The organism is Variovorax sp. CAN15 (genome assembly GCF_030462475.1).
GTDB lineage: Bacteria > Pseudomonadota > Gammaproteobacteria > Burkholderiales > Burkholderiaceae_C > Variovorax.
Window position 1 is genome coordinate 1 of sequence record NZ_JASMRZ010000028.1, and the last position, 55,435, is coordinate 55,435.

Annotated in this window: 54 protein-coding genes and 1 pseudogene (1 of these 55 cut by a window edge); 26 read left to right on the plus strand and 29 right to left on the minus strand. The window is 68.2% G+C overall.

Annotated elements, in window-relative coordinates; translation table 11 throughout:
* Window positions 1-123: 123 nt before the first annotated feature.
* Window positions 124-231 (plus strand): annotated as a pseudogene (locus QMO14_RS18155) (short-chain dehydrogenase); the annotation flags it as partial.
* A gap of 61 nt (window positions 232-292) precedes the next feature.
* The gene (locus QMO14_RS18160; protein ID WP_301508816.1) at window positions 293-1,930 is read left to right on the plus strand and encodes a CocE/NonD family hydrolase; all 1,638 of its coding nucleotides are present in this window, start codon (window positions 293-295) and stop codon (window positions 1,928-1,930) included.
* Here the strand turns inward: QMO14_RS18160 and QMO14_RS18165 are convergent.
* Window positions 1,912-3,555, minus strand: coding sequence for an alpha-amylase family glycosyl hydrolase (locus QMO14_RS18165; protein ID WP_301508817.1), 1,644 nt, complete (start codon window positions 3,553-3,555; stop codon window positions 1,912-1,914). The two genes, QMO14_RS18160 and QMO14_RS18165, sit on opposite strands and share 19 nt — an antisense overlap.
* 350 nt (window positions 3,556-3,905) lie before the next feature.
* The gene (locus QMO14_RS18170; RefSeq protein WP_301508818.1) at window positions 3,906-4,583 is read right to left on the minus strand and encodes a TetR/AcrR family transcriptional regulator; all 678 of its coding nucleotides are present in this window, start codon (window positions 4,581-4,583) and stop codon (window positions 3,906-3,908) included.
* A 201-nt stretch (window positions 4,584-4,784) separates the two neighbouring features.
* Here QMO14_RS18170 and QMO14_RS18175 point away from each other — a divergent pair, with 201 nt between their 5' ends.
* Genes QMO14_RS18175 through QMO14_RS18185 form a run of 3 tightly spaced genes read left to right on the plus strand, consistent with a single transcriptional unit; the run spans window position 4,785 to window position 8,316 of the window.
* Window positions 4,785-5,588 (plus strand): SDR family NAD(P)-dependent oxidoreductase, encoded by an 804-nt coding sequence (locus QMO14_RS18175; protein WP_301508819.1) that lies wholly within the window; start codon window positions 4,785-4,787, stop codon window positions 5,586-5,588.
* 35 nt (window positions 5,589-5,623) lie between these two features.
* The gene (locus QMO14_RS18180; protein ID WP_301508820.1) at window positions 5,624-6,763 is read left to right on the plus strand and encodes a DUF5938 domain-containing protein; all 1,140 of its coding nucleotides are present in this window, start codon (window positions 5,624-5,626) and stop codon (window positions 6,761-6,763) included.
* A gap of 5 nt (window positions 6,764-6,768) precedes the next feature.
* Window positions 6,769-8,316 (plus strand): long-chain fatty acid--CoA ligase, encoded by a 1,548-nt coding sequence (locus QMO14_RS18185; protein ID WP_301508821.1) that lies wholly within the window; start codon window positions 6,769-6,771, stop codon window positions 8,314-8,316.
* A 4-nt stretch (window positions 8,317-8,320) separates the two neighbouring features.
* Here QMO14_RS18185 and QMO14_RS18190 read toward each other — a convergent pair whose 3' ends face one another.
* Window positions 8,321-9,934, minus strand: coding sequence for a class I adenylate-forming enzyme family protein (locus tag QMO14_RS18190; RefSeq protein ID WP_301508822.1), 1,614 nt, complete (start codon window positions 9,932-9,934; stop codon window positions 8,321-8,323).
* 113 nt (window positions 9,935-10,047) lie between these two features.
* The gene (locus tag QMO14_RS18195; protein ID WP_301508823.1) at window positions 10,048-10,893 is read right to left on the minus strand and encodes a hypothetical protein; all 846 of its coding nucleotides are present in this window, start codon (window positions 10,891-10,893) and stop codon (window positions 10,048-10,050) included.
* 224 nt (window positions 10,894-11,117) lie between these two features.
* Here QMO14_RS18195 and QMO14_RS18200 point away from each other — a divergent pair, with 224 nt between their 5' ends.
* Window positions 11,118-11,789 (plus strand): DUF1345 domain-containing protein, encoded by a 672-nt coding sequence (locus tag QMO14_RS18200; RefSeq protein ID WP_301508824.1) that lies wholly within the window; start codon window positions 11,118-11,120, stop codon window positions 11,787-11,789.
* An 18-nt stretch (window positions 11,790-11,807) separates the two neighbouring features.
* Here the strand turns inward: QMO14_RS18200 and QMO14_RS18205 are convergent, their stop codons facing one another.
* The 3 genes from QMO14_RS18205 to QMO14_RS18215 are packed head-to-tail and all read right to left on the minus strand — an operon-like array spanning window position 11,808 to window position 14,943.
* Window positions 11,808-12,776: a DMT family transporter gene (locus QMO14_RS18205; protein ID WP_301508825.1), complete on the minus strand. Its 969-nt coding sequence runs from the start codon at window positions 12,774-12,776 to the stop codon at window positions 11,808-11,810.
* 40 nt (window positions 12,777-12,816) lie between these two features.
* Complete coding sequence (locus QMO14_RS18210; protein WP_301508826.1) at window positions 12,817-13,314, minus strand: methylated-DNA--[protein]-cysteine S-methyltransferase; 498 nt, start codon at window positions 13,312-13,314, stop codon at window positions 12,817-12,819.
* A 6-nt stretch (window positions 13,315-13,320) separates the two neighbouring features.
* Window positions 13,321-14,943 carry a DNA-3-methyladenine glycosylase 2 family protein gene (locus QMO14_RS18215; RefSeq protein WP_301508827.1) on the minus strand — a complete coding sequence of 541 codons (1,623 nt, stop codon included), beginning with the start codon at window positions 14,941-14,943 and terminating at the stop codon, window positions 13,321-13,323.
* A 112-nt stretch (window positions 14,944-15,055) separates the two neighbouring features.
* Here QMO14_RS18215 and QMO14_RS18220 point away from each other — a divergent pair, with 112 nt between their 5' ends.
* Window positions 15,056-16,438: a phosphomannomutase/phosphoglucomutase gene (locus QMO14_RS18220; protein WP_301508828.1), complete on the plus strand. Its 1,383-nt coding sequence runs from the start codon at window positions 15,056-15,058 to the stop codon at window positions 16,436-16,438.
* Window positions 16,439-16,457: 19 nt separating this feature from the next.
* Window positions 16,458-17,846: a 3-deoxy-D-manno-octulosonic acid transferase gene (locus QMO14_RS18225; protein ID WP_301508829.1), complete on the plus strand. Its 1,389-nt coding sequence runs from the start codon at window positions 16,458-16,460 to the stop codon at window positions 17,844-17,846.
* Between the two features lie 140 nt (window positions 17,847-17,986).
* On the opposite strand, the gene QMO14_RS18230 is transcribed toward QMO14_RS18225, so the two are convergent.
* The 4 genes from QMO14_RS18230 to QMO14_RS18245 all read right to left on the minus strand — a co-directional run bounded on the left by QMO14_RS18230 (window position 17,987) and on the right by QMO14_RS18245 (window position 21,523).
* Window positions 17,987-19,537, minus strand: coding sequence for a TolC family outer membrane protein (locus tag QMO14_RS18230; protein ID WP_301508830.1), 1,551 nt, complete (start codon window positions 19,535-19,537; stop codon window positions 17,987-17,989).
* Between the two features lie 200 nt (window positions 19,538-19,737).
* Window positions 19,738-20,082, minus strand: coding sequence for a rhodanese-like domain-containing protein (locus QMO14_RS18235; protein WP_301508831.1), 345 nt, complete (start codon window positions 20,080-20,082; stop codon window positions 19,738-19,740).
* Between the two features lie 19 nt (window positions 20,083-20,101).
* Window positions 20,102-20,779, minus strand: a complete 678-nt coding sequence (locus tag QMO14_RS18240) for a protein-L-isoaspartate O-methyltransferase (protein ID WP_301508832.1) — start codon at window positions 20,777-20,779, stop codon at window positions 20,102-20,104.
* Window positions 20,780-20,800: 21 nt separating this feature from the next.
* Complete coding sequence (locus QMO14_RS18245; RefSeq protein ID WP_301508833.1) at window positions 20,801-21,523, minus strand: TetR/AcrR family transcriptional regulator; 723 nt, start codon at window positions 21,521-21,523, stop codon at window positions 20,801-20,803.
* Between the two features lie 102 nt (window positions 21,524-21,625).
* Here QMO14_RS18245 and msrA point away from each other — a divergent pair, with 102 nt between their 5' ends.
* The 4 genes from msrA to QMO14_RS18265 all read left to right on the plus strand — a co-directional run bounded on the left by msrA (window position 21,626) and on the right by QMO14_RS18265 (window position 25,867).
* Window positions 21,626-22,177 (plus strand): peptide-methionine (S)-S-oxide reductase MsrA, encoded by a 552-nt coding sequence (msrA, locus tag QMO14_RS18250; protein WP_301508834.1) that lies wholly within the window; start codon window positions 21,626-21,628, stop codon window positions 22,175-22,177.
* Between the two features lie 22 nt (window positions 22,178-22,199).
* The gene (locus tag QMO14_RS18255) at window positions 22,200-22,580 is read left to right on the plus strand and encodes a hypothetical protein (RefSeq protein WP_301508835.1); all 381 of its coding nucleotides are present in this window, start codon (window positions 22,200-22,202) and stop codon (window positions 22,578-22,580) included.
* An 84-nt stretch (window positions 22,581-22,664) separates the two neighbouring features.
* A complete protein-coding gene (locus tag QMO14_RS18260) occupies window positions 22,665-24,764 on the plus strand; it encodes a TonB-dependent receptor (RefSeq protein WP_301508836.1) in 2,100 nt (699 codons plus the stop codon).
* 158 nt (window positions 24,765-24,922) lie between these two features.
* Entirely contained in the window at window positions 24,923-25,867 is a 945-nt protein-coding gene (locus tag QMO14_RS18265) for an AEC family transporter (RefSeq protein WP_301508895.1), read from the plus strand.
* 397 nt (window positions 25,868-26,264) lie between these two features.
* On the opposite strand, the gene pdxH is transcribed toward QMO14_RS18265, so the two are convergent.
* A complete protein-coding gene (pdxH, locus tag QMO14_RS18270) occupies window positions 26,265-26,918 on the minus strand; it encodes a pyridoxamine 5'-phosphate oxidase (protein ID WP_301508837.1) in 654 nt (217 codons plus the stop codon).
* A gap of 29 nt (window positions 26,919-26,947) precedes the next feature.
* On the opposite strand from pdxH, the gene QMO14_RS18275 reads away from it, so the two are divergent.
* Window positions 26,948-27,517, plus strand: coding sequence for an NTP transferase domain-containing protein (locus QMO14_RS18275; RefSeq protein WP_301508838.1), 570 nt, complete (start codon window positions 26,948-26,950; stop codon window positions 27,515-27,517).
* 21 nt (window positions 27,518-27,538) lie between these two features.
* Here the strand turns inward: QMO14_RS18275 and QMO14_RS18280 are convergent, their stop codons facing one another.
* Together QMO14_RS18280 and QMO14_RS18285 are read right to left on the minus strand one after the other, a co-directional pair.
* Window positions 27,539-28,078, minus strand: a complete 540-nt coding sequence (locus tag QMO14_RS18280) for a superoxide dismutase family protein (protein WP_301508839.1) — start codon at window positions 28,076-28,078, stop codon at window positions 27,539-27,541.
* Entirely contained in the window at window positions 28,075-28,773 is a 699-nt protein-coding gene (locus QMO14_RS18285; protein ID WP_301508840.1) for a gamma-glutamylcyclotransferase, read from the minus strand. The genes QMO14_RS18280 and QMO14_RS18285 overlap by 4 nt, the downstream gene beginning before the upstream one ends.
* A gap of 135 nt (window positions 28,774-28,908) precedes the next feature.
* Here QMO14_RS18285 and QMO14_RS18290 point away from each other — a divergent pair, with 135 nt between their 5' ends.
* From QMO14_RS18290 to QMO14_RS18305, 4 genes are all read left to right on the plus strand, one after another.
* Entirely contained in the window at window positions 28,909-29,463 is a 555-nt protein-coding gene (locus QMO14_RS18290; RefSeq protein ID WP_301508841.1) for an OmpA family protein, read from the plus strand.
* A gap of 194 nt (window positions 29,464-29,657) precedes the next feature.
* The gene (edd, locus tag QMO14_RS18295) at window positions 29,658-31,499 is read left to right on the plus strand and encodes a phosphogluconate dehydratase (protein WP_301508843.1); all 1,842 of its coding nucleotides are present in this window, start codon (window positions 29,658-29,660) and stop codon (window positions 31,497-31,499) included.
* Between the two features lie 56 nt (window positions 31,500-31,555).
* The gene (eda, locus tag QMO14_RS18300) at window positions 31,556-32,191 is read left to right on the plus strand and encodes a bifunctional 4-hydroxy-2-oxoglutarate aldolase/2-dehydro-3-deoxy-phosphogluconate aldolase (RefSeq protein ID WP_301508844.1); all 636 of its coding nucleotides are present in this window, start codon (window positions 31,556-31,558) and stop codon (window positions 32,189-32,191) included.
* A gap of 11 nt (window positions 32,192-32,202) precedes the next feature.
* Complete coding sequence (locus QMO14_RS18305; protein WP_301508845.1) at window positions 32,203-32,934, plus strand: haloacid dehalogenase type II; 732 nt, start codon at window positions 32,203-32,205, stop codon at window positions 32,932-32,934.
* On the opposite strand, the gene QMO14_RS18310 is transcribed toward QMO14_RS18305, so the two are convergent.
* The 9 genes from QMO14_RS18310 to QMO14_RS18350 form a co-directional block, all read right to left on the minus strand.
* Window positions 32,935-33,495 carry a DUF1697 domain-containing protein gene (locus tag QMO14_RS18310; protein ID WP_301508846.1) on the minus strand — a complete coding sequence of 187 codons (561 nt, stop codon included), beginning with the start codon at window positions 33,493-33,495 and terminating at the stop codon, window positions 32,935-32,937.
* A 22-nt stretch (window positions 33,496-33,517) separates the two neighbouring features.
* Window positions 33,518-33,931: a lactoylglutathione lyase gene (gene gloA / locus QMO14_RS18315; protein ID WP_301508847.1), complete on the minus strand. Its 414-nt coding sequence runs from the start codon at window positions 33,929-33,931 to the stop codon at window positions 33,518-33,520.
* A gap of 66 nt (window positions 33,932-33,997) precedes the next feature.
* Entirely contained in the window at window positions 33,998-34,681 is a 684-nt protein-coding gene (locus QMO14_RS18320; RefSeq protein ID WP_301508848.1) for a glutathione S-transferase family protein, read from the minus strand.
* 104 nt (window positions 34,682-34,785) lie between these two features.
* Window positions 34,786-35,481, minus strand: a complete 696-nt coding sequence (locus QMO14_RS18325; protein WP_301508850.1) for an ABC transporter ATP-binding protein — start codon at window positions 35,479-35,481, stop codon at window positions 34,786-34,788.
* A 1-nt stretch (window position 35,482) separates the two neighbouring features.
* Window positions 35,483-37,159, minus strand: a complete 1,677-nt coding sequence (locus tag QMO14_RS18330; protein ID WP_301508852.1) for an iron ABC transporter permease — start codon at window positions 37,157-37,159, stop codon at window positions 35,483-35,485.
* Window positions 37,160-37,300: 141 nt separating this feature from the next.
* Window positions 37,301-38,362 carry a Fe(3+) ABC transporter substrate-binding protein gene (locus tag QMO14_RS18335; protein WP_301508854.1) on the minus strand — a complete coding sequence of 354 codons (1,062 nt, stop codon included), beginning with the start codon at window positions 38,360-38,362 and terminating at the stop codon, window positions 37,301-37,303.
* A gap of 280 nt (window positions 38,363-38,642) precedes the next feature.
* Window positions 38,643-38,948 (minus strand): hypothetical protein, encoded by a 306-nt coding sequence (locus QMO14_RS18340; protein ID WP_301508855.1) that lies wholly within the window; start codon window positions 38,946-38,948, stop codon window positions 38,643-38,645.
* Window positions 38,945-39,331, minus strand: a complete 387-nt coding sequence (locus tag QMO14_RS18345; RefSeq protein ID WP_301508857.1) for a hypothetical protein — start codon at window positions 39,329-39,331, stop codon at window positions 38,945-38,947. The genes QMO14_RS18340 and QMO14_RS18345 overlap by 4 nt, the downstream gene beginning before the upstream one ends.
* A 358-nt stretch (window positions 39,332-39,689) precedes the next feature.
* A complete protein-coding gene (locus QMO14_RS18350; protein WP_301508858.1) occupies window positions 39,690-40,238 on the minus strand; it encodes a PaaI family thioesterase in 549 nt (182 codons plus the stop codon).
* A 75-nt stretch (window positions 40,239-40,313) separates the two neighbouring features.
* Between QMO14_RS18350 and QMO14_RS18355 the strand changes: the two genes are divergently transcribed.
* From QMO14_RS18355 to QMO14_RS18370, 4 genes are all read left to right on the plus strand, one after another.
* Window positions 40,314-40,769: a MarR family winged helix-turn-helix transcriptional regulator gene (locus QMO14_RS18355; RefSeq protein ID WP_301508859.1), complete on the plus strand. Its 456-nt coding sequence runs from the start codon at window positions 40,314-40,316 to the stop codon at window positions 40,767-40,769.
* A 111-nt stretch (window positions 40,770-40,880) separates the two neighbouring features.
* On the plus strand, window positions 40,881-42,194 hold the full coding sequence (locus QMO14_RS18360; RefSeq protein WP_301508861.1) for an MFS transporter: 1,314 nt from the start codon (window positions 40,881-40,883) through the stop codon (window positions 42,192-42,194).
* Window positions 42,195-42,213: 19 nt separating this feature from the next.
* Complete coding sequence (locus QMO14_RS18365; RefSeq protein WP_301508864.1) at window positions 42,214-43,635, plus strand: MATE family efflux transporter; 1,422 nt, start codon at window positions 42,214-42,216, stop codon at window positions 43,633-43,635.
* Window positions 43,636-43,678: 43 nt separating this feature from the next.
* Window positions 43,679-44,395: an SDR family oxidoreductase gene (locus tag QMO14_RS18370; protein ID WP_301508866.1), complete on the plus strand. Its 717-nt coding sequence runs from the start codon at window positions 43,679-43,681 to the stop codon at window positions 44,393-44,395.
* 42 nt (window positions 44,396-44,437) lie between these two features.
* Here QMO14_RS18370 and QMO14_RS18375 read toward each other — a convergent pair whose 3' ends face one another.
* The 5 genes from QMO14_RS18375 to QMO14_RS18395 form a co-directional block, all read right to left on the minus strand.
* Window positions 44,438-44,752 carry a hypothetical protein gene (locus QMO14_RS18375; protein ID WP_301508868.1) on the minus strand — a complete coding sequence of 105 codons (315 nt, stop codon included), beginning with the start codon at window positions 44,750-44,752 and terminating at the stop codon, window positions 44,438-44,440.
* A 196-nt stretch (window positions 44,753-44,948) separates the two neighbouring features.
* Entirely contained in the window at window positions 44,949-45,686 is a 738-nt protein-coding gene (locus tag QMO14_RS18380) for an aldolase (protein ID WP_301508869.1), read from the minus strand.
* Between the two features lie 32 nt (window positions 45,687-45,718).
* The gene (locus QMO14_RS18385) at window positions 45,719-46,366 is read right to left on the minus strand and encodes a 2-dehydro-3-deoxy-6-phosphogalactonate aldolase (RefSeq protein WP_301508870.1); all 648 of its coding nucleotides are present in this window, start codon (window positions 46,364-46,366) and stop codon (window positions 45,719-45,721) included.
* Window positions 46,363-47,274, minus strand: a complete 912-nt coding sequence (locus tag QMO14_RS18390; protein ID WP_301508871.1) for a 2-dehydro-3-deoxygalactonokinase — start codon at window positions 47,272-47,274, stop codon at window positions 46,363-46,365. The genes QMO14_RS18385 and QMO14_RS18390 overlap by 4 nt, the downstream gene beginning before the upstream one ends.
* A 1-nt stretch (window position 47,275) precedes the next feature.
* Window positions 47,276-49,012, minus strand: coding sequence for an IlvD/Edd family dehydratase (locus tag QMO14_RS18395; protein ID WP_301508873.1), 1,737 nt, complete (start codon window positions 49,010-49,012; stop codon window positions 47,276-47,278).
* Between the two features lie 149 nt (window positions 49,013-49,161).
* Here QMO14_RS18395 and QMO14_RS18400 point away from each other — a divergent pair, with 149 nt between their 5' ends.
* From QMO14_RS18400 to QMO14_RS18420, 5 genes are all read left to right on the plus strand, one after another.
* Window positions 49,162-49,905: a FadR/GntR family transcriptional regulator gene (locus tag QMO14_RS18400; RefSeq protein ID WP_301508875.1), complete on the plus strand. Its 744-nt coding sequence runs from the start codon at window positions 49,162-49,164 to the stop codon at window positions 49,903-49,905.
* Window positions 49,906-49,998: 93 nt separating this feature from the next.
* Complete coding sequence (locus QMO14_RS18405; protein ID WP_301508877.1) at window positions 49,999-51,381, plus strand: ABC transporter substrate-binding protein; 1,383 nt, start codon at window positions 49,999-50,001, stop codon at window positions 51,379-51,381.
* Between the two features lie 49 nt (window positions 51,382-51,430).
* Window positions 51,431-52,315, plus strand: coding sequence for a carbohydrate ABC transporter permease (locus tag QMO14_RS18410; RefSeq protein WP_301508878.1), 885 nt, complete (start codon window positions 51,431-51,433; stop codon window positions 52,313-52,315).
* Between the two features lie 82 nt (window positions 52,316-52,397).
* Window positions 52,398-53,249, plus strand: a complete 852-nt coding sequence (locus tag QMO14_RS18415; protein ID WP_301508879.1) for a carbohydrate ABC transporter permease — start codon at window positions 52,398-52,400, stop codon at window positions 53,247-53,249.
* Between the two features lie 135 nt (window positions 53,250-53,384).
* Complete coding sequence (locus QMO14_RS18420; protein WP_301508880.1) at window positions 53,385-54,455, plus strand: ABC transporter ATP-binding protein; 1,071 nt, start codon at window positions 53,385-53,387, stop codon at window positions 54,453-54,455.
* 12 nt (window positions 54,456-54,467) lie between these two features.
* On the opposite strand, the gene QMO14_RS18425 is transcribed toward QMO14_RS18420, so the two are convergent.
* Window positions 54,468-55,435, minus strand: the 3' portion of a protein-coding gene (locus tag QMO14_RS18425) for an endonuclease/exonuclease/phosphatase family protein (protein WP_301508882.1). Its footprint extends 70 nt past the window's final position; the window shows 968 of its 1,038 coding nt (coding positions 71-1,038); the start codon falls outside the window, past its right edge; it ends in the stop codon at window positions 54,468-54,470.

A 55,435-nucleotide genomic window follows, 5' to 3' on the forward strand; every position in this document is an offset into this window, starting at 1 on the left:
CGAATAGGCGCCCGGCAGCATGACCAGCAGCGTGTCGACATTGCCGCGCGCGCAACTGCTCTTTTCGAGCGAGGTCGCCATCGGCACCGTGGCCTTGCGCACGCCGCCGCAGGCCGTGGCGAGGAGGGCGGCGATGCCCATGTGGTCGAGCTCGACGTGACCGACATCGGCAGCATCAAGGCGGCCGTGGCGCGCGCCGAGACCGAAGTGGGCCCCATCGACATCCTAGTCGCGCCGCAGCTTCAGCGCGCTGCTGCCCGAACTGTTCGCCGCGGAGAACCGCATCCGCTACGTGGCGGAGACCGACATCCGGATTCCCGTGCGTGGCGGTGTCGTCCATGCCAGCATGGTCCGGCCTGGCCGCGCGACCGCGGCCCTGCCGACGCTGCTGCGCTTCACGCTCGACCCCGCCGAGGACGATGCCCGGCGCAGCGCCGCCAGGGGCTACGTCGGCGTCACCGCGTACGTGCGCGGGCGCACGCCCGACGGCAAGGGTGCCGTCTGGCCCTTCGTTCGCGACGGCGAGGATGCTGCTGCCGTCATCGACTGGATTGCGCGGCAGGCATGGAGCGACAGGCGCGTCGTCATGCTCGGGGAAGGCTACTCCGGCTACGCTGCCTGGGCCGCCGCTCAGAGAAGGCCGCCGGCGCTCAAGGCCATCGCCACCATCGCGCCGATGGCGCCGGGTATCGACTTCCCGATGGCCGGGCAGATCTTCCGCAACGCAATGGTCCGCTGGGCGCAGGAGCACGCGCTGGCCGAGCCCCTGGCTGCAGGCAGCGCTGCAGATGCGAACCCGGATGCGGTCTGGCAGGCACTCGACGCGCGCTGGTATCGCGGCAATCGCCCCTACTGGGACATCGACCGCGTCCTGCTGGGCAAGCGCAGCAGGCTGATCCGGACCTGGCTGACGCACCCGAGCCACGACCGCTACTGGCAGAAGTTCCTGCCATCGGCGCAGCAGTTCGCTCGCATCGACATCCCGGTGCTCAGCTTCGCCGGCTACTACGGTGCCGATGCCGGTGCGCTCTATTTCCACCGCGAGCATCTGCGCAACCGGCCGCAGGCCGACACCACACTGCTGCTCGGTCCCTACGACGCTGATTCGATCCGGCGCGGCACGGTGGGCACGCTGCGGGGCTACGCGCCGGACCCGGTTGCGCGCGTCGACCTGCCCGAGTTGCGCTACCGGTGGATCGATCACATCCTGAAGGGCGCGAGCAAGCCCTCCCTGCTGCTGGATCGCGTCAATTACCAGGTGATGGGGGCGGACCGATGGCGCCATGTCCCGGCGCTGGACTCGCCGCAGCGAACCCGGCTGCGCCTCTACCTCGATACCAGCGGGCGCGGCGAATCGCATCGTCTGCTGCCCGCGCCGGCCGCGGGCAGCGGCAGCGCGCGGTTGTCGGTCGATCTGGCCGACAGGCGCGACGTGGGCATCCCCTGGCCGGACGCGTTGCGCATGAAGCAGGTGCCGGCGCGCAACAGCATCAGCTTCGTGAGCGACCCGCTGCCCGAAGGCAGCGAGATCGCCGGCAGCCTGCGCGGCGTGTTCGACATCACACCCTCGCGGCAGGACGTGGACTTCAGCGTCTCGCTCTACGAGCAGACGGAAAGCGGCGAGTGCCAGCTGCTGTTCGACCCCTACGATTTCCGCGCGAGCTATGCCGGCCATCGCGTGCGCCGCCGGCTGCTGCGGGCTGGAGAGCGCCAGTTGCTCCCCTTCACCGTTGAACGCGTCACCGCCTGCAGGCTGGCGGCGGGCAGCCGCCTCGTGCTGGTGGTCGGCATCAACCGGCGCCCCGACCGGCAGATCGACTACGGCAGCGGCAAGGACGTGAATTCGGAAACCGTTGCCGACGCGAAGTGGCCTTTGCGCGTGCGCTGGCATGCGCGCAGCTACGTCGAGATTCAGACTGGCGAGGCCTGATTCCCCGTGGCGTCTCCGGCGCCGATCACGACGCCCTCGCAGGGCGCCAGCATCAAGGGGCCTTCGACCGATCCGGCGCGCGCCGGATCGGTCGATGCCAGCACGAATGGCCGATGCGGCATCAATGCCGGCGGCACGGAGGCCGGGTCGGCGCCGAAGTTCAATATCACCACCAGCCGTTCTCCCTCGCTTTCGCGCGCATAGGCGAGCAGTTCGCTCCCGGCTTCCAGTGCCTCATAGCCGCCTCTGTGCAGCGCGGGCCGCGCGCGGCGCAGCGCGATGAGGCGCCTGTAGAGCGTGAGCATGGAGCCGGGGTCTTGCGACTGTGCCTCGACGTTGCACGTGCGCCAGTCGGCTGCCAGGCGCAACCAGGGGCTTGCGGTCGTGAAGCCGGCGTTTGCGGCGGTGCTCCACTGCATGGGCGTTCTCTGCGGGTCGCGGCCCAGGCCCATGCCGGGCTTGTTCTTCTCGAAGGGGTCCTGGACTTCGCCGGCGGGAATGGGGACGTCCGTCATGCCGATCTCGTCGCCGTAGTAGAGCGTCGGTGTGCCGCGCAGCGTGAGCAGGAGCATGGCAGCGAGCCGTGCCATCCGGGGCCCGGCGCGGCTCGCGATGCGGGCCCTGTCGTGGTTGCCCAGCACCCAGTTCGGCGCGGCGCCTGGGGGCAGGGCGGCTTCGTAGTCGCGCACCAGGCGGTCGATGAGCGCCGCCTGCCATTCGGTCGCGATCAGCTGGAAGTTGAAGGGCAGATGCACGCCTTCGAGCGTGCCCCGGGCGGTGAGGCCGTAGTAGGCGACCAGGCGCGGCAGCGGCAGATAGAGCTCGCCGATCAGCACGCGCGACGAGCGTGCGTCGCTGAATTCGTCGACCACGCGGCGCATCTCGGCCACGATGGGCTGCACCTCCGGCAGGTCGGTGTTGTAGAGCATCGTCAGGCGCAGGAACGGATCCTGCCCCTCGACGAAATCCGGATTGGGCGGGTTGTCGCGGAACTGCTCGTCCTTCACGATCTGCGAGAGCACGTCGACGCGGAATCCGTCCACGCCGCGCCGCAGCCAGAAGCGCAGCACCTCGTACATCGCGGCGCGCACCTCGGGGTTGCGCCAGTTCAGGTCTGGCTGCTCCTTCAGGAAGGAATGGGCGTAGTACTGATTGGTGGATTCATCGAAGCTCCAGGCCGGACCGCCGAAGTTGCCCAGCCAGTTGTTGGGCGGCCCGCCGTCGGGCGCGGGGTCGCGCCAGATGTACCAGTCGCGCCGCGCATCGGTGCGCGCGCTGCGGCTCTGCAGGAACCACGGATGACGGTCCGAGGTGTGGTTGGGCACGAAGTCCAGGATGAGCCTGAGTCCCTTCGCGTGAGCCTCCCGCACCAGCGCGTCGAAGCCGTCCAGCGTGCCGAAGCGCGGATCGATGCCGCAGAAGTCGGAGATGTCGTAGCCGAAGTCGGCCATCGGCGAGGGATAGATTGGTGAGACCCACACGGCGTCGACTCCGAGCGAGACCAGATGATCCAGCCGCGCGCGAATGCCGTCGAGGTCTCCGATGCCGTCGCCGTTGCTGTCCTGGAACGAACGCGGGTAGACCTGATAGACGATTCCGAATTTCCACCAGTCGTCAGCTGACATCGCGATTCCCTTGGCTTGGCATTGAGCGGGGTCATTGTCTCCAGAAAGCGCTCCGGCCGTTTCGAGGTGCCGGCGGTTCCGGATATTCAATCGCCGCGCGTTTAGCCAGCCTGCCGCCGCAAAAAAGTCAAGAGGCGGTTGCCTCGAATACAGGCAGTCTGGCGACGGCCCGCGTGATTGCTGGCAACGCCGATGTTGTCCCTGCGTTATCCACAAAGATTTCCACAGACTCGGGGAACAACTTTCTGCGCAACACCGGTCTGGCGCCGAAACTCGAGCCTGATGCGGAGCCGAGGGGCGCGGCGCGCACCGGCTTCGTGGCATGCACCTGCTTGCGCCAGGTGCCTTCTTCAGGCGCGGCGCTTGCGGGTGCCAGGCGCGGTCTTTGCCGGCGGCGTGAACAGACGCATGATGGCTTCGCGCACATCGGCATGCATCTTCTCCACGGCCTTCGTGTCGCCCGACATGTGCTTCAGCAGCGCCTGCTGGAAGAGCCCGTCGAACAGCGCATAGGTGGCCGACGGCGACATGCCGGGCTGCTCGCCCGAGAGTTCGGCGAAGCGGCTCATGATGCGCCAGATCATTTCTTCCAGGCTCCTGTCGATCTGCAAGACGTCGGCGCGGAAGGCTTCTTCGAACAGAGCCTGCGAGCGCAGGTCGTACCAGAGGCGGTGCACGTGGCCTTCGTCGCACAGCGTGTCGCCGAGGCTCTTGAGGAAGCCCTCCATCAGCTCGTCGTAGGTGGTGGCGCTTTCCACCGCGTGGTCGTAGCGCGTGACGCATCGCGCCTTGTACTGCTTCACGCTGCAGATGATGAGGTCGACCTTGTCGCTGAAGTAGTAGTGCAGCACGCCGTGCGAGAACTCGGAGTTCTGGGCGATCTCGCGCAGGCTGGTGCGCGCGTAGCCCAGCGCGGCCAGCGTGGTCAGCGCGGCTTCGCCCAGTTCGGCGCGGCGCTCGGAGAATTTGTCGACCCGCGCCTTGGGCACCCGTTCAGCGTGTTTCTTGACCCGTTGATGTGTCGTCATTGAAAGCCGGGCGGCATGAACGCCAAGCCCTGTGTTCTTCGTGATTTCAGACCATAGCACGCAAGCGGGAGAACCCGCATCCAGCGCGCCACGGATGCATTCTAGAAAAACTTGACGAGTGACAAGAAAAATCTTGACAGTTGTAAAGTCGATTTCTAGGATGGCCGCTCCATCTCACAACACATCCACAGGAGACAAGCGATGGGCAAGTTCGACTTGAAAGGGCGCCGTGCGCTCGTGACGGGCGGTGCGCGCGGCATTGGCGCGAGCATTGCCGAGACGCTGGCTGCCGCTGGCGCTTCAGTGATGATCGGCGACGTGCTCGCCGACCTGGGGCGCGAAACCGCCGCCAGGCTTTCCTCCTCCGGGGCCAGGGTGGGCTTCGTTCCTCTGGACGTCACGAAGGACAGCGACTGGGCCTCGGCCACCGAAGCCACGGTGAAGGAACTCGGCGGCTTCGACATCCTCGTCAACAACGCCGGCATCGAGATCACCTCGCTGGTGATCGACGTCGATGGCGACGACCTGCGCCGCATGCTCGACGTGAACGTGGCCGGCACCCTGCTCGGCATGAAGCACGCGTTCCGCGCGATGCGCCCCGGCGCAAGCGCGGGCGAGGGCGGGGCGGTGGTCAACATCGCCTCGGTTGCCGCGACCATTGCGTTCCCCGCCATCGCCGGCTATTCCGCCACCAAGTCCGCCGTCGACCGGGCGACCCGCGTCGCGGCGATGGAGTCCGGCAAGCTGGGCTACGGCGTTCGTGTCAACTGCATCTACCCGGGCCTCGTGCCCACCGACATGGGCATGAAGCTCGCGCACGACATCGTCGCCGCGGGCCTCGCGCCGAGCGTGGAGGCCGCCGTGGGCGACGTGGTCGGCCAGACGCCGCTGGGCCGCCTCGGCGAAGTCGGCGACATGGCCGACGTGGTGGTCTTCCTCTGCTCCGATGCGGCCCGGTTCATCACCGGCGCCGGCATCGCGGTGGACGGCGGCATGGGCATGTAGGTCGCACGGGCAATCAGTCAGCAAGGAGACACAGCATGAGCAACAACAGCAAGAAGAAACCCGTCGTCGTCTACGGCGCCTCCGGCTACACGGGCCGGCTGGTGTGCGAATACCTGCGCGAGTACAACATCCCCTTCGTCGCCGCGGGCCGCAGCGCGCAGAAGGTGGAAGCGGCGATGAAGTCCAACGTGCCCGGCATCGAGACCGCGAACTACGAGGTGGTGGAAGTGGCGCATTCGGTGGCTGCGCTCACGGAGCTCTTCACCGGGGCCTCGGTCGTGCTCAACACGGTCGGCCCCTTCGCCCGTTTCGGGCCTGAGGTGGTCGACGCCTGCCTGGCCGCCGGCTGCCACTACACCGACACCACCGGCGAGCAGGACTGGCTCATCACGCTCGACCAGAAATACGGCGCCCGCTTCGCCGCGGCCGGCCTGCTGCTCTCGCCCGGCCTCGCGCACATGTACACGACCGGCGAGATCGCGGCGCAGCTGTGCCTGGAGACGCCCGGCCTCGACACGCTCGACATCGCCGTGTTCTGGGGCGGCAGCCCGACCATCGCGTCCACCCAGACCATTCTGGTGAACGCCGCCACCTCCAAGGCCTTCTACCTGGAGCAGAACGAGTACGTCGAGTGGCAGCCTGACGCGGGCCTCTACCACCTGTCCATCCCCGGCCAGCACGAGGCGGCGCTGGCGCTGCCCTGGGGCGGCACCTCGCATCCGGTGTGGTTCAAGCGCGATCCGCGCGTGGCCAACGTGAAGGTGCTCGGCGGTGTCTTCAACAAGGCGCTGATGCAGGGCGTGCCGCAGATCGTCGCCGCCGCGCTCAAGGCCACCGAGGGCATGAACGACGACGACCGCTATGCCGCGCTGGCCCAGACCGCATCGGGCGTGATGAACACCATGCCCCCGCGCGAGAACCCGCGCATCAACAAGTCCGTCGACTCGGTGCATGCCTCCGGGCCGCTGGGCCGCGTGCACTGTGTGATCTTCGGCAACTGCAACTACAAGCAGACCGGCCTGCTGCAGGCCTATGCGGCGGCCTCGCTGCTGCAGCAGCCGCCGCGGCGCGCCGGCTTCGCCTCGGGCTGCCAGGCCTTCGGGCACCGCGAGTTGCTGGGCGCGCTGCGCGGTTTCGGACTGGTGCAGGAGCCCGTGCTCACGCGGATGGGCTGACTGCCATGCGCCTCGTCGACTATCTCGACAAGGGCGCCCAGCTGGGCGCCCACGTGCCGTGCCTCACCATGGCCGGCACGGATCTCAGTTACGGCGAGGTGCAGCGCATCAGCTGGCGCGTGGCGCGCGGCCTGCAGCGCGCCGGCATCGAGCCTGGAGACAAGGTGGCCGTGCTCTCGAGCAACGACGCCACCGCCTTCGCCACCGTGTTCGGCATCTCGCGCGCCGGTTGCGTGTGGTGCCCGATCAACCCTCGCAACGAGGCCGGCGAGAACGCCTTCGTGCTCGACGTCTTCGACTGCGCCTGCCTGATTTTCCACGGCAACTACGCGCCCATGGTCGAGCAGATGCGCGCGCAGCTGCCCAAGCTGCGCGCGCTCGTTTGCCTCGACCAGCGGCAGCCTTTCGCGCCATCCATGGACGACTGGCTCGAAGGCCTGGACGATTCGCCGCTCGACATCGCCGCACCCGACGACGTTGCGATGATCGCCGGCACCGGCGGCACCACCGGCCAGCCCAAGGGAGTGATGCTTTCGGGGCGCAACCTGGAGGCGATGTCCGCGCTGACGCTGATGGGCTATCCCTTCGAGGGCCGGCCCGTCTACCTCGCGCTCGCGCCGCTCACGCATGCGGCCGGCGTGCTGTGCCTGCCGGTCATGGCGCTGGGCGGGCGCATCGTGATCATGCCCAGGCCCGACATCGGCGAGTTCCTCGGCCTCATCGAGGCGCACGGCGTCACCCACACCTTCCTGCCGCCCACGCTGATCTACATGCTGCTGCAGCATCCGCAGATCGCGCAGACGAAGCTCGATTCGCTGCAGTGCTTCTGGTACGGCGCGGCGCCGATGTCGTCCGCGCGGCTCGAAGAGGCGCTGCAGAAGATCGGCCCCGTCATGGCCCAGCTCTTCGGCCAGACCGAGGCGCCGATGATGATCTCGATGATGTCGCCGCGCGAGCACTTCAACGCCGACGGCACCGTTGCGCGCCACCGCCTCGCGTCGGCGGGCCGCCCGGGGCCGCTGGTGCAGGTCGGCGTGATGAACAGCGAGGGCAAGCTGCTGCCCACGGGCGAGAGCGGCGAGATCGTGGTGCGCGGCTCGCTGGTGATGCTCGGCTACTACAGGAACCCGGGCGCGACCGAAGAAGCTTCGCGCCACGGCTGGCATCACACGGGCGACATCGGCTACCTCGACGCCGACGGCTTCCTCTATATCGTCGACCGCGCCAAGGACATGATCATCTCCGGCGGCTTCAACGTCTATTCGGCCGAGGTCGAACAGGTGCTGCTGCAGCATCCCGACGTGCAGGACAGCGCCGTCGTCGGCTTGCCCGACGAGAAGTGGGGCGAGCGCGTGGTGGCCGTGCTGCAGCTGCACGATGGCAGGCAGGTGGATGTCGAGGACATCAAGGCCTTCGTCAAGGCGCGCATCGGCAGCGTGAAGGCGCCCAAGCAGATCGAGGTGTGGCTCGACCTGCCGCGCTCCAGGGTGGGCAAGGTGCTGAAGAAGGAAGTGCGCACGACGCTGCTGCAGCGTGCCGATCATCCGGGCTGACTGGTCAGCCGCCGCGCTCGTAGTGGTCGTGGTGCGCCCGGCGCAGCTCGAACTTCTGGATCTTGCCAGTCGATGTCATCGGCAGCGCCGGCAGGAAGATGATCTTCTTCGGCACTTCGAAGCCGCCCAGGTGCTCCTTGCAGTGCGCGGTGAGCACGTTCTCGTCGAAGTCCGCGGGTGCATCGGGCCTGCGCGTGACGAATGCGGTGATCGCCTCGCCCCAGCGCTCGTGCGGCAGGCCCACCACCGCGGCGTTGAGCACGGCGGGGTGCCGCAGCAGCACCTCCTCGACCTTGATCGAGGGCACGTTCTCGCCGCCCGACTTGACCATGTCCTTCAGCCGGTCGAGAAAGATCAGCTGCCCGTCGGCGTCGAGCTTGCCCAGGTCGCCCGAGTGGTGCCAGCCGAAGCGCTGCGCGTTGGCCGTGGCCTCGGGGTCGTTGTAGTAGCCGAGCATCACGTTGGGGCCGCGAAAGACGATCTCGCCGACCTGCTCGGGGCCCAGCAGCCCGCCATCGTCGCCCATCACCGCGACTTCGTTCACCAGCGTGCCCACCCCCCAGTAGGAGCCGAAGCGCCTGCGCTGCTCGTTCGCCTCGAAGATGGTGGCGCCGGGATACATCTCGGTCTGGCCCGAGACGAGTGCGAAGTCGGGGCAGAACTCGTCGAGCAGGCGCAGCAGCAGCGTGCGCGACATCGGCGCCATCGCGTACACGCAAAGCCGCAGGCTCGAAATGTCCCGCGCGGCACGCTGCGGGTGCGCGAGCAGCGCGCCGTACATCATCGGCAGGCCGACCATCACCGTGATGCGGTGCCGCTCGATGGCCGCGAGCACCGCGCCGGGGTCGAAGCCGCGCAGCACGACGATCGAGCCGCCCACCGCCAGCGCCGACATCAGCACCGTGTGCTGCCCGCAATGGAAAAGCGGCAGCACGCTGCTCCACACGTCGGCGCGCTCGGGGCTGCTGCCCCATTCGACCATGTTGCTCAGCAGCACCGAATGCACAGAGGCGTGCGAATGCATCACGCCCTTCTGCCGGCCGGTGGTGCCGCTGGTGTACATGATGAGCGCGAGCTGCGTGCTGTCGATGGGCACCTCGGGCAGCGTTACCGGGCCCTGCGCGATCGCCTGCGGCACCGTGCGCACGCCGGCAGGCGGCGTGTCGCCGTCGAGCACGCAGAGGATGGGCGCCACGCCTTTCGCTTCCAGCAGTTCGCGCAGATCGGGCTTGGCGTGCAGCGCGGTGTCGATCACCATGTGGCGCACGTCGGCATGGCCGAGGATGTAGCCGATGGCATCCACCGCCAGCGCGGTGTTGACCGGCACCCACACGAGGCCCGCCTTCTGGATGCCCAGCATGGCGACCACCATCTGGATCGAGTTGTTGCACAGCATGCCCACGCGGTCGCCGCCCGCGAGGCCCAGTCCCAGCAGGTGGTGCGCGAAGCGGTTCGAAGCGGCGTCGAGTTCGCCGTAGGTGATGCGGTGCTCGCCCTCGATGAGCGCGGTGCGCGTGCCGAAGCGGCGTGCGCTGCGATGGATCACGTCGCCCAGCGCGATGCGCGAGATGCGTGAATGGAACTGCGACGGCACAGGGCCGGGGGCGGCTGCGGGCATGCTCTTCGTCTCCGTTCTTCGGTGATGCGTCGGGAATGCGCGCAGCCTAAGGCCGCATCCCGCGCCGCGTCTTGCGAAGACTGGCTACTGCTGCGCGTCGCCTCGGAACGCGGCTAGAAGCGCGCCTTGAGGAAGGCCGAAGGCCCCTGCAGCCGGACCTTCAGGCGCGAATCGGCGAAGTCGTTCTCGCGCGTCAGGTCGATGTTCGTCACGCCGTAGGCCAGCACCACGCCGATGTTCTTCACCGGGAACCACTCCACGCCGGCCGAGGCGTTGTAGATGTTGCCGTGGAAGCGTCCGCTGCTCTTCCACACGCCGGAGGCGTCGGCAAAGAGCCGCAGGTCGGGCGTGATGGCGTGGCGCACGCCGATCTCCAGCAGCGGCGCCACGGCGTTGTCGCTGGTGCTTTGGCTCAGCGTGCCGATCTGCCCGTTCACCGATGCCAGCGCGGTGGCGCCTAGCGTCGCGCGGTAGTAGGCAGCGCCGGCGCCGAGGCCCAGCACGGTGTTGCCCGAGCCGATCCACCACTTGTAGGAGAGCTTGGCGAAGTCGAGCTTGGTGCTCAGGTTGGCGTTGCCGAAGGTGTTGAGCGTGCCGAAGGGGCCCAGCGAGGTGGTGTTCGCGACGCCGCCCGAGTAGTCGCGCTTGTACCGGTAGTAGTCGAAGGAGATGCCCTGGCTGTCGCCGAGCAGCACGTCCGCCGAGATGCGCGGCATGGTGACGCGGCCCGGCTTGATGTCGCCCGTCTGCAGCGCGCCATAGGCCGTGCCGAAGGAGGCGTTGATCTTCGGATCGGCATTGAAGCCGCCGACCGAGAGGCTGAAGCGGTCGAGCGCGGGCGAGGGATCGGCGAAGGCCGGCGCGGCGGCCAGCAGCAGGCCGGTGCCCAGCAGCGCGGGCTGGCCGAGCAGGCGGGGAACGAAGCGGTCGCGGAAACGGGTGCGGCGAAGCAGCGGCATGAAGCGAATCCTTGATGGTCCGGAGGGCCGGAATTGAACAGATGCCGCGGGCGCGCTGTCGTGACGTGGCGCAGACACACTCCGGGCGGGGCTCCCTTGAACAACAGCCATGACGTTAGTAGCGTGCGCACGCCCCGTGGATGCGCGGAATGCCGCAGTGGCTGTAGGAATTTCTCTACGCCGCGACGGCCGTCGCGCGCCTTGGCGGGCGCTAAAGTGCCGTCATGCGTCGACACTTCTCCACCACCACCGGTCCCCAACGTCTTCTCTACGGCGCCGTCACGGGCTGCGCCGTCGCCATCGCGCTKCTGCCCGTACCCATGAGCGGCATGGCGCGCGGGCTGGTCGGGTGGTGCGCGGGCGTGGGGGTGCACCAGCTGCTCGCGTGGTGGCTGGCCTGCACCTTCGATGCGAAGCACACCCGTGAGCGGGCGCAGTCGCTGGACCAGCCCAACGTGGTCATCCTGGTGTCGATGCTGGTGGTCGTCGCGATGAGCGTGGTGGCCATCGCCATGCTGCTGCAGCAGGTGAAGGACCTGAGCGGCTGGATGCGCGCGGCGCACATCGTGCTGGGCCTGGTGGCGCTGGCCGGTTCGTGGCTGACGATGCACACGATCTACGCCTTCCACTACGCGCACCGCTACTACATCGACCAGCGCGGCGGCACGCTCGACGGCGGCCTCGACTTTCCGGGCAAGGGCGATGCGCCCGACGCACCCGACTACTTCGACTTTCTCTACTACTCCTACGTGATCGGCATGACCTCGCAGGTGTCCGACGTGCAGGCGACTTCCAAGGAGATGCGGCGCATCACGCTGCTGCACAGCATGCTGGCCTTCGCCTTCAACATGCTGGTGCTGGCGCTTTCGGTGAATGTTGTCGCGGGCGCCGTGTAGGCGCCTCGCGATGCCTGTTCAGGCTGCGGCCTTGCGCGGCCAGCCCGGCTTGACGATGCCCGTCGACAGCGCCACGCCGCAGACGATCACCACCGCGCAGCTCAGCATCCATTGCGTGATGCTTTCGCCCAGGAACACCGCGCCGTAGAACAGCGCGAACACCGGCACCAGGAAGGTCACCGTCAGCGCACGGGCCGGGCCGGCGCGCTCGATCAGGCGGAAGAACAGGATGTAGGCCACACCGGTACAGGCGATGCCCAGCGCCAGCAGCGCGAGCCATGCGCGCAGGCTGGGCATCTGCGCGGGCCAGAGCCAGATGGCGGGCAGGGCGAGGAATGCGGTGGCGCCGATCTGGCTGCCGGTGGCCGTGGTCAGCGCGGGCACGCCGCCCAGCCAGGCCCGCGTGGCGCTGGCCGAGATGCCGTAGCAAAGGCACGCGCCCAGGCAGGCCAGCACCGCGAAGAGCGCGGCATTGCCGCTGGCGCCGGAATGCAGGCCGGCGTTTCGGCTGGCGAGCATCGCCACGCCCGCGAAGCCGATCGCCAGCCCGACCAGGCGCCAGTTCGCCGGACGCTCGCGAAACCAGGCCCAGGCCACGAGCGCGCCGAACATCGGCGTGGTGGCGTTGAGCACGGCGGCGAGGCCGGTGTTGATGGTCAGCAGCGCGAAGCAGAAGAGCGCGAACGGCATGCCCGAGTTGAAGACGCCTACCAGCATGCTGGCCTTCCAGTGCTTGGCCAGCGACGGCCCTTGTCCGCGCAGCAGTGCGATGGGCAGCAGGAACAGCGCGGCGATCGCCACCCGCACCGCGGCCGTCGGCAGCGCGCCGAACTCGGCGGCGCCGATGCGCATGAAGAGAAAGGAGGCGCCCCACAGCGCGCCCAGCAGCACCAGGTCGATGAGCCAGGCGGTGGGGGCGAGGGGCTTGGCGGGAGTAGCGGGAGTGGCGGGAGTGGCGGCGGCGATGTTGTTCTTCGTTGTGGTCATGCGTCCTCGGTCGTTCTTTCTTCTGTGCGTTTGTGTTCGCTCAGATGGCCTTCTCGAGCTGCAGCAATGCCGTCTTGCGTTCGAGCCCGCCAGCGTAACCGGTCAGCGAGCCGTCCGCGCCGAGCACGCGGTGGCAGGGCACGATCACGCTGATCGGGTTGCGCCCCACGGCCGCGCCCACCGCGCGCACCGCGGCCGGGTTGCCCACGTTGGCGCTCAGCGCGCCGTAGCTCGTGGTTGCGCCGGCCGGAATGGCCAGCAGCTGCTGCCACACGCTCTGCTGGAAGGCGGTGCCGTGCGAGAGGTCGAGCTTCATGTCGAAGCTGTCGCGCTTGCCTGCGAAGTAGTCGCGCAGCTGCACGGCCGCCTCGACCAGCGCGGGGTGGTCTTCCTTGGTGACCCAGCCGCTGGTGTCGGGCCAGTGGCGCTGCTGGTCGAACCAGACGCCGGCCAGGCCCTTGTCGGTGGCCGCCATGGTGATGCCGCCCAGCGGCGTGTCGATGTGCGAGGTGTAGATGGCTTTGCTCTTGAACTTCATGACATTTCAGGCGGTGATGCCTGCCGTGTTGACGAGGGGAGATGCGGTGTCCGCCTGCTCGGCGGTGCCGGCGGTATCCGCGACAGGGGGCGAGGCCGGGGAGGGCGCGTGCCAGGCCCGCAGCACCGCGTAGCTGCGCCACGGCCGCCACGCCTGCGAGGCCTCGCTGGCCGCGCGCGCCGTGGTCACGCCCAGCGCCTTCTGCAGCGCGACGTCGCCGGCCGGAAAGGCGTCGGGCCAGCGCAGCGCTCGCATCGCGATGTACTGCGCTGTCCAGGCGCCGATGCCGGGCAGTTCCTGCAGCGCGGCGATGGTGGATGGCACGTCGGCTCCTGCGTGCAGCGCCAGCTTGCCGGACGCCACTTCGCGGGCGATGGCGTGCAGTGCCGTCTGCCGCTGCCGCACGATGCCGAGCCGGCCTAGCTCGTCGCCGCTGGCGGCAGCGATGGCGGCCGGGGTGGGAAAGAGCCGGTTCAGCCCCTCGACGGGCGTGGCCAGCGTTTCGCCGAAGGCCTCGACCAGCCGCGAGCCCAGCGTGCGCGCCGCGGCCACCGTGATCTGCTGGCCCAGCACCGCGCGCACCGCGAGCTCGAAGCCGTCGACCGCGCCGGGCACGCGCAGTCCGTCGCCGTGCGGGAAGGCTGCATGCAGCGCCGCGTTGATCGCCATCGGCTCGGCGTCGAGGTCGAACAGGGCACGGGCGCGGCTGATGACGATGGGCAGCACCGCTGCCAGCGAATCGCTGACCGACAGCAGCATCTGCTCGCGTTCCAGGTCGAAGCGCAGCTGCAGCCACCCGGCATGGGACTGCCCGCCCTGCTGGATGCGCAGGGTGCGGGTCAGCTTCAGGTATTCGGGCGTGCTGCCCTTGGCGGGCTCCTTGCCGTCGGCCGTGGAGACGACCTCCACGCCGCGCAGCGCGCGCCGCGCGAAGAAGCCCAGCATGGCGTTGGCGTCATAGGGCGGGCGGAAGCCCAGCCGCACCTCGATGGCCTTGCCCTGGCCGCCACCGTTGTCGCCGGTGGCACCACCGGCGCGTCGCAGTGCGCTCGGATTCAGGCCGTAGTGCTCGAGGAAGGCCGCGTTGAAGCGCCGCACGCTGGCGAAGCCGCTGGCCAGCGCGACCTGCGTCATCGGCAGGCGGGTGTCGGCGATGAGCTGCTTGGCGGCCAGCAGGCGGCGCGTCTGCAGGTATTGAAGGGGCGAGACGCCGAACTGGGACTCGAAGATGCGCCGAAGGTGGCGATCGCTCACGCCCAGGCGCGCCGCGATCTGCGCGGCGCCGGGGCCGTCTTCCGACCATGCATCGGGCTCGTCGATCAGCCGGGCCGCCTGCAGCGCGAGGATGCGCGACGCGTCCTCGGTCGACCAGCTGGCCGAACGCGGCGCCAGTTCGGGCCGGCAGCGCAGGCAGGGGCGGAAGCCCGCGGCCTCGGCCTGTGCCGCATGGCGGAAGAACCGGCAGTTCTCGCGCCGCGGCAGCTTCACGCGGCAGACCGGGCGGCAATAGATGCCGGTGGATGTCACCGCGGTGAAGAACGACCCGTCGAAGCGCGCGTCATGCGTCTTCATCGCCAGGTAGCAGGCGTCGCTCTCGAGCGCTTCGGTGGAGTGGTGGTTGGCAGGCATGGAGAAATGATACGGTTTCGACTCGTTTCAACTGGCCGTTTCCGGACATGTGGGCCTCCAGAGGCTTGCCTACAATGGCCGGTTTACAAATCCATCAGGGAAACGCCTCTCCATGCAGCTCAGCGCGTCGATCTTCAAGGCCTATGACATCCGCGGCGTCGTGCCGGTCACTCTCGATGCGGAGGTGGCGGAAGCGCTCGGCAGGGCCTTCGGCAGCGCAGCCCGTGCAGCGGGCGAGAAGTCGGTGGCCGTGGGGCGCGACGGCCGCCTGTCGGGCCCGGCGCTGGCCGAGGCGCTGATCAAGGGCCTGGTGGCCACCGGCATCGAAGTCATCGACGTGGGCGCGGTCACGACGCCGATGCTGTACTTCGCGGCCCACACGTTGTGCAGGAGCGGCATCCAGGTCACCGGCAGCCACAACCCCAAGGACTACAACGGCTTCAAGATGGTGCTGGCCGGCCGCGCGATCTACGGTGACGAGATCCAGGCCCTGCGCAGGACCATGGAAGCCGGCACCGCCCAACTCGCCGAGGGCGGCAGCGTGCGCAAGGTCGACGTGACCGATGCATACATCAAGCGCATTGCGGGCGACATCAAGCTGGCGCGCCCGATGAAGATCGTGGTCGATTCGGGCAACGGCATCGCCGGCGCTTCGGCCCCGGCCATCTTCCGCGCACTGGGTTGCGAGGTGACCGAGCTCTACAGCGAGGTCGACGGCAACTTCCCCAACCACCATCCCGATCCGAGCAAGCCCGAGAACCTGAAGGACCTGATCGCGGCGCTGGCCACCGGCGACGCCGAACTGGGCCTGGCCTTCGACGGAGACGGCGACCGCCTGGGCATCGTCACCAAGGACGGCCAGAACATCTTTCCCGACCGCCAGATGCAACTGTTCGCACAGGACGTGCTCTCGCGCGTGCCCGGCGGCACCATCGTCTACGACGTGAAGTGCTCGCAGCGCCTGGCGCCGGCCATCGAGGCCGCGGGCGGCAAGCCGATGATCTTCAAGACCGGCCACTCGCTCATCAAGGCGAAGATGAAGGAAATCGATTCGCCGCTGGGCGGCGAGATGAGCGGCCACATCTTCTTCAAGGAGCGCTGGTTCGGCTTCGACGACGGCACCTACGCGGGCTGCCGCCTGCTGGAGATCCTGAGCAAGAGCCCGGACGCGAACGCCGTGCTCAACGCGCTGCCCACGAGCTTCTCGACGCCTGAGCTGAACGTGGCCTGCGCCGAGGGCGAGCCGCACGCGGTGGTCGACAAGCTGGTGAAGAGCGCTGCCTTTGCCGCCCCCGCCCAGGTTTCGACCATCGACGGCCTGCGCGTCGACTGGCCCGATGGCTTCGGACTGATCCGCGCATCGAACACCACGCCCGTGCTGGTGCTGCGCTTCGAAGGCCAGACCGATACCGCGCTCAAGCGCATCGAAGCCGAGATGCTGGCCCTCCTGAAAACCGCCAAGCCCGACGCCAGGCTGGCAGAAGCCGCCCATTGAACTGCTGACTGCCGAGCCCGTGCGTTCCCTGCTGCTGCGCCTCTACGGCGTCTTCACCACCGTCGTGCAACCGCTCGTGCGCCGCAAGCTGCGGCGCCGCGCGCAGGTCGAGCCGGGCTATGGCGTGGCCGTGGAGGAGCGCTTCGGCTACTACGATGAAGTCACCACCGGCCAGGCCCAGTGCTGGGTGCACGCGGTCTCGCTCGGCGAGACGCGCGCGGCCGCCATCCTGATCGCCGAGCTGCGCCGCCAGTATCCGGGCGTGCCGATCCTGCTCACGCACGGCACCGCCACCGGCCGCGAGGAGGGCGCCAAGCTGCTCGAGCCGGGCGACACGCAGGTCTGGCAGCCCTGGGACACGCCGGGCGCGGTCGGGCGCTTCCTGGACCGCTTCCAGCCGCGCATCGGCGTGCTGATGGAAACCGAGGTCTGGCCGGAGATGACGGCCGCCTGCGCCGAGCGCCGCATTCCGCTGGTGCTGGCCAATGCACGCCTCAACGAGAAATCGCTGGCCGCGGCCGAACGGCTCGCATGGCTGGCGCGGCCCGCGTACTCGTCCCTCACGGCCGTTTGGGCGCAGACCGAGGCCGATGCGCATCGGCTGGTGTCGCTCGGCGCCAAGGTGGCGGGCATCTACGGCAACCTCAAGTTCGACGCCACGCCCGACACGCGCCAGCTCGCCACGGCCGCTTCGCTGCGCGAGCGCCTGCCCAAGCCGATGGTGGTGCTCGCCAGCTCGCGCGACGGAGAGGAACGCATGCTGCTCGAAGTGCTCAAGCGCTTCGGCGCGACTTCGCCGGTGCCACCGGAGCAGGGCGCGATCCGCTCGATTTCCAAGCGCGTGCACGACGTGCAATGGATGATCGTGCCGCGCCATCCGCAGCGCTTCGACGAAGTGGCGGCGCTGATCGAGGCCGAGGGCTTCGCCGTGGCGCGCCGCAGCGCGGCGGGCCAGCCGGCCGAGGCTGAAATCTGGCTCGGCGACTCGCTGGGCGAGATGGCGCTGTACTACGGCCTGGCCGACGTGGCGCTGCTCGGCGGCAGCTTCGAGCCGCTGGGCGGGCAGAACCTGATCGAGCCGGCGGCCTGCGGCTGCCCGGTGGTCATGGGCCCATCGACCTTCAACTTCGCCGAGGCGGCGCAGCTCTCGCTGGCTGCCGGCGCTTCGCTGCGCGTCGAAGGCATGGAGCAGGGGGTGACGGCTGCATTGAAGCTGGTCGAGAACCCCGAGCGCCGCGCCACCATGGCGCAGGCCGCGCTGGCGTTCTCGTCGTCGAACCGCGGAGCGGCCGAGCGCACGGCCGCCGCGGTGCTCGCCATCGCGCAGGCTGCGGAGCCGGTGACGGCGAAAGGCGAGCCCGTTGACGAGGGTGAAGACCCGCCGCGCGCGGAACCCACGCTCGACTGAGCCTGTCTTGAATTGCTCCTTCCCCCTCTGGGGGAAGGCTGGGATGGGGGCTCGCGCCCAACGAGCCCTGTGAAGGGGGGAAATCCGCCGTGCCCCCACCCCGACCCTCCCCCGGGAGGGGAGGGAGAGAGACAACTGGCTCAGCGCACGGGCGGATTCACGATCACCGGCGGCACGGGTGCCGTCGGCATCGTTGGCGCAGGCGGACTGAACTGCGGCGTCTGCACCGGCGGGATCACCGGAATGCTCGGCGGCGTCACGGGCACCGCGGGCGTCGTCGTGCCGCGATCGGGCCCGATGGCCGGAGGCACGGCCGGCACGCTGCCGTTGCTCGCCAGCGTCGCGTTGATCGCGTTCATGTCGTCGACGGTCAGCGTGCCGTTGGCCTGGCGCAGCTTCAGGTTGCCCAGCAGCACGTTGTAGCGCGCCTGCGCGAGGTCGCGCTTGGTCTGGTAGAGCTGGCTCTGCGAGTTCAGCACGTCGATGTTGATGCGCACGCCCACCTGGTAGCCGAGCCGGTTGGCGTCGAGCGCGCTCTGGCTCGATGCCTCGGCGGCTTCCAGCGCCTTCACCTGCCCCGCGCCCGAGACGAGCCCGAGGTAGGCCGCGCGCGTGGCCTGCGCCACGCTGCGGCGCGTGCCCTCGAGCACGCTGCGCGACTGGTCTTCGAGCGCCAGCGTTTCCTTGATGCGGTTCTCGGTGGCGAAGCCGGCGAAGAGCGGCAGGTTGAAGGTGACGCCCACCGTGGCCGCGTTGACGCGCGTGCCCACGGTGCTGGTGCTGGTGCCGGTCGGGTTGCGCGTGACGTTGTAGCCCAGGTTGGCGTCCAGCGTGGGCTTGTGGCCGGCCTTGGCCTTGTCCACTTCGAGCCCGGCCACGTCGAGGCCCAGGCGGGCCTGCTGGATGGCGGGATGCACCTGGTCGGCCTGCGAAACCCATGCGTTGATGTCGGCGGGCGTCGCCGTCGGCAGCACCACGGGCACCGCGAGCGGCACCGGTACGCTGCCGGGGCGGCCGACCAGCTGGTCGAGCACCACCTTCTTCACCTGCAGGTCGTTCTCGGCGGCGATTTCCTGGGCGATCACCAGGTCGTAGCGGGCCTGGGCCTCGCGCGAGTCGGTGATGGTGGAGGTGCCGACCTCGAAGTTGCGCTTGGCAGAAGCCAGCTGCTCGGCCACGGCCACCTTCTGCGCGCGCACGAGTGCCAGGCTGTCCTGGCTCGCGAGCACGTCGAAGTAGGCCTGGCTCACGCGCACGATCAGGTCCTGCTCGGCGATGGTGAGCACCGCCTGCGCGATCTCGGCTTGGCGCTTGCCCTGCTCGTAGGTGGCCCAGTTGGCGGGGCGGTACAGCGGCTGCGTGGCGTTGATCCCGACGTTCTGCGTGTTGAAGTCGCGCGAGGCGGAGGTGCCCCGGCCGGTGCCCGTGAGGGTGTCGATGTCGAGGTCGCTGCGCGTCACGCCGGCCGTGAGCCCCACGGCGGGCAGGATGCCGGCCTTGGCCTGTGCCGCGCGCGCGATGCTCGCGTCGTACTGCGCTCGTGCGCCCTGGTAGGTGGCGTCGAAACCGCGGGCGGATTCGTAGAGTTCGTTCAGGGTCTGGGCCTGGGTCAGGGCCGGCGATGCGAGCAGGACTGCGAAGGTGGTTGCGAGCGCTGCGGAAAGAGGCGAAAGCCGGGGCCTGGAAGGCATTGAACGTCCTTGGGGAAAGAGAAAATCTTTTGGCGCGTGCTACGCATCGCTGCTCGCACCGGCCACATCGCGCCTGCATGGCAGGAAACGCGATGCCCCTTCCAGAAACGCCACGGAACCGGCTCTGCCGGGCCGTTGGCGTTGCCCCCTGAGAGGGGGTGGGAGAAGCGACACGAAGTGCGCGAATCCTGGGGGAGTCATCAGTACTTCGGGACCGTGGGGTCGTACGAGGACCAGGCGTCGATGCCGCCCGCCACGTTGGCGAGCTGGTCGAAGCCGTTCTGGTTCAGGAAGGCGGCCACGCGCTGGCTGCGCGCCCCGTGGTGGCACAGGCAGGCAATCCGGAGTTCAGGCTGGCCGTCACTCAGCTCGGCCAGCCGCCCGGGGATCTCGTTCATCGGAATCGCCACCAGGGTGAAGCCCTGGGGCGTGACGCTCGCCGTCTGCAGCTCCCAGGGCTCGCGCACGTCGAGCAGCACGGGGGTGGCCTCGGCGTTCTGTTCGAACCAGGCGGCGAGGTCGGCGGGGCGGACTTGGTCGATCATGCTCGGGTCAACCGTCTGCTCAGAAGGCGAAGCGCGAGGGCTCGGGGAAGTTCAGCAGGCGCGGCGCCATCGTGTCCCAGGGCTGGATGGTGTCCCACTTGCTTTCGCTGGTGCGGGTGACGAAGTGGGCGCGCATCATGGGCTCGTCGCCCACGATGGCCGAGAGGCGGCCGCCGACCTTCAGCGATCCCAGAAGGTTCTGCGGAATGCGCGCGACGGAGCCGCTGAGCACGATCACGTCGAAGCTGGGGCCGCTGGGCAGGGGCACGGAGCCGTCGGCATTGCGCACCTCGACGTTGGTCACGCCGTTGCGGCGCAGCGTCTCGGCGGCGCGGGCGGCCAGCACGGGGTTGATTTCGAGCGAGAGCACCTGCGCGGCGCGGGCGCCCAGCAGGGCGGCCATGAAGCCGGAGCCGGTGCCGATCTCGAGCACGGACTCGTGCTTCTGGATGTGCAGGTCCTGCAGCGTGCGGGCTTCGACCTTGGGCGACAGCATGATCTCGCCGGGCACGGAGCCGTCGAGCAGCGGCAGTTCCATGTCGAAGAACGACAGCGTGCGGTGCGCCTCGGGCACGTAGTCCTCGCGGTGGATCTGGGCCAGCAGCTCGAGGATGTCGTTGTCGAGCACGTCCCAGGGGCGGATCTGCTGCTCGATCATGTTGAAGCGCAAGCGCTCGAGGGTGGGGGTGGGGTTCATGGCGTGGCTTTCCTTGTGGGCTCAGGACAAACCTTCAATTTTAGGTGCCGCCGGTGACACCCCCGGTTCGGTCGGCCTTCCGGGGCGCACGCTGAGCCCGTTGATCACCACTTCGGCCTGGGTCGCCAGGTACTTTTCGGGGTCGAGCGCCGCGGCGCCGTCGACGCAGACCATGGCCGAATGCTTCCAGAGCATGAGAAAGACCATGGGCGCGACCACCGAGTAGATCGCGTGGTCGATGTCCATCGGCGCGAATTCGCCGCTGTCGATGCCGCGCTGGAAGATGCGCCGCAGCAGTTCGTGGCCGGGCCGGACCACCTGCTCGCGATAGAACTCGGCGAGCCCTGGAAAATTGGCGCCCTCGCTCATCATGAGCTTGGTCAGGCCCGAGGCCTGGGTCTTGCCGACGCGTTCCCACCACACGTTCATGCAGTAGCGCAGCATGTCGGCGGTGGTGCCCTCGAAGGCCTCGAACTCGGCGTTCCACTCGGTGAAACGGCCGCCGAGGTTCTCCATGACCACGGCCTTGAAGAGCTCTTCCTTGCTCGGAAAGTAGAGAAAGAGGGTGCCCTTGGAGACTCCGGCGCGCGCCGCGACTTCTTCCGAGCGGGTGGCGGCGAAGCCCTTTTCGACGAACAGATCGAGCGCGGCGGCCAGCAGTTCGCCGGGGCGCGCCTCCTTGCGGCGCTCGCGCTTGGCGCGTACCGGGCAGATCTTGTCGACGAAGGAACGGGGCGTGGACATGGGGTTAATGACTCGCGGGTTAGTAATGTAGTGGCCGACATACGTCACGTCAAGCCGCGACAATACCGGGCTCGCCTTTTCGAACCCCACCGGAGCTGCACCATGTCCACTTCCTCGCCGCCCACAGAAACCATCGTGCTGGGCGGAGGCTGCTTCTGGTGTACCGAGGCGGTCTTCGACCGCGTCCAGGGGGTGCTCGACGTGGAGTCGGGCTACTGCAACGGCCAGACCGTCAATCCGAGCTACGAGCAGGTCTGCACCGGCCGCACCGGCCACGCCGAGGTGGTGAAGCTCGAATTCGACCCGGCCCAGATCAGCCTGCGCGAAATCCTCGAGATATTCTTCGTCGTGCACGACCCGACCACGCTCAACCGCCAGGGCAACGACGTCGGCACCCAGTACCGCAGCGGCATCTACTACACCGACGATGCCCAGAAGCAGGTGGCCGAAGACGTGATCCGCGAGATCGAGGCCAGCAAGACCTATCACTCGCCCGTCGTGACCGAGGTGGCGCCGCTGGCCAACTATTCGACGGCCGAGGCCTATCACCAGGACTACTTCCTGAACAACCCGAACCAGGGCTACTGCGCGTTCGTCGTGGGCCCGAAGGTCGAGAAGTTCCAGAAGACCTTCGCGTCCCGTCTCAAGGCCTGAGCGGCCCGGAATCAGTTCCCCCGTGCACCTCGCCATCCGACAGTCCCGCCCCCGCTCGGCCCGCGCGCTCGCAGCCGTGCTCGCGGTCGCGCTGTGGTTCGCGGGCACGCTGGGGCTGATGCACCGTTCGCTGCACGTGCCGGGCCTGCCGGACGCCGCGGCGCAGGCCGCTCAGATCGTCCATAAGCACGCGGGCCATCACCTGGCCAACCTGTTCGGTGACCACACCGACGCCGAGTGCCGGTTGTACGACCAGCTCGCCCACGGCTCGGCCGCGCCCGGCGTACCGCTGGTGGTGCTGCCGGTGCTGCTGCCGTCGGCCACCTTCGCTTTCCTGCAGGGCGAGGCTCTCGCCCGCTGGGTCGCGCTCTTCGACGCGCGCGGCCCGCCTTCCACTCGCTGAATCCCCCTGTGTGCCGGCTGCTGCTGCACCCGCCTTGCGCGCGGTGGCGGCCGGTCGTCCCTTGATTCACCGAGTGTCCATTTCATGATCCCCAATTTCCGTCGCAACGCCATCGGCGTTGCCGTTCTCTCGCTTGCCTCCTTTGCAAGCATGGCCCAGACGCAGGCGCCCGATGCCGCACCGGCCCAACCCGCCGACGCCGCGAGCCTGCGCGAGATCACCGTCACCGGCAATCCGCTCGGCGCCTCCGACCTGATCGCGCCCACCTCCACGCTGTCGGGCGACAAGCTGCTGCTTCGCTCCCAGTCGACGCTCGGCGAAACGCTGGACAACGTGCCGGGCGTGAGCAGCAGCTACTTCGGCCCCAACGCCAGCCGGCCGATCATCCGCGGCCAGGACGGCGACCGCATCCGCATCCTGCAGAACGGCGGCGCCGCGCCCGACGCCTCCTCGCTGAGCTACGACCATGCCGTGCCCGTCGATGCGCTGGTCACCGAGCGCATCGAGGTGCTGCGCGGCCCCTCGGCGCTGCAGTACGGCGGCAGCGCCGTCGGCGGCGTGGTCAACGTGATCGACAACCGCATTCCTTCGGAGCCCGTCAACGGCTTCGGCGGCCGCGCCGACCTGGGCTATTCCACCGGCAACAAGGAGAAGAACGGCGGCGTGGTGGTCGAGGGCGGCAACGACCGCTTCGCCCTGCACGTCGATGCCTTCAACCGCGACTCGAAGGACGTCTCGGTGCCGATCACGCTCGAATGCAGCAAGCCCGGCTCGCCCTGGACGGCGCGCAAGATCTGCAACTCGGCCAACGAGGCCAACGGCGGCGCGCTCGGCGGCACGCTGTTCTTCGACCAGGGCTACATCGGCGCCTCGGTCAGCAGCTACCGCAGCAAGTACGGCACCGTGGCCGAGGACGACGTCACCATCAACATGAAGTCCGACCGCTACGCGCTGGAAGGCGAATGGCGTCCGGGCGGCTTCATCAGCAGCATCCACGCCAAGCTCAGCCACACCGATTACCGCCACACCGAGTTCGAGGGCGGCACGCCCGGCACCACCTTCTCGAACATGAGCAACGACCTGCGCATCGAGGCGCGCCACCAGAAGATCGGCAACTTCGAGGGCCTGGTCGGCTTCAGCAGCGAGACCAACCGCTTCGCCGCCGACGGCGAGGAAGCCTTCGCGCCGCACAGCCGCACGCGCTCCAACGCGCTCTTCCTGTTCGAGGAATACGGCACCTCGTGGGGCCGCCTGAGCTTCGGCGCGCGCACCGAGCAGGTCCGCATTCGTTCGCTGGGCTACCCGGACGATCCGACGGTCACGCGCTTCGCCATCGGCGAGCGCACCTTCAATCCGCACAGCGCGGCCTTCGGTGCGCTGGTGAATCTCGCGCCGCAGTGGCAGCTGACCTCGAACCTCGCCTACACCGAGCGCGCGCCCAAGGACTACGAACTGCTGGCCAACGGACCGCACGTGGCGACCGGCGCCTGGGAGGTGGGCGACCCGAACCTGAAGAAGGAGAAGTCGACCGGCTTCGACCTGGGCGCGCAATGGAAGTCGGGCCCCAACACGGCCCGCGTGAACGCCTACGTCACGCGCTTTCGCAACTACATCGGCCTGACCGCGACGGGGCGCAACCTCGACGAGGAGGGCAACGTGGCCGAGCCCGGCGCCACCGACACGCTGGCCGAGTACGTCTACGGCGGCGTGCGCGCGCGCTTCACCGGCATCGAGGCCAACGGCAACCTGCGACTGCTGGGCTCCGACGGCTTCGCGCGCATGGACGACGCGGGCACGCTCGACCTCGAGTGGCGCGGAGACATCGTGCGCGCGAAGAACCTCGACACCGGCGAGCCGCTGCCGCGCATCGCGCCGCTGCGCCTGGGCGCCACGCTGGCCTACAACAACGGCCCGTGGGGCGCGCGCTTCGGCTTCGACTACAACGCAGCCCAGCGCCGCGTGCCCACCGTGGGCGCGCGCGAGACCGATGCCTACACGCTGTGGAACGCCGCCATCACCTACCGCATGAAGGTGCAGCGCGCCAACCTCACCTGGTACGCGCGCATGGACAACATCACGAACAAGCTGGCCTACAGCGCGACCTCGATCCTGACGAGCACTGTGTATCCGAACGCGCCGCTGCCGGGGCGCACGCTGAAGGTCGGGCTGCGCGTGACGTTCTGACCGGTGCCTGTCTCCCTCCCCCTCTGGGGGAGGGCAGGGGTGGGGGCAGACGGCGTGTGATGAAGCTGCAACCTATGCATGCGCCGCGTGCCCCCATCCCAACCTTCCCCAGAGGGGGAAGGAGCAAGAGAGGAGAGTCCGTGGGCTATCCTCGCCCGGTGGATTCCTTCGTCATCTCCTCGCTCGTGCCCGTGGTCGTGCTCATCGCCGCGGGCTACCTGGCCGGCAAGCGGCGCTGGATCGGCGGCGGCGCGGTGAAAGATCTCTCCCATCTCATCTTCCTGCTGCTCGCGCCCGCGCTGCTGTTCCGCGCGATGAGCACGGTGCATGTCGAGCAGCTCAGCCTGAAGCCGGTGGCGGCGTACTTCGTCGCCTCGGGCCTGCTGTTCGCGGGCACGCTGGCGCTGCGCGGCTTCAACCGCACGGCAGCGGTGATCGCGTTGGCCAATACCTACAGCAACACCGTGATGATCGGCATCGCGCTGATCGGCCTGGCCTACGGCGAGGAAGGCATGGTGGTGCTGCTCACGCTGATCTCGCTGCATTCGCTGGTGCTTCTGACCAGCGCCACGGTGGTGCTGGAACTGGCCGTGGCGCGCGAGCAGGCCGGTGCGCAGAAGCGTCCCTCGATGGCCCGCACCGTGATGCGCGCGCTGCGCAACGCCATCATCCATCCAGTGCCGCTGCCGATCATCGCGGGCCTGCTGTTCGCCCAGACCGGCCTGGCCATGCCCGAGGCGATCGACAAGCCGATCCAGCTGCTCGGCCAGGCCTTCGGCCCGATCGCGCTGGTGATGGTGGGCATCACGCTCGCGCTCACGCCCATCGGCAGGCACTGGCGCAGCGCGCTGGTGCAGGCGCTGGTGAAGAACCTGTTGCATCCGCTGCTGGTGGCCCTCATCGGCTGGCTGCTGGGCGTGCGCGGCATTCCGCTCACGGTGATGGTTGTGGCGGCCGCACTGCCCATCGGTGCCAATGTGTTCCTGTTCTCGCAGCGCTACCGCACGGCGGAGGATCTGGTGACGGCCAGCGTCGTGGTGTCCACGGTGCTGGCGCTGGCCACGCTCACGCTCGTGATGATGTGCGTGCAGTGGCTGCCCTGAGCCCTTCGGTCCGCATCCCGTAGCTCCGGGCGCACTTTCGCCCTGGCCCGGCTGCAAGGGGTGCCTATGCCGTTCGGCAGGGTGGCCGTCTGGCGGGATGGCGCGCGGCCTTTTCGCACTTTCATTTGCCGGCTGATGCAACTGCCGGTGCAACACGAAGCAGCCGCCGCGCCCCGCGCCATCGAAGCGCTGCACCGAGATCAACATGCGCGCCGCCGTCGGACCAGGACATGAAGCTCTACCTCGAGCACCTGTCGATCGCCACCCTGCTGCAGGCAGCGACCGCCGCCTGCGAGGCTGGCCGCATGACCGAAGCGCTCCGCCGCTACGAGGCGATGCGCTTGACCGGCGCGTCGAATCCAAGGTCGTCGGTTGCGAGGCCTGACGACGATCCGCCTCAGGGAGCGAGACGCTCGCGCACCCAGTCCGCGCCCTCGAGCCGATAGCGCAGCCGGTCGTGCAGCCGGCTCTTGCGGCCCTGCCAGAACTCCCAGCGGTCGGGCACCAGCCGGTAGCCGCCCCAGTGCGGCGGTCGCGGTGGCGAGAGCAGGTGCTTGGCGGCATAGAGGGCCGCGTTCTTCACGAGCACGTCGCGGCCGCTGATCACTTCGCTCTGCGGGCTGGCCCATGCGCCGATGCGCGAATCGAGCGGGCGGCTCGCGTAGTAGGCGTCGCTTTCCTCGGCGCCGGCTTTCTCCACGCGGCCCTCGATGCGCACCACGCGCTCCAGCTCGACCCAATGGAACTGCAGCGACGCATACGGGTTGCCCGAGAGCTCGCGGCCCTTGCGGCTTTCGTAGTTGGTGTACCAGACGATGCCGCGCGCGTCGTAGCCCTTGACGAGCACGATGCGGCTCGACGGCCGAAGGTCGCTGCCCACGGTGCACAGGGTCATCGCGTTGGGCTCGGGCACCTGGGCTTCAACGGCCTCGGTGAGCCAGCGTTCGAACTGCTTCAACGGATCGTCGGCGCTGCGGGTCTCGTCGAGCTCGGCACGCTCGTAGCTCTTGCGCAGCGCGGCCAGCGCGTCTTTGGAAAGAGGGGAAGTCATGCCGGGATTGTTGCGCACATACTCGGCCCATGACGACGCAGAAGGCGAATTCCCCGGTGGTGATCGTGCTGGCCTCGGGCCGCGGCGAGCGCTTCATCGCGGCCGGCGGCACCGGCTCGAAGCTCAAGGCGCCGCTCGCGGGCAGGCCGGTGCTGGAACGCACGCTGGATGTGGTACGCGCCAGCGGGCTGCCCTGGCATGTGGAAGACGCGGGGCATCCCGGCATGGGCGACTCGATCGCGGCGGCCGTKCGCGTCACTTCCGGGGCGGCGGGCTGGCTGATCCTGCCGGGCGATCTGCCGCTGGTTCGACCGAGCACGCTTCAGGYCGTGGCGGCCGCGCTAGGCGGTGCGGTGAACGCCGTCCAGCCGCAGTACCAGGGGGAGCGCGGCCACCCGGTGGGCTTCGCCGCGGTGTGCGGCCCTGAGCTGGCGGCGCTGGAAGGAGCGGCCGGTGCGGCCTCCGTGCTGCGGGCGATGCGCGCAGCAGGCTCGGTCATCGATCTGACGGTGGACGACGTGGGCGTCGTCACCGACATCGACACGCCCGAAGCCCTGGCGCGGGCCGAGGCGCTGTGGCTGGCGCGCGAGGGCGCCTAGCCTTCTTTTCTTCTTGCGCGGTCAGGGCTTGGCGATCACCGCGCAGGCGATGCGCGGACCGGAGTTGCCCGACGGCTGGGTCGTGAAGTCGTCGGGGTCGCGGTGCACCACCAGCGCACGGCCGATCACGCTGTTGGCGGCGCCCGGGGTGAGCGAGATCGAGTGGTCTTCGAGGCTGAAACGCGCCACGCCGCTGGAATCGGCCCGAAGACTGGGCAGTTCGCCGGCATGGCTGCCCGGCGCGCCGAACTTGCCGTGCGTGCCGCCGGTCGGGTTGAAGTGGCCGCCCGAGGCGTTGCCGTTGTCGCCGCAGTCGCCCTTTTCGTGGATGTGGAAGCCGTGCTCGCTGCCCGGCACCAGGCCGCGCACCTCGCCCGCCACGCGCACGCCATGGTCGAGGGCGGTGAAGGTCACCGTGCCGCGCGTCGGGTTGGGCGTGATCGCGCCGGTCGGCACCAGCTCGACGGCGGAGCTGGGCTTGCCGCCCATGCTGCCGCAGGCGGCCAGGATGGCCGAGGCGAGGAGGGCAGAGCCGGTGGAGATGAGGCGACGATGGTTCATGTGTTTTCCTTGTTGGATCCGGAAGGTTGGGAAGAAGACTTGTCTGCCGACACCGGAACATATACCGGAGCGTGCGGCGCATCGCAATCAGCCGCGTTCTCCGACGGCAGTTGCTCCTTCGCCTCGGACAGCGCCACCAGCCGCGCCAGGGCCGCGTCGTGGATCGAGTGGCGCCGCAGCTCCATCAGCGTCTGCCGTGCATAGTCGAGCGAGCTGCCGTAGCGGCCGACAGCGTTCGCGAAGATGTGGCGGTAGCGTTCGTCGCTGAGCTCGCCAGTGAAGTTGGGGCTGCGCCTCGAGAGCGTGAACGCCAGGGCGCGCACCTCGCCTTCGGCCGTGCCGCAGCGCAGCCACCTGGGGTCGTACACGCCGGTGGGCATCTCTCGCAGCCAGAGCCGGCGCAGGGTCGCGAGGCCGTCCGCCTTGGGCACGCGGAACACCATGCCGCGGCAACTGCCGCCCGATAGCAGCCCGAACACCAGGCCTGGCGTCTGCACGCTGCCCCGGTTCACGCGGCTCCACATCTTCAGCGCCCGGTGCCAGCCACGCACCCACGCCTGGCGCCGCTCGACGAAGTCGAACTCGGGCCGCCAGATCAGCGAGCCGTATCCGAAAAGCCAGAGGTCCTCGTGCCCGCCCCAGTCGGCGATGGCGCGCTCGAGCATCGGCTGCGGGTCGCGCAGGGGCGTGGGCATGGGGTCGAGTCCCGGCGGACCGGGGTTCGGCGCGGGCGCCGACACAGGGGTGTCGGCGCCCGCGCCTACAATTTCCTGATCATGGTTCACCGCACCATTATTTACCGGCCCCTTCCTTACGGAGCAAGACCCCCAATGAGCGACGACGACAGCCAGCAGAACTTCATCCTCGGATTCGTCATGGCGTTGATCGCCCTGGTGATCTTCTTCGTGGTGGGCATCGCGATCTGGCACAAGGGCCACAACCCGGGCGCCGCCAAGCCGGTAGCTGCCGCAGCGGCGACGATGCCCGTGCCGGCCTCCGCCGCCGCGCCCAAGGTGGCCGAAGTCACCGAGACGGTCACCGTCACCATCCCCGACGGCGCGAGCATCCGCGTGGTCGATGGCGTGGTGAACTTCTATTTCGCGACCGGCAGCGCCGACCTCGCACCGGGTGCCGCCGAGGCCCTGGCCGCGGTCATCAAGGGTGTGGAGAGCGGCCGCAAGGCGGTGGTCTCGGGCTTCCACGACACCACGGGTGATGCCGCCATCAACGAGCAGCTCGCGAAGAAGCGCGCGGAAACGGTGCGCGATGTGCTCGTGGGCCTGGGCGTTCCGGCCGCCAAGGTCGACCTGCAGAAGCCCGCCGTCACGGTCGGCACGGGCAACAACGCCGAGGCGCGCCGCGTCGAGGTCAAGCTGATCGACTGACAGCTACCTCGCCGCCAGACCAGGAAGCCCGGCCATGCCGGGCTTTTTTGTGCGTGGCGTCTTTCAGCTTGCGGATGGGTAAATTCGTATTGCCTCGCGCTCGGATTTCATCGGGCGGCCGCAGCTGACTTGTTACCATGGGCCTCCAGGCCCATAGTCGCCCGTGCGACAGCAGCAAGAGCCATCGATCCCCCATGAGCAGCAGCACCAACCCCACCGTACGCGACGTCACCGATCGCATCCGCGAGCGCAGCCAGCGGCTGCGCGGCGCATACCTCACCCGACTTGCCGAGATCCGTGCCCGCGACCGCGGCTCCGACCGCATGGGCTGCGCCAACGTGGCGCACGCCGTGGCCGGCATTCCGGCCAACGACAAGTTCCGCGTGGTGACCGAGCGCGCGCCCAACATAGGCATCGTCACCGCCTACAACGACATGCTCTCGGCCCACGCGCCGTACCAGGGCTACCCCGACATCATCAAGAAGGAGGCCCGCGGCCTCGGCGCCACCGCACAGGTGGCCGGCGGCGTGCCCGCCATGTGCGACGGCGTCACGCAGGGCACGCCCGGCATGGAGCTGAGCCTCTTCAGCCGCGACCTCATCGCCATGAGCACCGCCGTCGCGCTCACGCACGACATGTTCGACGCCGCGCTGATGCTCGGCGTGTGCGACAAGATCGTGCCCGGCCTGCTCATCGGCGCGCTGCACTTCGGCCACCTGCCCACCGTGTTCGTGCCGGCCGGGCCGATGCCCTCGGGCCTGTCGAATGGCGCCAAGTCGAAGGTGCGCGAGCAGGCGGCCCAGGGCCTCGTGGGCCGCCAGGGCCTGCTCGACGCCGAGATGGCGGCCTATCACACGCTCGGCACCTGCACTTTCTACGGCACCGCCAACAGCAACCAGATGCTGCTGGAGGCCATGGGCCTGCACGTGCCCGGCACGGCCTTCATCCAGCCGGGCGACGCGATGCGCGAGACGCTCACCCGTGAGGCCGTGCGCACGGTGCTGGGCAAGGCGGGCGAAACCACATTCGGCTGCCCCCCGATCGGCGTGATGGTGGACGAGCGCTGCATCGTCAACGCCATGGTCGCGCTGCTCGCCACGGGCGGCTCCACCAACCACCTGATCCACTGGGTGGCCGTGGCGCGCGCCGCGGGCATCGTGATCGACTGGGACGACTTCTCGAAGCTCTCCGACGTGGTGCCGCTGCTGAGCCGCGTTTATCCCAACGGCAGCGCCGACGTGAACGAATTCCAGGCCTCGGGCGGCCCCGGCTTCGTGATCGGCGAGCTGGTCGAGGCCGGCCTCATGCATGCCGACGTGCTGACGGTGCGCTCGGGCGGCATCCGCGAATTCGCGAACATTCCCTCGCTGGCGAGCGGTCCGGATGAGAAGCGCCTGCAATGGACTCCCGCCGCGCCGCTGAAGAACGAGGCCGTCACCCGCACCGTCGACAGCCCCTTCAGCGCCACCGGCGGCCTCAAATTGCTGAGCGGCAACCTGGGCCGCAGCGTCATCAAGGTGTCCTCGGTGCCTGATGACCGCCACGTCATCGAGGCGCCCGCGCGCGTCTTCGATTCGCAGGCCGCGCTGCAGAAGGCATTCACCGCCGGCGAACTGGAGCGCGACGTGGTCTGCGTGGTGCGCTGGCAGGGCCCGCAGGCCAACGGCATGCCCGAGCTGCACAAGCTCACGCCGCCGCTGTCGGTGCTGCAGGGCAAGGGATTCCGCGTGGCGCTGGTCACCGACGGTCGCATGAGCGGCGCGTCGGGCAAGATCCCGGCCGCCATTCACGTTTCGCCCGAAGCCGCCGCCGGCGGGCCGCTGGCCAAGGTGCGCGACGGCGACCTGATCCGCCTCGATGCCGTCGCGGGTACGCTCGCCGTGTTGCTGCCCGACGACGAATGGGCCGCGCGCGAGGTCGCCACCATGTCCGAGGCGCAGCGCATCGCCGACGGACACGGCCTCGGCCGCGAGCTGTTCGCAGGCATGCGCCGCAATGCACTGACCGCCGAAGAGGGCGCCTGCTCCTGGCTGTGACCAGGGGCGGCTTCTTCCCCGAAGGCGATGCGCAAGTAACCAATTGGAGCCAGGAAATGACTGAAAAACTCACCCCCCTCGATGTGATGCGCGACGCCCCGGTCATTCCGGTCATCGTGCTCAACGATGTGAAAGACGCCGTCCCGCTCGCGCGCGCCCTGGTGGCCGGCGGCATCCGCATGCTCGAGGTCACGCTGCGCACGCCGCAGGCACTGCAGTGCATCGAGGTCATCGCCAAGGATGTGCCCGAGGCCGTGGCCGGCGCCGGCACCATCCGCAGCGCCGCCGACGCACAGGCCGCGGCACTGGCCGGCGCCAGGTTCGGCGTGAGCCCGGGCTATACGCGCTCGGTCGGCAAGGCCTGCCACGACATCGGCCTGCCGCTCTTGCCCGGCGTGGCCACCGGCAGCGAGATCATGACGGCGCAGGAAGACGGCTACACCCAGCTGAAGTTCTTCCCCGCGCTGCAGGCCGGCGGCCTGCCGATGCTCAAGGCCTGGCAGGGCCCGTTCGGCGATGTCAGCTTCTGCCCGACCGGCGGCATCCACGCCGGCAACGCGGCTGAGTTCCTCGCGCTGTCGAACGTGGCCTGTGTGGGCGGTTCGTGGATCGTGCCGACCGACGCGATCCGCGATGGCGACTGGACCCGCATCGAGCAGCTGGCACGCGCCGCCAGCCAGCTGGCGCGCTGAGCTTTGTTGCCATGAGCAGCGCTGATTTCGATGCGAGCGATCTCAGGGTCATCGCGTTCGACGTCTTCGGCACGGTAGTCGACTGGCACAGCGGCATCGCCGCCGAGGTCGAGCGCGTGTTCCCTGGCGTGGACGGCGCGGCCTTCGCGCTCGCATGGCGCGCCGGCTACCAGCCGGCCATGAAAGCGGTGATGGAGCGCATCGCGGCGGGCGAGGGCGGCTTCACGCTGCTCGACGAGCTGCACCTGAGCATGCTCGACCAGGTGCTGCACGACTTCAGCCTGGCCGACCAGATCGACAGCGCCACCAGGCGCGACCTGAGCCGCGCCTGGCACCGCTTGCCGGCCTGGCCCGACTCGGCGCAGGGCCTCTCGCGGCTGAAGAAGAAGTTCACCATCTGCACGCTGTCGAACGGCAACATCGGCCTGCTCACCGAGATGGCCAAGCGCGCCGGCCTCCCCTGGGACTGCATCCTGTCGGCCGAAGTGTTCAAGGCCTACAAGCCCGATCCGCGCACCTACCTCGGCGTGGCGGGCGTGTTCGACGCGACGCCTGGCCAGGTGATGCTGGCCGCCGCGCACCACGACGACCTCGCGGCCGCGCGCACCTGCGGGTTGAAGACGGCGTACATCGAGCGTCCGCACGAATTCGGCCAGGCCCGGCCGAAGGACGTGTCGCCGCAGCCGGACAACAACCTGCACGCGCGCGACATCGACCATCTGGCTGACCTGCTGGGCTGCTGATCAGTCGCCCAGCAGCTTCTCCACCGTGCGCAGGTTGCGCGTCGTGGTGCTCGATTTGTAGCGCGTCTTGCCGAGCAGCTTGGCCACTGGCGTCTCCAGGCTCTCGCCGCGCGGGCATTGCCAGTACAGCACGCCCTTGCCGCGTTCGAGTCTTTCTGTATCGGCATCGACCGTGCCGGCCTTTTCCATGATCTCGTCGAGCATCGCCTTGTCGGAGCCGAACACGACGTACGGATGGCGCTCTTCGTCGATGCGCTCGAAGGGGTAGGCCGCGGCCATGTCGGCGACGGTCTTCTGCGTGAGCAGCACGATCCACGCGTCGTAGCCGAAGCGCTTGCGCAGCGCCTGCTCGATGCGGGTGCGCAGTGCTGCGGCGTCGCTCTCGGTGGTGTCGAACAGCACATTGCCGCTGGCGAGCACGGTGCGCACCGCGCCGAAGCCCAGTTCGACGAAGAGCGCCTTGAGCTCCGCACTCTTGATCGTGATGCCGTTGACGTTCACGCCGCGCAGCAGCGCGACATGGCGTGTTGCCGTGGCGGCGTGCTTCTTCGCGGTTGCCATGGCGTATTCGGCGCCGGGGCTCTCAGCGCAGGCCGCCGCCGGTGGCCTTCTCGTCGCGCTGGATGAGTTCCACCTTGTAGCCGTCGGGGTCGGTGACGAAGGCGATCACGGTGGTGCCGCCCTTGACCGGGCCGGCCTCGCGCGTCACGTTACCGCCGGCGGCCTTGATCTTCTCGCAGGCCGCGTAGGCGTCGGGCACGCCGAGAGCGATGTGGCCGTAGGCGGTGCCGAGCTCGTAGCTCTCGGTGCCCCAGTTGTAGGTGAGCTCGATCTCGGCCTGGTCGGGGTTGCCGTTGCCGTAGCCGATGAAGGCGAGGCTGTACTTGTACTCGGGGTTTTCGGAAGTGCGCAGCAGGTTCATGCCGAGCACCTTGGTGTAGAAGTCGATGGAGCGCTGCAGGTTGCCGACGCGCAGCATGGTGTGGAGGAGTCGCATCTCGTGGTGCCTTGTTTGTAGTTGTGGGGAGGGAAGCCCGCTATTGTGGGCCTGCGGGCGCTGCGATCAAGCCGCCAGCGTCAGAAGGTGGGCCTGGTGGCGCTTCAGGAATTCCATCAGGTGCTGCGGATACTCCGGAACCACGGCATTGCGCACGCTCGGGCGGGCGGCCAGCGCCTTGCGCCATGCATCGACTTTGGGCAGGGCGTCGAAGATGTGCGAGTCGCTGATCGCGTCGAACACTTCGAAGTAGCGGAACACCGGCGCGAAGACCGCGTCGACGAGGCTGAAACTGCCGCCCGCGAAGTAGGGGCCTTCGCCCAGCGCTGCCTCCACGCGCTGGAACTTGGCGAGCAGCGCCTGCCGCTTCTGCTCGAACACCGTTGCGTCCTGCGTGGTCTCGTAGCCCCAGAGGTCGCCAAGGATGGCCGAGCCGAACTCCATCCATGCGCGGTGCTCCGCGCGGGTGAGCGGGTCTTCGGGGTGCAGGCGCGCACCGGGCTGCGTTTCTTCCAGGTACTCGCAGATCACGTTGCTCTCGAACAGCACGGCCTCGCTGCCGTCGGGCCTGCGCACCTTCAGCAGCGGCACCTTGCCGAGCGGCGAGATGTCGAGAAACCACTGTGGCTTGCTGGCGAGGTCGATCACGATGCGCTCGAAGGGCACGTTCTTCTCATGCAGCGCGACCGCGGCGCGTTGCACGTACGGGCACAGCAAGTGGCTGACGAGGGTGAGGGATTGCTGGGACATGGGGCTCTCCTTTTTCTGGATCGGTTGTGTCTGGATCGCGGCGATTCTTCCGATCCCGAACAACCTTTTCCCGGAAAGCCCATTCGGAAAACGGGCCGCCTGTGCTAGGCCGGATCCACGGCTTCCGTATCTATCCAGTGCGTGATGCGCCCGCCATGCATCACGCCGATGCGATCGGCCATCGCATGCGCCTCGGCCTCGTTGTGCGTCACGAGAATGGCCGTCTGCCCAGCCTGCTTCAGGATGTCGCGCACCTCCACGGTCAGCCGTTCGCGCGTGCCGCCGTCGAGGTTGGAGAAGGGCTCGTCGAGCAGCAGCAGGGCGGGCGAGGGCGCGAGCGCACGGGCCAGCGCGATGCGCTGCTGCTGGCCGCCGGAGAGTTCGTGCGGATAGCGCTCGCCCGCATCCGCGAGGCCGACCAGCGCGAGCATTTCGGCCACGCGCGACTGCTGTTCGGCCCGGCCCAGCCGGCGCAGGCCGAAGGCCACGTTCCCGGCGGCCGGGAGGTGCGGGAACAGCGCGTACTCCTGGAACATCATCCCCACGCGCCGCTGCTCTGGCGGCAGGTGCTTCTGCGCGGACGACAGAAGCACCTCGCCGAGGCGGATCGTGCCGGCGCGCACCGGCTCGAAGCCCGCAATGGCGCGCAGCACCGTCGTCTTGCCGCAGCCGGAGGGGCCGAACAGGCAGGCGATGTCGCCCGCGTTCAGCGCCAGCGAGAAGCCGTCGACGACGGTGTGCAGGCCGCGCGGCGTGTCGTAGGCGAGGCTGATCGCGTCGAGATGCAGTGGAGAGCTCATGTCATGTCTTCTCGGGGCCCAGTGTGGCCGAAGGCGCGCCCAGCTGGTTGCGTGCCAGCAGCACCACGGGCAGCAGGCCGGCCAGCACGATGGCGAGCGCGGCGATCGCGCCTTCCTCGTACGTGCCGCGCGCGGCTTCGGCATACAGCCAGGTGGCGAGGGTGTCGAAGTTGGCGGGCCGCAGCAGCAGCGTGGCCGGCAGCTCCTTCATCGCGTCGACGAACACCAGCAGCGCGGCTGCCGCCATGGCGGGCCGAAGCAGCGGCAGGTGCACGCGGCGCAGCGTGCCGGCTGCTGTTTCTCCGAGCAGGCGCGAGGCCTGCTCGATGGCGGGCGGAATGCGCGAAAGGCCGGCCTCGATGCCGCCGACCGGCATCGCGAGAAAGCGGATCGCGCAGGCCACGACCAGCACCACGCCGCAGCTCATGAGCGGCAGGCCCTGCAGGCCGAAGGCCGTGGCCAGCGCCGAATCGAAGGCCAGAGCGGGCGTGAGCAGCCCGATGGCCAGCACCGTGCCGGGCACCGCGTAGCCCAGCGTTGCCGCGCGTGCCTGCCAGCGGGTACGGCCGGAGCCCGAACCCTGGCTGCGCGCCGCCCACGCGACGACCAGCCCTGCGGCCACTGCGACGGCGGTGACGCCAGTGGCCAGTGCCAGCGTATTGCCGAGACTCGCGACCAGCCCCTGCGAAATGCCGCCGCCCTGGCGCAGCCGCTTGGCGCTTTCCCAGACCAGATAGAGGGCAGGCGCTGCAAAGCCGATCAGCACCGGCAACGAGGCTGCGGCCGTCGCCGCCCAGCCCGCGGCACCGCGCAGGCGACGCGGCTGCACAGCACGCATGCGCTGTGCCGAGCCGAAGCGCTGGTGTCTGCGGCCGTTGCGCTCCAGCCAGACCAGCGCGATCGCCACGAACAGCATCGCGCAGGCGATCTGCGCGGCACCCGCGAGGTCGGAGCGCGTGATCCAGGTGGTGTAGACCGCGACCGTCAGCGTGTTCACGCCCAGGAATTCCGATGCGCCGATGTCGTTGAGCGTCTCGAGCAGCGCGAGGCTCAGCCCCACGGCCAGCGCAGGACGCGCCAGCGGCAGCGCCACGCGGAAGAAGGCGCCGCGCCGGCTCTCGCCGAGCATGCGCGCCGCTTCCATGAGATGCGCGGGCTGTGTCGCGAACATCGCGCGGGCCGTCATGTAGACGTACGGATAGAGCACGAAGCCCAGCACGAAGATCGCGCCCGGCATCGAGCGCAGGTCGGGCAGGCGGAACTGGCGCGGGCTGTCGAAGCCGAGCATCCAGCGGATCGCGCCCTGCACCGGGCCGATGGGGTGCAGCAGGTCGAGGTACGCGAAGGCGACGATGTAGGTCGGCATCGCCAATGGCAGCAGCAGCGCCCAGTGCAGCATGCCGCGGCCGGGGAAGTCGTGCGCCGTCACCAGCCAGGCGCAGCCTGTGCCGATCAGCAGCACCAGCGTGCCGACGCCCGCAAGCAGCACGGCGGTATTGAGTGCGGCCTGCGGCAGCACGTGCGCGAACAGCGGCCCCCAGTGGCCCAGGCCCGAGCCGAAGGCCAGCCACGCCAGCGTGAGCACTGGTGCAAGCACGCCGATGGCGATCAGCAAAGACGCGCAGCGCCACGCCGGGCCTGCGGCTTGCAGGCCTGCGTACCGACTGCCGATGTTCATGCGAAGCAAAAGGTGCCTATGCGCGCGCTCTGGGTTCCGCGAGGAACACCGTGGAACCGGCTTTGCCGGGCCACCGGTGTTGCCCCCGGAAGGGGGTGGCGAAGGCGGCACGCGGTGCGCTGCCTGGAGGGCGAGCCAAGCCTACTGGTCGAAGCCGACCTTGTCGACCAGGGCGCTGGCCTGCTTGCGGTACTTGGCGATTTCGGTCAGCGGCAGCGGGTCGACCTTCAGCTCGCCGATGGACTGGCCGATGATCGGGTCGAGCGCCACGCCCTTGCGCACCGGGTATTCGTAGTTGGCCTGCGCGTACAGGGCCTGCGCCGGCTCCGACACCAGGAACTCGAGCAACTTGACCGCGTTGGCGCGCTGCGGCGCGTTCTTCGCCACGGCCGCGCCGCTGATGTTGACGTGCGTGCCGCCGCTCTTCGCGTTGGCGAAGGTCGGGCGCACCACCTGGATGGCGTCGCCCCACTTGCGCGCGTCGGTGCCTTCCTTGGCGCTCTTCATCTGGCCGACGTAGTACGAGTTGGCCAGGCCGATGTCGCAGATGCCGCCGAGGATGTCGCGCGCCACGTCGCGGTCGCCGCCGGTGGCCTTGCGCGCCAGGTTGGCCTTGACGCCGCGCAGCCACTGCTCGGCCTTGGCTTCGCCGTCATGCGCGATCAGCGAGGCGACCAGCGCGGTGTTGTAGGGATGCTGGCCGGCGCGGATGCAGACCTTGCCCTTGTACTTGGGGTTGGCCAGGTCTTCGTAGCGGAAGCTGGTGATCGGCAGGCTCTTGTCCGCGTAGAGCACGCGGGCGCGCATCGAGAGCGAGAACCACTGGCCGTCGGCGCCGCGCAGGTTGGCGGGAATGGCCGATTCGAGCGCGGCCGACTTCACGGGCTGCGTCACGCCGCCGTCGACGAGGTCCATGAGGTTGCCGATGTCCACCGTCATCAGCACGTCGGCGGGCGAGCGCGCGCCTTCGGCCTTGACGCGCTCCAGCAGGCCATCTTTCACGAAGACGGTGTTGACCTTGATGTTGCTCTGGGCGCTGAAGGCCGAGATGAGCGGCTGGATCAGCGCCGGTTCGCGCGTCGTGTAGAGCGTGAGTTCTTCGGCGGCCTGGGCGGGCAGGGCGGTTGCGGCCAGCCAGGCAGCGCCTGCGCCAAGCAGTGCGCGCGCGGCGCGGCCTCGGACGCGCGGGCGTTGTTCGGTCATGAGGATCCTCCAGGAGCGGGTTTTCTAGAAAGCTCCGGCGCCGGCGGCGGATGGTGCGCCACCGGCATCGCGTGTTGCGAGGGCCGGATGAGAATAATTATCACTGGCTGCCCTGGATCGCGACGCCTTTGGACTTACAGGTTGAAGGCTTACTTGAAGTGCTCTGGGTTTTTTGGCTTGCCAGAGACAGGCACGTTTCGTCAGCGATACCGATGCGCACCGCAAGAATCGACACGAAGAATGTCTCGCAACGTCCCCGCGGGCCGTTTTGCCCCAGCGATCAAGCACCGAAGAGAAATGTGACGGCGAAAAAGGCGACCGCCAGCGCAAAGGAGCCGACGATGGACATGGCGATGACGAATATGGTCGCGTAGCCAATGCGGCGCATCGGGCTCTCGGTGCTCGGGACGACATACCAGTAGATGAGCGCGGCCCACGCAATGATGAGCGCATTCAGCACGAAGAACTTTTCGTCTGCGTCCCAAGGAAAAGCAGTCCGCCCAAGGTACGCAATTGCTATCGAGAGCACGGGAACCGCCATTGCCCAAGCAATGACGTTGATCACTAACGGCCAAGGGCGCTTCATCGCAGTGCCTCACCCTTGAAGAAGTGCAGAGCCATGGGATTTTCCCAGCCCGGGGCTTGATAGCCTGCGACTTTGACATCAGGCACGTAGCCCATCACGCTTTTCAGTAGTGCCGCGAGGTAGGAACTGCTGTTGTATTCGCCGGGCCTCATACGAGAACCGAACACTTTGGCAGGGACGCTATACGGTGAAACGTAGCTCGCGAAGTTCTGCGCACGCTTGACCAATTCCAGCGCGAAGGTCTGTCGGCTCATGCCGCTCGGTGGATCCAAAGGAATCTTGACGATCACATCAGTCGGCAGGCTATTCGCATAGATATTGGTCCTGATCCGCAGAGCATTGCGCAAGCCAAGATTGCCGTAAGTAGGCTGACCATCGATCACCGTGATGCCGCTGTAAGCGCCCTGTATTGGCCAGATGTCCTAGCACGCCGGGCGCATGATATCGGCTCGCGCATCTGCCGCCATTTGGCTGAGAAAACGTTTTCACTGCATTCTTGAAGTTGGTGATAGGAGCCTGCCGCCGACGGCTTGATTTGCGTTGGAACTGGACGAGTTGCGTCTAATCTCCTGCTTGGAGAGGGGTGTCTTCAACCGGGAGATCGTGGTCAGGCACTTGCTCCCGGGCAACCGCAGCGAATGAATGCTCATTGACCGGGCATGCGCGGCGCGGCATGGACTTCTGCACTCTGTCCATCGCCCACATGCTGGATGCGCGCATCGAATCCTTCGCGTACCTGTTTCAACGCGTCGGCGGCACCTCGAAGACGAGGCAGGTGGTCGTGGCGTGCGCGTACAGCGTGCCATCTGGCCCGTAGAGGCGGGCCTCGGCGGTGGCGAGTTGCTTGCCGCAGTGGATCACCTTGCCTTCGGCGCGCACGCGCTGCACCTTGGGCGTGAGGCCCTTCACGTAGTTCACGCCCAGTTCTGCGGTGGTGTAGGCCCGGCCGGGCGGCATCATCGTGTGGACCGAGCAGCCCAGGGCGGAGTCGAGCATCGTCGCGACCCAGCCGCCGTGGATGGTGCCCAGCGGGTTCAGGTGCTGGGGCAGCGGCGTGCCCTGGAAGATGGCCACGCCCAGGCGCGCCTCGATGATCGTGAAATCCAGCGTCTTGGCGATGGCGGCGTAGGGAATGTCGCCGTTGAGCATCGCCTGCATGATCTCCAGGCCGGTCTTGTCGGCGATCTGGTCGGGGCGGGCGAGGCCGGGGCCCGGGCCGGCCTCGAGACGGCCGGTGATCTTCTGTTCCTCGGCGATCCATGCGTCGAGCTGGCTGGTGGCTTGTGTCATGCCTGTGTTCCTTCTGGGGGCTTTGTGCCGGGGTGTTGATTGCATATGCAATAGTTGCACATACAATAATAGCCTATGGACACTCCTGCCAAGCCACGCGGCTGCACCAGCTTCAAGGTGCGACAGCTTTCGCGACGCCTCTCGCAGCACTACGACGCCGAGGTTTCGCAAAGCGGGCTCAAGACCACGCAGTACTCGCTGCTGTCGCACCTCGCGCGGCTCGGTCCTTCGCGTCCCGTCGACCTGGCGGCCGAGCTCAAGATGACCGCCTCCACCCTGAGCCGCAATCTGCAGCCGCTGATCTCCGCGGGCTGGATCGCGCAGAGTGCCGGCGCCGATGCGCGCAGCCGGCTTGTGCAGCTCACCGAGGAAGGCGAGGTCAAGCGGCGCGAAGCTCTCGCGCACTGGAAGACCGCGCAGCAGAAGCTGAACGCGCTGCTGGGCGTCGAGCGCGTGCTCGCGCTGCACCTGCTGATCGACGAGGCCATGGAGCTGCTGGGCGGCGAGGAAGAGCACGCCAGCGACGACTGACCCCCTAGCTTTTTCTTCACCCACACCCAATCCGCTCATCGTGCGCCCAGCCGCGCGAGGGACTCGTTTCGCCGTTTTTTTCTTCTATTCAATTCCAACAGCAGAGGCCCCATGTTCGCCAACTCCGTTTCCGCATGGCTGCAGCGCCGCGGCATCCACTACGGCTGGATCGTCGCCGCCATCACCTTCCTCACCATGCTGACCATGTCGGCCGCGCTGGGCCTGCCGGGCGCCATGCTGCAACCGCTGGGCAAGGAGTTCGGCTGGAGCACCGAGCAGATATCCTCGGCACTGGCGCTGCGCTTCGCGCTCTTCGGGCTGATGGGGCCGTTCGCCGCCGTGCTGATGGAGCGCTACGGACTGCGCGCGGTGGTCTGCACCGGCCTCGCGCTCGTCGGGCTGGGCATGGCGCTGGTCACCATGGCCTCGCAGTTGTGGCAGCTCTTCGTTCTCTGGAGCCTGATGCTCGGCCTGGGCACCGGCATGACGGCGCTGGTGCTCGGCGCGGTGGTGGCCAACCGCTGGTTCGTCGCGCGGCGCGGGCTGGTGGTGGGCATGCTCACGGCCAGTTCGGCGACGGGGCAGCTGGCCTTCCTGCCGCTGGCGGCCTGGATGATCGAGCACTGGGGCTGGCGCTCGGCCATCGTGCCGATCGTGATCGGCACCATCCTCATCGGCCTGCTGGCGCTTCTGCTGATGCGCAACCGGCCCTCCGACGTCGGCCTGCTGCCCTACGGCGAAGTGCCCGGCACGCAGCCCGCCGCTCCCGCCACTGCAGCGCCCGCGATGAACTTCGCCACGCCCTTCCGCGTGCTGAAGGAAGTCTCGACCAACCGCACCTTCTGGGTTCTGGCAGGCACCTTCTTCATCTGCGGCCTGAGCACCAACGGGCTTGTGCAGACGCACTTCATCTCGCTGTGCGGCGACTACGGCATGAGCGCCGTGCCGGCTGCATCGGTGCTCGCGATGATGGGTGCCTTCGACTTCGTCGGCACGATCCTCTCGGGCTGGCTCTCCGACCGCTACGACAACCGCAAGCTGCTCTTCTGGTACTACGGCCTGCGCGGGCTGTCGCTCTTCTGGCTGCCACATTCCGAATTCACCATCTACGGCCTCGGCATCTTCGCGATGTTCTACGGCCTCGACTGGATCGCCACCGTGCCGCCGACCGTCAAGCTCGCCGGTGCGGCCTTCGGTCCGGCCAAGGTCGGCCTGGTCTTCGGCTGGGTCTTCGCCGCGCACCAGCTGGGCGCCGCCACGGCCGCCTACGGCGCGGGCTTTGCCCGCACGCTGCTGCTGACCTACACCCCGGCGCTCTACACCGCCGGCGCGGCCTGCCTGGTGGCTGCGCTGATCGTGATGGCCATCCGCCGCCCGGCCGCGAAGTCCGGCTCCCCGGCCACGCCCGCCGCGGCCCGTGCCTGAACCCGCCAAGGCTCCAGCCATGACCGCACCCCACGGCACCACCGAACTCGACCCGCGCACGCGCCGCCTGCTCGAGGCGCCCATCGTCCCCACGCTGCTGCGCCTGGCCGCGCCCAACGTGCTGGTGATGGTGGCGCAAGCCTGCGTCGGCCTCATAGAGACCTACTTCGTCGGCAAGCTCGGCACCGACGCGCTGGCCGGCATGGCGCTGGTGTTTCCCATCGTGATGCTGATGCAGATGACCTCCAGCGGCGCCATGGGCGGCGGCATCGCCTCGTCCATCGCCCGTGCGCTCGGCGCGCGCCGCCGCGACGACGCCGACGCGCTGGTGTGGCACGCCATCGTCATTGCGCTGGGCTTCGGCCTGTGCTTCACGCTGGCGCTGCTGCTGGGCGGGCGCTGGCTCTACGGTGTGATGGGCGGCACCGGGGCCGCGCTGGAGGCCGCGCTCACGTACTCCAACTGGGTGTTCGCGGGCGCGACGCTGGTGTGGCTCTTCAACTCGCTCGGCGCCATCATCCGCGGCACCGGCAACATGTCGGTGCCGGCGAACGTGACCGTGGTGGGGGTGGTGTTCCTCATCCCGGCCTCGCCGCTCTTGATCTTCGGCGTCGGGCCGCTGCCGGGCATGGGCATCGCGGGCGGCGCGATCGCGCTGCTGCTTTACTACCTGCTGGGCTCCATCGCGCTCATCGCCTACCTGCGCTCGCCGCGCAGCCTGTTGAAGCCCACGCTCGACGCGCTGAAGCTGCGCTGGCCGCTGTTCCGCGACATCCTGCGCATCGGGCTGGTGGGCGCGGTGTCGACGGTGGCAACCAATCTTTCCATCGGCATCGCCACCGCGCTGACCGGGCATTTCGGCTCGGGCGCGCTGGCCGGCTACGGCACGGCCTCGCGGCTCGAATACCTGCTGGTGCCGCTGGTCTTCGGCCTGGGCGCGCCGCTGGTGGCGATGGTCGGCACCTGCATGGGGGCAGGGCTGCGCGAGCGGGCCCTGCGCGCCACCTGGACCGGCGCGGCCCTGGCCTTCACGCTCACGGAGACGATCGGCCTCGCGGCGGCGCTGTTCCCGCGTCCGTGGCTGCTGCTGTTCGGCAATGACCCGGCGATGCTGGAGACCGGCGCGCACTACCTGCGCGTGGTCGGGCCGATGTACGGCCTCTTCGGCGTCGGGCTGGTCCTTTACTTCGCCTCGCAGGGCGCGGGCCGGCTGCTGTGGCCGATGCTCGGCAACATCGCGCGCCTGGCGGTAGCGGGCACCGGCGGCCTGCTTGCGTTGAAATGGGGCGCCGGGCTTACCGGCGTATTCACGGCACAGGGCGTGGCGCTGGCGGTGTACGGCATCGTGACCGCATCGGCGATCGCGGGCGGCGCCTGGTTCGGTCGCGTCGGATGGCCGCGCACCACCACCGGACTGCTGCGGCGCATGGCGCAGGCCTGAGATTCATCTGTTCATGCATCCTTCAACCAACGAAAGACTCATCATGAAAATCAAGGACTCCGTGGTCTTCATCACCGGCGCCAATCGCGGCCTCGGTCTCGCCTTCGCGAAGGCCGCGCTCGCCGCGGGCGCACGCAAGGTCTACGGTGCGGCGCGCGATCCCAGGAGCATCGACTTGCCCGGCGTGACGCCTGTGGCGCTCGACGTGACGCAGCCCACGCAGATCGAGGCGGCCGTGCGTGCCTGTGGCGACGTGACGGTGCTGGTCAACAACGCGGGCATCTCGCGCGGCTCGAGTTTCCTGGGCTCGCCCGATGCAGTGGCTGCGGCGCGCGCCGAGTTCGAGACCAACTTCTTCGGCCCCTGGGCGATCACGCAGGCCTTTGCGCCGGTGCTCGCGGCCAACGGCGGCGGGGGCGTGATCAACGTGCTGTCGGCGCTGGCATGGACCACCTTCCCGAGCGTGGCGACCTACAGCGCGACCAAGTCGGCTGCATGGTCGCTGAGCAACGGGCTGCGCAACGAACTGGCCGGGCAGGGCACGCAGGTCACGAGCCTGCACGTGGGCTACATGGACACCGATATGACATCGCACATCCAGGGCCCGCCCAAAGCCGCTCCGGACGACGTGGCGCACCAGGCGCTGTCCGGCTTCGAAGCGGGCCAGGCCGAGGTGCTGGCGGACGAGACTTCGCGGCAGCTCAAGCAGGGCCTGTCGAGCGTGACGCCGCCCTATGCGAACGTGCCCCAGGCCGACTGAACGAGCAACCCGGGCGCGGGGCCCGGGTCTCGATCATCCCGATCAGTAGCGATAGGGGTTGTTGGGACGGCGGTCGTAACGGTTGGGCACACCGTCGCCGTCGTTGTCGCGGCGGCCATAGCGGCGGCGATCGTCCCAGCGGCGGTCGTAGTGATGGCCATGGCGGTAGCCGGGGCCGTAGTAGTGGCGCGGCGGAGGCGGCGGCGGCGCGTAGTAGCGGCGCGGCGGAGGCGGTGCCGGCACGACGTACACCTGCGCCTGGATGAACGAGCCGCCCGTCTGTGCCTGGGCGGGTGCGCTGATGGCGGCCAGCGAGAGCAGGGCCGCGGCGCCGAATGCGAAAGTAAGCTTTTTCATCTGATCCCCCGGTTGTGAATTGGAAGCCTCATCCTCGCGGCCTTTTGTTAAGTTCGTGTAAGGCTCGAGCGAAATCGGATGAAGAGCTGTAAGCCGGTGCGCGCCGAGCGCCGCACTGGCAAGACACAATTGTGAAGGGACTTTGCTCCGCGGAACGTTCCCGCGGAGTAGGCCATCGGCTCTATCGGCCGAAGGCTCAGCCGCGCGGTGCGGGCAGCAGGCGGCGCAGGGCCTCGAAGAACAGGTCGGACTGCTCGCGCTCGCCCTGGATCTGCGCCGCCACATGGGCGGCCAGCTTCGGGTCCACGGGCGCCAGCGGGCGGCCGGTCGACTGCGCGATCACCTGGTGCAGGCAGGCGCGCTCCAGGTAGTAGAGATCGTCGTAGGCATGGGCGATGGAGCCACCGGCCACGATCACGCCGTGGTTCGCGAGAAAGGCCACGTCCTTGCCGGCCATCGCGCGGGCGATGCGCTCGCCCTCGGCGTCGTCGAGTGCGAGGCCGTTGTACTCGGCGTCGATGGCGATGCGGTTCATGTAGCGCATCGCGTTCTGGCTCGCGGTCGGGTCGAGCGCGCGGTCGACCGTGATCGTGAGCGCCGTGGCGTAGGGCATGTGGCAGTGCAGCACCACCGCGTGACCGGTGAGCCGGTGCACTGCGCCGTGGATGAAGAGGGCGGTCGGCTCCACGCGGTGGCGGCCCGCCAGCACCTCGCCGTGCACGTCGATCAGCACGATGTCGTCGGGGCCGATCTCGCTCCAGTGCAAGCCGCGCGGGTTGATGAGATAGCGGTCCTGCGCGCCCGGCAGCATCACGCTGAAGTGGTTGCAGACGCCTTCCGACAGTCCGTGATGGTCGGCGGCGCGCAGGGCGAGGGCGAGGTCTTCGCGCAGCTTGCGCACGGCGGGGCTGGCGTAGAGGGAATCGGCAGACATCGGTGAGGGTCTCCTTTTCTTCTTGGGGATGGTCAGGCGAGCGTGAGGCCTTGCCAGGCGGCAACGAACTTGCGTGCGTCCTCGCGCACCGCCGAAGCCTGCTTGCCCGGCTTGTAGAGCGAGGAACCGATGCCGAAGCCGGCGGCACCGGCCGCGCGCCACTCGGCCATGTTGGTGGGGGCGATGCCGCCCACGGGCATCACCGGCGTGCCGGCCGGCAGCACGGCCRGCAGGGCCTTCACCACGGCGGGCGAGGCAAGTTCGGCCGGGAACAGCTTGAGCCCCGTGGCACCGGCCGCGAGCGCGCCGAAGGCCTCGGTCGGCGTCATCACGCCGGGCAGGCACACCATGCCCAGCCGCACCGCCTCGGCGATGACTTCGGCATTGAAGTTGGGCGAGACGATCAGTTCGCCGCCCGCCGCATGCACCTCGCGCACCTGCCGCGCGCCGAGCACCGTGCCGGCGCCGACCAGCGCCTGCGGAAAGCGCTTGCGCATCAGCGCGATGCTTTCCAGCGGTTGCGGCGAATTCAGCGGCACTTCGAGCAGCCGGAATCCGGGCTCGACGATGGCGTCGCCGACGTCGCCCGCTTCGGCGGGCGTGAGGCCGCGCAGGATGGCCACCAGCGGCAGCTCGCGCATCGCGGCGTCGAATTTTTCTAGGGGGGTGGGAGCGCTCATGCGGGAATTCTGTCGGAGGAATCGAGAAAGCCGGACAGCGCGTGCAGTCCGGCCCAGGTGGCCTCGGCGCCCAGCGTACGCGTGGCTACGCCGGTGGCGCGCAGGGCCAGCGTGTAGCGCTCGGTGAGGTTGGACGAGCCGATCAGGATCACCTCGCCGGAAGCCTGCAGCGCCTGCGTGCGCAACTCCTCGCCGATCAGCAGGCCCGAGAGATAGCTCGACAGCTCCTGTTTGGGCATGCGCTCGAACAGCGCCAGCGTGCGGGTGCCGAAGGCGTTGTGCAGCAGGCCGTGTCCGTTCTCGGAGCGCGTCACGCCTTCGAGAAAGGCCGCTTCGTCGAGCGGCGCCGACGCATCGAGCGTGCGCGCCAGTATCGAATGCTGGCTCAGCAGCGCGTAGAACTCACCCGTCATGTAGGTGCGGAAGCCCGCGACGCGGCCCTTCTTCACCAAGGCCCACTTGTTGTGCGTGCCGGGCAGCACGAAGACACCTTCGCTCAGGCCGGTGAGCTCCATCGCGCCGAAGATCTGCACTTCCTCGCCGCGCATCACGTCGGGCACGCCGGCGTGCTCGTCGCTCAGGCCCGGCACGATTGCAATGCGCGCACCCGGAACGGCGTCGATGTCGATGATCCGGCGGCCCACTTCGACGCGGCCGGCGGGGCAGGCGCAGTAGGGCGCCTCCACCCAGCCCTGCTTGCTGCCGGCCATGCCGGAGATCAGGCAGCGTGCGCCTTCGAGGCGCATCCAGTCGCCGACGAGCTTGTCGAAGACGGCCGGAAAGCCGCCTTCGGGCACCGTGAGAATCCCGCGCGCATCGCTGCGCTCTTCGAGCACCTTGCCGCTGGTGTCCAGCAGCGCGCCGCGCAGTGAACTCGTGCCCCAGTCGATTGCTACCAGTCTTGTCATCTCAGTGATTGTCGCGCGGCACGAATGCCCCGCGGCGACCACGCAGGAAGGCCAGGTCAGCCCCTTGGTCAGCCTGCAAAACTGTATCGACGTACAACTTCCAGTAACCGGATTCCAGCGGCGCCTTGGGCGCGACCCACTTCTCGCGGCGCTTCGCGAGCTCTTCGTCGCTCACGTGCAGGTGCAGCTTGCGGTTGGGCACGTCGAGCTCGACGATGTCGCCGTCCTGCACCAGCGCCAGCGGGCCGCCCGCGGCCGCCTCGGGCGCGGTGTGCAGCACCACGGTGCCGTAGGCCGTGCCGCTCATGCGCGCGTCGCTGATGCGGACCATGTCGGTGATGCCCTTGCGCAGCACCTTCGGCGGCAGCGGCATGTTGCCGGCCTCGGCCATGCCGGGGTAGCCCTTCGGCCCGCAGTTCTTGAGCACCATGACGCAGTTCTCGTCGATGTCGAGGTTCTCGTCGTCGATGCGCTTGTGCAGGTCTTCGGCGCTCTCGAACACCACCGCGCGGCCCTTGTGCACCAGCAGCTCGGGCGTGGCCGCGCTGGGCTTGATGATGGCGCCGTTGGGCGCGAGGTTGCCGCGCAGCACGCAGATGCCGGCCTTGTCCTTGAAGGGCTCGGCCAGGGTGCGGATGACCTGCGGGTTGAAGTTCTCGGCGTCCTTCACGTTCTCCCACAGGCTCCGGCCCGTGGCGGTGATCACGTCCTTGTGCAGGTGCTCGGCAATCTCCTTGATGACCACGGGCAGGCCACCCGCGTAGCAGAAGTCTTCCATCAGGTACTGGCCCGACGGCTGCAGGTTGACCAGGCAGGGCAGCTCGGCGGCCAGGCGGTCGAAGTCGTCGAGCGTGAGTTCGACGCCCATGCGGCCCGCGATGGCAAGCAGGTGGATCACGAAGTTGGTCGAGCCGCCGATGGCCGCGTTGACCTTGATCGCGTTCTCGATGGCCTGGCGCGTGAGGATCTTCGACATGTTCATGTCCTCATGGACCATGCCGACGATGCGCCGGCCCGCCTGCCGCGCGAGCACGTTGCGCCGGCCGTCGACGGCGGGGTAGGCCGCGTTGCCCGGCAGGCCGATGCCCAGCGACTCGACCATGCTGGCCATGGTGCTCGCGGTGCCCATCGTCATGCAGTGCCCGTGGCTGCGGTGCATGCAGCTCTCGGCCTCGAAGAATTCCTGCAGCTTGAGCGTGCCCGCGCGCACCTGCTCGCTCATCTGCCATACGCCGGTGCCGGAGCCCAGCTCCTGGCCGCGCCACTTGCCCGAGAGCATCGGGCCGCCCGACACGCCGATGGTCGGCAGGTCGACGCTGGCCGCGCCCATCATCAGCGCGGGCGTGGTCTTGTCGCAGCCCATGAGCAGCACCACGCCGTCGAGCGGGTTGCCGCGGATGCTTTCTTCCACGTCCATGCTCGCAAGGTTGCGATACAGCATGGCTGTGGGGCGCAGCAGTGTCTCTCCGAGCGACATCACCGGGAACTCGAGCGGGAAGCCGCCTGCCTCATACACGCCGATCTTCACCTGCTCCGCGAGCGTGCGGAAGTGCGAGTTGCAGGGCGTGAGTTCGCTGAAGGTGTTGCAGATGCCGATGACCGGACGGCCATCGAACTGGTCGTGCGGCACACCCTTGCCTTTCATCCAGCTTCTGTAGATGAAGCCGTCGCGGTCGTTGCGGCCGAACCATTGCTGGCTGCGAAGTTCGCCTGGTTTTTTCTTGGGGATCGTGCTCATGGGGTTGTCTCCGAGTGCCGTTTTTTGTGATGACAAACCTCAGGGTTTGTCCTGCAGGGCTGCAGTTTCAATCATCATATGATAAGCGCGGACAGCCTGCCAGAGCCTTTGTTTTTTGGATCGGCGGGATACCGGAATTCACATCGCACATGATCAAGAACATCCACGGTCGAACGCTCGAGCTGCTCGGTGAAGCCGTGGTGTCGGGTCGTTATGCCATCGGCGCGTCGATACCCGCCGAGCCTGTTCTTGGCGAGGAACTCGGTGTGAGCCGCACCGTGGTGCGCGAGGCCATCAAGTCGCTGGCTGCCAAGGGACTCATCGTTACCGGGCCGAAGGTCGGCACGCGCGTGCTGCCCAAGGACAAGTGGAACTGGTTCGACCCCGACGTCATCACCTGGCAGGCACGTGCCGGCCTCACGCCCGAGTTCCTGCGCGACCTGCAGGACCTGCGCAGGGTGGTCGAGCCCGCGGCGGTGCGGCTGGCTGCGGAGAGGGCTGCCGAAGAAGACATCGACGAGATCGAGCGCGCCTATGCGGGCATGAAGGAAGCCGTGGAGAACGGCGGCGACTACGTCACCTTCGATCTGCGGTTCCATAACGGACTGCTGGCTGCCGCGCGCAACCGCATGCTCGCGCAGATGAGCAAGGTGCTCAACGCATTGCTGCGCACCAGCTTCGAGATATCGACCACCAAGCCCGACGGCCCGGCGCTGTCGCTGCCGCTGCATCGCGCGGTGCTGGACGCGGTGATCGCGCATGACCCGGACAGGGCGGAGCGCGCGATCATCCGCCTCATCGACGGTGCCCGCCAGGACATCGAGGACGTGTTGGGTTCGCGCCGCCGATTGCCGCGCCTGAGCCGCCCCCCGCCGCGGCTCAAGGCCGGCTAGCCATCCTGGCCCGCCTGCGGTCGTCGTCAGGTTTTTCACCCCACGCTCGCGCGCCGAGCAGATTCCACCCTAGAAAAGAAGGAGACAACGTCCATGAAACTCGTCAAGTCGCTGATCGCGCCGACGCTGGTCGCGATGGGCCTGCTGTCGGCAGGCCACGTCGCCGCGCAGGAAAAACTCACCGTCTGGTGGGTCAAGGGCTTCTACAAGGCGGAGGACGACGCGCTGTACGCCGCCATCAAGAAGTTCGAGGAGAAGAACAAGAACGTGAAGATCGAGCTGTCGCAGTACCCGATCCAGGACATGATCCCCAAGACCGTGTCCGCGCTCGACTCTGGCAGCCCGCCCGACGTGGCGTACGCCGACGTCTACGACTTCCAGGTCACCGGCAAGTGGGCCTACGACGGCAAGCTCGAAGACATCAGCAGCGTGCTCACGCCCATGAAGGACCGTTTCGCGCCCAACACGCTGGAGACCACCTACCTCTACAACGACCAGACCAAGAGCAAGGCGTACTACGCCTTCCCGATCAAGCAGCAGACGATGCACATCGAGTACTGGCGCGACATGCTGGCCGAGGCCGGGTTCAAGGAGTCCGACATCCCCACCGGATGGAAGGATTACTGGTCGTTCTGGTGCGAGAAGGTGCAGCCCGCAAGCCGCAAGGAAAGCGGCAAGCGCACCTTCGGCATCGGCATGCCGATGGGCGTGGATTCGAGCGATGCGTTCTATTCGTTCCTGACCTTCATGGACGCCTACAACGTCAAGCTGGTGGACGACAACGGCAAGCTGCTGGTGGACGACCCGAAGGTGCGCGCCGGCCTGATCGCCGCCATGACCGACTACACCACACCCTATCTCAAGGGCTGCACGCCGCCTTCTTCCACCAGCTGGAAGGACCCGGACAACAACGTCGCCTTCCACAACAAGACGACCGTGATGACGCACAACGCGACCATCTCCATCGCCGCCAAGTGGCTCGACGACTCGAACAACGCATCGCTCACTCCCGAGCAGCGTGAAGAGGCGCGCAAGAACTACACCGAGCGCATCCGCACGGCCGGTTTTCCGAACAAGCCCGATGGCGGCAAGATGGTCTACCGCACGGCGGTGAAGACCGGTGTGATCTTCAAGGACGCGAAGAACAAGGCCCGCGCCAAGGAGTTCGTGTCGTTCCTGATGCAGGAGGAAAACCTCACGCCGTACGTCGAGGGTTCGCTCGGCCGCTGGTTCCCGGTGACCAAGGCCGCGCAGCAGCGTGACTTCTGGAAGGCCGACCCGCACCGCCTCTCGGTCTACAACCAGTACGCGGCCGGCACCGTGACCTTCGAATTCACGAAGAACTACAAGTTCACCGTGCTGAACAACGAGAACGTCTGGGCCAAGGCCATGAGCCGCGTCGTGACCGACAAGGTGCCGGTGGACAAGGCGGTGGACGAGATGATCGCCCGCATCAAGACTGTGGCGGGGCAGTAAGCCGCGCACGCACGACACACGTTGCCAGCAACAACAGCAGCTGCATGCCATGAGCGCCACTGCCACCGCCGCCGCGTCGTCGACCACGTCGACGCCTGTCGTCAATCCCGGGGCGCGGCATGCGCGCTGGCAGTTCTGGGGCGCGGTCATGGTCGTGCCCTACCTGCTGGTGTTCGTGGTGTTCGTGCTGTACCCGGTGGGCTACGGCCTCTGGCTCGCCCGCCATCCGCAAAGCTACGTGAAGCTGGTCGAAGACCCGATCTTCTTCCGTTCCGTGATCAACACGGCCATCTTCCTGGTCGTGGCGATCAACCTCAAGATGCTCGTGGCGCTGGTGCTCTCGGGTTTCTTCGTGACATCGCGCTGGTGGATCAAGATCGTCTCGGCGATCTTCATCCTCCCGTGGGCGATGCCCTCCATTCCAACCATCCTGTCGATCCGCTTCATGCTCAACCCGGAGTGGGGCGTGATCAACAGCACCATCTTCCGCCTGACCGGCGCCGACGGCCCCAACTGGCTCAACGATCCTTCGCTGGCGCTGGCCTTCGCGATGCTCGTGCACATCTGGAAGTCGCTGCCGTTCTGGACGCTCATTCTCGTGGCCGGCCGCCTGGCCATTCCCACCGAGCAGTACGAGGCGGCTTCCGTCGACGGCGCCTCGTCGTGGCAGAAGTTCCGCTTCGTGAGCTGGCCCGCGCTCAAGACGCTCTACATCACCTCGCTCATCCTCTCGATGATCTGGACGCTGGGCGACTTCAACAGCGTGTACCTGCTGACCGGCGGCGGACCCGCCGACCTCACGCACGTGCTCGCCACGCTGGGCATCCGCTACCTGCGGCTCGACCAGGTCGACCTGTCGATGGCGTCCATCGTGGTGGCCATGCCGCTCGTATTGCCGCTCGTGTACTTCATGATGAAGAGGCTCTCGAAATGAGCCCCCACGTTCATCACTTCGTGTATTCACTGCCTCTCGAGGGGGCGTCCGCCCTCCTGGAGGCGGCTCGTCGGAGGGCGATATGAAGCGCTGGACCCCAAAAGCCGTGCTGACCGAGGCCCGGCTGCTGCTCATCGGCATCCCGGTGCTGCTGTGGACGCTGATCCCGGTCTACCACATGGTGCTGTTCGCGATCTCGTCGAAGGACTCCGCGACCTCGGGCCACCTGTGGCCCAAGAACCCGACGCTGGACAACTTCCGCATCGTGTTCCAGCAGAAGCACTTCTACCTCGACCACTTCTGGCTGCAGCTGTGGAACTCGCTGCTGATCGCGCTGTCGGTGGGCGTGCTCACGCTCTTCGTGGCGACCACGGCGGCGTTCGCCATCAGCCGGCTGCGTGTGCGCGGCGGGCGCACGGTGATGAACATGGCGCTGTTCACGTACTTCATCCCGGCCGCCTTCCTCGCGGTGCCCATGTACAAGACCATGGGCAACTACGGCCTGCTCAACAGCCAGTGGGCGCTGATCCTCGCGATGGTGACCATCGCCTCGCCGTACTGCATCTGGGTGCTGAAGCAGGCCTCCGACAAGCTGCCCTACGAGCTCGACGAGGCCGCGCGCATGGATGGTGCCTCGCCGCTGCAACTGTTCCGCCTCGTGTACCTGCCGCTGATGGTGCCCTCGCTGGTGGCCGTGGGCACGTACTCGCTGCTGCTGGCCTGGAACGAGTACCTCTATGCCTTCCTGCTGCTGTCGAACGACAAGAGCGTGACGCTGGCGGTGGCGCTGGGCAACTTCCTCTCGGCGGACGATTCGCCCTGGGAGCTGCTGATGGCCACCGGCCTCATCTACGCGCTGCCCCCGGCAGCCATCTACTACGCATTCAAACGCTACATGGTCGGCGGCATCACCGCCGGAGCGGTAAAGAGCTAACCCCCAGTCTTCGCGCACTTCGCGTCGCTTCGCCAACCGCCTTGCAGGGGGCGACATCAGCGGCCCGGCAAAGCCGGTGCCGCGGTGTTCCGCGCAGGACCCGAGGTGCAACGACACACTGAAGAGAGAGATTCCATGGCATCCGTATCCTTTCGCAATATCCAGAAATCCTTCGGCAAGGTCCAGATCATCAAGGGCCTGGGCTTCGACATCACCGACGGCGAGTTCGTCGTGCTGGTCGGCCCTTCGGGCTGCGGCAAGTCGACGCTGCTGCGCATGCTCGCGGGCCTGGAGGACATCAGCGGCGGCGAGATCGTCATCGACGGCCGCGTGGTCAACGACCTCGAGTCGAAGGACCGCGACATCGCCATGGTGTTCCAGAGCTATGCGCTCTATCCGCACATGACCGTGGGCGAGAACATGGGCTTCAGCCTGCGGCTGCGCAACGCCGACAAGTCGGTGACCGACGAGCGCGTGACCAAGGCCGCGAAGATCCTCAACCTCGACGCGCTGCTGGGCCGCTATCCGCGCGAGCTCTCGGGCGGCCAGCGCCAGCGCGTGGCCATGGGCCGGGCCATCGTGCGCGACCCGAAGGTGTTTCTCTTCGACGAGCCGCTGTCGAATCTCGACGCCAAGCTGCGCGTGGCGATGCGTGCCGAGATCAAGGCACTGCATCAACGGCTGAAGACCACCACCGTCTACGTCACGCACGACCAGATCGAGGCCATGACCATGGCCGACCGCATCGTCGTGATGCACGACGGCATCGTCGAGCAGATCGGCACGCCGCTGGACCTGTACGACCGGCCCGACAACCTGTTCGTCGCGCAGTTCATCGGCTCGCCGTCGATGAACGTCATCGAGGGCACGGTGCGGCGCTCGGGCGGCGAATGCTGGGTCGAGGCGCAGGGCGCGCGCTGGCCGGTTCCTGCCGCCACGTCGGCACCCGACGGCCAGCCGGTGCATTACGGCGTCAGGCCCGGCGACATGACGCTGGGCGGCGGATCGCACGGCGTCGAAGCCAGGGTCATCGTGGTCGAGCCCACCGGCGCCGAGACCGAGCTGCTGGTGCAGGTCGGCGAGGCAAGGCTGGTGCTCGCGGTGCACGGCCGCGTCGACGCCGGGCCCGACGCCATCGTGCGGCTGGCCATCGAATCGGAGAACGTGCACCTGTTCGATCGGCAGACCGGCCGCCGCATGGGCTGAACCTGATCGTGGCTACGTGCGCAGCCGCAGGAGGGCGCGCACGAAGCCGTGATCGGAGCGCGAGCGGTCGCGCCCTTCGTGCAGGTGGTCGTTGAAATAGTCGACGCGCCGCACGTCGCCCAGGCTGTGCCGGCTGGTGGCGACGAATTCCTCGCTCACGAAGATCTGGTCGAGCACCTCCGGGTAGCCCTGGTGGATGTGCGAGTAGGCCACGTCCTTCTTGAGCGCCGCCTCGCCCTGCATCTCGTAGGCGTTGAAAAGCGCCACGTCGCGCGCGGCCTTGTCGTAGGCCACCTCGGAGGTGGCGGCCACGAGCTGCGTGGTCACACTGTGCGGGTTGTCGTTGAAGTCGCCCATCACCACCAGCGGCACGTCCGTGCCCTGCAGCAGGTCGATCACGATGCAGCGCAGGGCGGCGGCTTCCGCGCCGCGCATCAGCAGCGAGCGAAGCGAGGCCATCACGCCCACCTTGCGGTCGTCGCGGTCCTCGAGGGGATTGCCTTGCGCGTCCTGCAGGAACTTGGGGCGCTTGGACTTCAGGTGCACCGTGAGCACGTGCACCTGCTGGCCGTGCTTCATGCGCACCGTGGCGAGCAGGGGCGGGCGTTCGAAGCGCGTGTGCGGGCCAAGGCCCGGCACCTCGACGCCGAAGCCTGGCGGGAAATCGCCGAAGGAACGGACCTCGTCCACCTTCAGCCGGGTCGCGATGCCCACGCGCGGCGTGCCCTGTGCGCCCGTTCTCGCAGGCGTGCCGGCGGGACTGCCGGGCGGCGGCGTGTTCTCCGCGCCGGGCACCGAGACGAAGTCGTAGCGCAGGCCGCTGCGCGCGATGGCGGCCTTCAGCGCCCCTTCGTCCCACACCTCCTGCACTGCCAGCACGTCGGCATTGAGCGCATGGAAGCGCTCGCCGGTCCACTCGATCTTCCGCTCGTACTCGCGCTCGGTGTAGGCGTCCTGGTTCTCGTAGTACGTCCGGTTCG

Bases quoted from the DNA above. Each gene is read 5' to 3' on its own strand.
- QMO14_RS18420 (WP_301508880.1), top strand. From the start codon at position 53,385: ATGGCATCCGTATCCTTTCGCAATATCCAGAAATCCTTCGGCAAGGTC.
- QMO14_RS18240 (WP_301508832.1), bottom strand. From the start codon at position 20,779: ATGAACCCCACCCCCACCCTCGAGCGCTTGCGCTTCAACATGATCGAG.
- QMO14_RS18390 (WP_301508871.1), bottom strand. From the start codon at position 47,274: ATGACAAGACTGGTAGCAATCGACTGGGGCACGAGTTCACTGCGCGGC.
- QMO14_RS18180 (WP_301508820.1), top strand. From the start codon at position 5,624: ATGAGCAACAACAGCAAGAAGAAACCCGTCGTCGTCTACGGCGCCTCC.
- msrA (WP_301508834.1), top strand. From the start codon at position 21,626: ATGTCCACTTCCTCGCCGCCCACAGAAACCATCGTGCTGGGCGGAGGC.
- QMO14_RS18355 (WP_301508859.1), top strand. From the start codon at position 40,314: ATGGACACTCCTGCCAAGCCACGCGGCTGCACCAGCTTCAAGGTGCGA.
- QMO14_RS18210 (WP_301508826.1), bottom strand. From the start codon at position 13,314: ATGAAGTTCAAGAGCAAAGCCATCTACACCTCGCACATCGACACGCCG.
- QMO14_RS18370 (WP_301508866.1), top strand. From the start codon at position 43,679: ATGAAAATCAAGGACTCCGTGGTCTTCATCACCGGCGCCAATCGCGGC.
- QMO14_RS18185 (WP_301508821.1), top strand. From the start codon at position 6,769: ATGCGCCTCGTCGACTATCTCGACAAGGGCGCCCAGCTGGGCGCCCAC.
- QMO14_RS18205 (WP_301508825.1), bottom strand. From the start codon at position 12,776: ATGACCACAACGAAGAACAACATCGCCGCCGCCACTCCCGCCACTCCC.
- QMO14_RS18285 (WP_301508840.1), bottom strand. From the start codon at position 28,773: ATGCCCACGCCCCTGCGCGACCCGCAGCCGATGCTCGAGCGCGCCATC.
- QMO14_RS18330 (WP_301508852.1), bottom strand. From the start codon at position 37,159: ATGAACATCGGCAGTCGGTACGCAGGCCTGCAAGCCGCAGGCCCGGCG.
- QMO14_RS18365 (WP_301508864.1), top strand. From the start codon at position 42,214: ATGACCGCACCCCACGGCACCACCGAACTCGACCCGCGCACGCGCCGC.
- QMO14_RS18245 (WP_301508833.1), bottom strand. From the start codon at position 21,523: ATGTCCACGCCCCGTTCCTTCGTCGACAAGATCTGCCCGGTACGCGCC.
- QMO14_RS18260 (WP_301508836.1), top strand. From the start codon at position 22,665: ATGATCCCCAATTTCCGTCGCAACGCCATCGGCGTTGCCGTTCTCTCG.
- QMO14_RS18190 (WP_301508822.1), bottom strand. From the start codon at position 9,934: ATGCCCGCAGCCGCCCCCGGCCCTGTGCCGTCGCAGTTCCATTCACGC.
- QMO14_RS18310 (WP_301508846.1), bottom strand. From the start codon at position 33,495: ATGGCAACCGCGAAGAAGCACGCCGCCACGGCAACACGCCATGTCGCG.
- QMO14_RS18175 (WP_301508819.1), top strand. From the start codon at position 4,785: ATGGGCAAGTTCGACTTGAAAGGGCGCCGTGCGCTCGTGACGGGCGGT.
- QMO14_RS18380 (WP_301508869.1), bottom strand. From the start codon at position 45,686: ATGTCTGCCGATTCCCTCTACGCCAGCCCCGCCGTGCGCAAGCTGCGC.
- eda (WP_301508844.1), top strand. From the start codon at position 31,556: ATGACTGAAAAACTCACCCCCCTCGATGTGATGCGCGACGCCCCGGTC.
- QMO14_RS18360 (WP_301508861.1), top strand. From the start codon at position 40,881: ATGTTCGCCAACTCCGTTTCCGCATGGCTGCAGCGCCGCGGCATCCAC.
- gloA (WP_301508847.1), bottom strand. From the start codon at position 33,931: ATGCGACTCCTCCACACCATGCTGCGCGTCGGCAACCTGCAGCGCTCC.
- QMO14_RS18410 (WP_301508878.1), top strand. From the start codon at position 51,431: ATGAGCGCCACTGCCACCGCCGCCGCGTCGTCGACCACGTCGACGCCT.
- QMO14_RS18235 (WP_301508831.1), bottom strand. From the start codon at position 20,082: ATGATCGACCAAGTCCGCCCCGCCGACCTCGCCGCCTGGTTCGAACAG.
- QMO14_RS18320 (WP_301508848.1), bottom strand. From the start codon at position 34,681: ATGTCCCAGCAATCCCTCACCCTCGTCAGCCACTTGCTGTGCCCGTAC.
- QMO14_RS18165 (WP_301508817.1), bottom strand. From the start codon at position 3,555: ATGTCAGCTGACGACTGGTGGAAATTCGGAATCGTCTATCAGGTCTAC.
- QMO14_RS18215 (WP_301508827.1), bottom strand. From the start codon at position 14,943: ATGCCTGCCAACCACCACTCCACCGAAGCGCTCGAGAGCGACGCCTGC.
- QMO14_RS18350 (WP_301508858.1), bottom strand. From the start codon at position 40,238: ATGACACAAGCCACCAGCCAGCTCGACGCATGGATCGCCGAGGAACAG.
- QMO14_RS18170 (WP_301508818.1), bottom strand. From the start codon at position 4,583: ATGACGACACATCAACGGGTCAAGAAACACGCTGAACGGGTGCCCAAG.
- QMO14_RS18375 (WP_301508868.1), bottom strand. From the start codon at position 44,752: ATGAAAAAGCTTACTTTCGCATTCGGCGCCGCGGCCCTGCTCTCGCTG.
- QMO14_RS18405 (WP_301508877.1), top strand. From the start codon at position 49,999: ATGAAACTCGTCAAGTCGCTGATCGCGCCGACGCTGGTCGCGATGGGC.
- edd (WP_301508843.1), top strand. From the start codon at position 29,658: ATGAGCAGCAGCACCAACCCCACCGTACGCGACGTCACCGATCGCATC.
- QMO14_RS18280 (WP_301508839.1), bottom strand. From the start codon at position 28,078: ATGAACCATCGTCGCCTCATCTCCACCGGCTCTGCCCTCCTCGCCTCG.
- pdxH (WP_301508837.1), bottom strand. From the start codon at position 26,918: ATGACTTCCCCTCTTTCCAAAGACGCGCTGGCCGCGCTGCGCAAGAGC.
- QMO14_RS18395 (WP_301508873.1), bottom strand. From the start codon at position 49,012: ATGAGCACGATCCCCAAGAAAAAACCAGGCGAACTTCGCAGCCAGCAA.
- QMO14_RS18195 (WP_301508823.1), bottom strand. From the start codon at position 10,893: ATGCCGCTGCTTCGCCGCACCCGTTTCCGCGACCGCTTCGTTCCCCGC.
- QMO14_RS18400 (WP_301508875.1), top strand. From the start codon at position 49,162: ATGATCAAGAACATCCACGGTCGAACGCTCGAGCTGCTCGGTGAAGCC.
- QMO14_RS18305 (WP_301508845.1), top strand. From the start codon at position 32,203: ATGAGCAGCGCTGATTTCGATGCGAGCGATCTCAGGGTCATCGCGTTC.
- QMO14_RS18340 (WP_301508855.1), bottom strand. From the start codon at position 38,948: ATGAAGCGCCCTTGGCCGTTAGTGATCAACGTCATTGCTTGGGCAATG.
- QMO14_RS18415 (WP_301508879.1), top strand. From the start codon at position 52,398: ATGAAGCGCTGGACCCCAAAAGCCGTGCTGACCGAGGCCCGGCTGCTG.
- QMO14_RS18220 (WP_301508828.1), top strand. From the start codon at position 15,056: ATGCAGCTCAGCGCGTCGATCTTCAAGGCCTATGACATCCGCGGCGTC.
- QMO14_RS18290 (WP_301508841.1), top strand. From the start codon at position 28,909: ATGAGCGACGACGACAGCCAGCAGAACTTCATCCTCGGATTCGTCATG.
- QMO14_RS18325 (WP_301508850.1), bottom strand. From the start codon at position 35,481: ATGAGCTCTCCACTGCATCTCGACGCGATCAGCCTCGCCTACGACACG.
- QMO14_RS18230 (WP_301508830.1), bottom strand. From the start codon at position 19,537: ATGCCTTCCAGGCCCCGGCTTTCGCCTCTTTCCGCAGCGCTCGCAACC.
- QMO14_RS18335 (WP_301508854.1), bottom strand. From the start codon at position 38,362: ATGACCGAACAACGCCCGCGCGTCCGAGGCCGCGCCGCGCGCGCACTG.